The sequence below is a fragment of the Paramagnetospirillum magnetotacticum MS-1 genome, from assembly GCF_000829825.1.
Classification (GTDB): Bacteria; Pseudomonadota; Alphaproteobacteria; order Rhodospirillales; family Magnetospirillaceae; genus Phaeospirillum; species Phaeospirillum magnetotacticum.
The window spans coordinates 169366-224365 of the sequence record NZ_JXSL01000025.1; the positions used below are offsets into that span (position 1 = coordinate 169366).

The window sequence follows — 55000 nt, forward strand, 5'->3', positions numbered from 1 at the left end:
GCAGGACGGTGTTCATGATCTCGGCGACGCGCAGCACGGTGAGCGGCGCCTCTTCCGCCGACTTCACCACCACGGCATTGCCAGCAACCAAAGCGGCGGCGGCCTTCATGGCCATCAGCAGCAGCGGCACGTTCCAGGGAATGATGCAGCCCACCACGCCCACCGGCTCGCGCACCGTGACGGTCAGCATGTCGGGGTTGAAGGGGATGGTCTCGCCCTTGAGTTCCGAACCCAGGCCGCCGAAGAACACGAACATATCGGCCAGAACCCCGGCCTCGACCCGGCTTTCGGTACGCAGAGCCTTGCCGGTCTCAAGCGCCACCAGACGGCCCAGTTCCTCGACGTGAGCCGAAAGCACCCGGCCGCATTCGGCCACCAGCTTGCCCCGCGCGCGGGCCGATTGCTTGGCCCATTCCTTTTGGGCGGCCTTGGCGTTGGCCACGGCGGCATCCACATCCGCCTTGGTGCCGAAAGCGGCAGTGCCGATCTCTTCGCCGGTGGCGGGATTGTCCACCGGGAAGGTCTTTCCGCCCTTGGCGGGCACGAATTTTCCGCCGATCAGATGCTTGCCCGAAAGGGCCTTGGCCAGCTTGAAGGGGTCGAGTTCGGGGGTAAGGGGCATGATCTAAGCTCGCTTGTCTTGGATGACGATACCGTCGTTGGGCAGGGCGCCGGGGGCATGGAAGGCCAGTTCGGTCTTCAGCTTGCACAGCGACAGGAAAGAGTCCTTCACCGCCGCGTCCAGGCCGGTGGCGCTGGTCTCGACATTGAGGGTGAGCCGGTCGTTCTCGCCGTCTTTCTCCACCACCAGGCGGGCGCGGATGATTTCCGGATGGCGCTTGGCCACCTCGGCGATCTGGCGGGGATGGACGAACATGCCCTTGATCTTGGTGGTCTGGTCGGCGCGGCCCATCCAGCCCTTGAGGCGCATATTGGTGCGGCCACAGGGCGACCGACCGGTCAGAATAGCTGACAGATCGCCTGTGGAGAAGCGGATCAGCGGGTAATCCTGGTTGAAGCTGGTGACGACGACTTCGCCGACCTCGCCTTCGGGCACCGGATCGCCAGTGCCGGGACGCACGATCTCGACGATGACGCCCTCGTCGACGATCAGTCCTTCGCGGGCCTTGGTCTCATAGGCGATGAGGCCCAAATCGGCGGTGGCATAGCACTGGGTGACATCGACGCCCAGATCCTTCAGGGACTGGCGCAGCGGCGGCAGCAGCGCCTCGCCCGAGACGCAGGCCTTGGTCAGCGACGAGTGGTCGAGGCCCATTTCCTCGGCCCGCTCCAGGATGATTTTCAGGAAGGACGGCGTGCCGCCATAGCCCTGGGGCTTCAAATCGGCGATGGCCTTGGCCTGCTGGTCGGTATTGCCCACGCCCGCCGGGAAGACCGGGCAGCCCAGCGCATGGGCGCCGGTCTCGAACATCACGCCGCCCGGCGTGAAGTGGTAGGAAAAACAGTTGTGCATCAGATCGCCGCGGCGGAAACCCGCTGCGTAAAGGGCCCGCGCGATGCGCCACCAGTCATTGTCCCAGCCTTCGGGATCGTAGATGGGCCCCGGCGAGGCGAAGACGCGGCGCAGTTCGGATTTGGGTGTGGCAATCAGCGAGGCGAAGGGCGGATCGGCCTGCTGGGCGTCGATCAGCTCCGACTTGCGGGTAACAGGAAGCTTGGCCAGGGCGGCGCGGTCGACGACCTCTTCCGGGTCGATATCGGCCAGCAGACGGGCAAACGCGGAGGAATCAGCCTTGGCCAGGGCAATCTGGGCGGGCAGAGCCTCAAAATGGTCTGCCTCGCGCTCGTCCAATGAGCGGGTTTCCAGGGAATCGTAGTACTCGGTCATCGCAGTCCCGTCATTTCAGAACCCTCTCCCGCTTGCGGGAGAGGGGGGAGGCGCTTTGGCGCCGGAGGGTGAGGGGGAAATCTCTACAGCCAGCGCTTGCGGCGCTTGTAGGACTTCAAGTTCTTGAACGACTTTCGTTCCTTGTCGCCGCCCAGGTAGAACTCCTTGACGTCCTCGTTGTTGACCAGATCATCCTTTGGCCCGTCCAGCACGATCTTGCCCGATTCCATGATATAGCCGAACTGGGCGATTTTGAGCGCCATGCGGGCGTTCTGTTCCACCAGCAACATGGTGATGCCGGTATCGGCGCACAGCGTCTCGATGATGGCGAAGACCTCTTTGACCAGGAGCGGCGACAGGCCCATGGAAGGTTCGTCCAGCAAGATCATCTTGGGCCGGGCCATCATGGCGCGGCCGATGGCCAGCATCTGCTGCTCGCCGCCCGAGAGGTAACCGGCCAGACCGGTGCGCTCCTTCAGGCGGGGGAAATAGTGGAAGACCTTCTCGATATCGTCACGGATGGCGGCCCCGCCATCCTTGCGGGTGAAGGCGCCGAGGCGCAGATTCTCGATGACGGTCATGTCCTCGATGATGCGCCGTCCCTCCATCACCTGAAAGATGCCACGCCGGACGATCTCTTCCGGGGCGCGGTTGGCGATCTCTTCGCCCATGAAGGTGATGGTGCCGCGCGTCACCTCGCCGTCCTCGGTGCCCAAAAGGCCCGAAATGGCTTTCAAGGTGGTGGACTTGCCCGCGCCGTTGGGGCCCAGAAGGGTGACAATCTTGCCCTTGGGCACGTCCAGGCTGACGCCTCTCAGCACCAGGATCACGTCGTCATAGACCACCTCGATATTGTTCACCGAGAGGAGGATTTCTTCCGGGGCAAGCTTGAGAGCGGGTTCACCCATGGCCGTATCCAGTTCCATTGAATAAGTGACGGGAGGCGGCTTTGGCCGCCTCCCGCTTTCGTGCGGCTTACCAGCCCAGCCATTCCTTGCGGCGCGGAATCTCGGCGGTATAGACCTGCTTCATGCCGATGGCGCCGCCCTTGGTCGAGGCCTGATAGACCTTGACCGTGGTGGTGCCGCGATGGTCCTCGCCGGTCCAGGTGGACGGCAGGCAGACGCCTTCCAGACCGGCCGGGACCCAGTCCTTGGGATGAGTTTCCATGGCCTTCTTGATGGAGGGGCCGGTGATCGGGCCGGACTTGGCGGCCAATTCCATGGCTTCCTTCATGTAGTAGACCGAGCAGATGGCGCGGATATAGTGCACCGGACGGGCTTCGTTGCCCGTGGGGTCGGAAATCTTGGAGATTTCACGCACCAGCTTCATGCCGGGTGTGTCGTCGCTCCAGGTTCCGGCGCCCACCACCCAGACCAGCTTGTCGGCGGCGTCGCCCGTGGTCTTGAGCGAGTTCTCGTCGGTGCCCCAGATATTGGCCAGGAACTGGGTGGTGACACCCACCGTCTCGCACGACTTCAACAGCGAGATGGTCGAGCCCGAGGTGTTGCCGAGATAGGCGTAATGAGCGCCCGATTCCTTCAAGCTCAGGCACTGGGCCTTGAAGTCGCCGGGTTTGAGCGAATACTGAATCTCGTTGCCGATCTCGAAGCCCAGTTCCTTGGCATAGGCGCCGCAGGCCATCTTGGGCGCGTTGGGATAGGGGTGGTTGTCGCCCATATGGACGAATTTGGGCTTGCCCGCGCCGCCCTTCTTCTTCCAGTCCTCGGCCGCCCACTGGACGAGACCACGGCAGGCGTCGGAATAGCTGGGGCCGTAGAAGAAGTTATAGGGCGCGCCCTTGACCGAGGTCTTGCCCATGGGATCGGTCAGATGGCCGGAATACGAGGCCGAGAAATAGGGAATCTCGTCCTTGGCCACCGAGCTGATCAGCGCTTCGGTGTCGCCGGTGCCCCAGCCCTGGATGGCGGTGGCCTTCTCCGAGCCGGTCAGCTTCTTATAGGCGGCCATGGCGCGCGGCACTTCATAGGCGTAGTCCACGGTCTCGAAGATGATCTTCTTGCCGCCCACGCCGCCATTGGCGTTGATGTAGTTCATGGCGTCGGCGATGCCCTGGCCGTAGGGCTTGCCCACGGCGGAGGTGGCGCCGGTGATGTCTGCGATATGGCCGACCAGGATGCCGTCGGCGGCGAGCGCCGCTCCGGCGGACAGAAGGGCTAGGGCGGCCGTTCCGGCGAACAGGGTATGCTTCATCGTGTGATTCCTCCCATGAATCGTTAAATCGAGTTCAGCGACTTGTTCTTGGTTTTGGTCAGTAAGAGAACGGATACAGCTTCCAATAAGACTTGATCAGGCGCCAGCGGTGAACCAGGCCATCGGGCTCGAAGATCAGGAACAGAACGATGGCCAGACCGATACTGGCTTCCTTGATATAGGCCAGCGCGCTGGTCAGCGCCGGGATATCACCGGTGAAATGCTTCACCGTGCTGACGGCGGCCTCGGTGGCCTCGGGCAACAGCACCATGAAGGTGGTGCCCATCAGGGTCCCCATCACGCTGCCCATGCCGCCGATGATGATCATCCCGAGGAACTGGATGGACAGCAGGATGGTGAAGCCTTCGGCCGAGACATAGCCGAGATAATGGCCGTACAGCGCGCCGCCCACTCCGGCATAGAAGGACGAGATGCCAAACGACAAGATGCGGTACTTGGTGAGGTTGATGCCCATCACCTCTGCCGACAGATAGTGGTCGCGCACCGCCACGAAGGCCCGGCCGTCGCGGCTGCGCAGCAGGTTGGTGCCAAGCCCGTACATGATCACCACGAAGACCAGGACCACGTAGAAGAAGCCCTTGTCGCCGCCCACCTCATAGCCGAACAGGCTGATGGGATTGGCCATGGCGCCCGAAGAGCCGCCGGTGAACCAGTTGGCCCGCGCAAAGAAGTCTTCCAGGATGAACTGGGAGGCGAAGGTGGCGATGGCCAGATACAGGCCCTTCAGCCTTCCTGCCGGAATGCCGAACAACAGGCCCAGCAGGGTGGTCATCACGCCCGCCAGCGGAATGGCCAACAGCACCGGAATGCCGAACGTATTGTTCAGCCAGGCCGAGGCGAAGGCGCCGAAGCCGAAGAAGGCGGCGTGGCCGAGGCTGATCTGGCCGGTGCAGCCCACCAGGATGTTGAGGCCCAAAGCGGCGATGCCGTAAAAGCCGATCTGGATCAGCAGGGCCATCAGGTAATTGCTTAGCACCAAAGGCGCGGCGGCGGCCAGCAGGATGCCGGCCATGCACCAGTAGCGCGACGCGGGCGTCAGAAAGATGGTGGTGTCGGCCCCGTAGGTGGTCTTGAACTGGCCGCAGGGAATGAGGCTGGACGAGATCATGACCTTACACCCTCTCGATGGTCTTGGTGCCGAACAGGCCGTAGGGTTTGATCATCAAGATGATGACCAGCACGTAGAACGGGGCCACGGTGTACAGATTGCCCAGGTGCAGATACTGGCCATCGGCATATTCCGCCAGATTTTCCAGCACCCCGATGATCAGCCCGCCCAGCACCGCGCCGATGATGGAATCCAGGCCGCCGACGATCACCGCCGGGAAGACCTTGATGCCGAAGAACGACAGCGCCGAGGACACGCCGTTGACCATGCCCACCACCACGCCGGCCAGGGCCGAGACCATGGCCGAGATGGCCCAGGCGGTGGCGAACACCGCCTTGACCGAGATGCCGAGGCTTTGCGCCACCTGCTGGTTGAAGGCGGTGGCCCGCATGGCCAGACCCATGCGTGAATACTTAAAGAACCAGGCGAACAGACCCATGATGATGATGGAGACCACCAGGCTCATCAGATAGGCGGGCTGGACCGACAGGCCCAGGACGTCCACTGACTTGACCGGGAAGATCTCGGGGAAGGGCTGGGCCCAGACGCCGAAGATGGACTTCATCACCGCCTGGAAGAAGATGGAGAGCCCAATGGTCACCATGATCACGCTGATCACCGGCTCGCCGATCAGGGGGCGCAGCACGATCATCTGCAACGCGATGCCGAACACCATCATGAACAGAAAGGTCATGGGGAAGGCGACGTAGAACGGGAGCGCCATGCTGGTGACCAGCCACCAGCAGGTCCAGGCGCCGATCAGCAGGAATTCGCCCTGGGCGAAATTCACCACCTGGGTCGACTTGTAGATCAGCACGAAACACATGGCGACCACGCCATACAGCGTGCCGACGATCAGCCCGTTGACCAGGAGTTGGAGAAACAGAGAGGACCCCATGATGTGTTCTCCTATTCCGCGGCCAGTTGCTGGGAAGGCGGCGGCAGCAGCGTCACGACCTTCAGCTCGGTCTTGACCCTGGTGGTGGTGCCGTCCTGGAAGGTGATCACCGCGTCCACGGGGACCATGGCGCGGTCGGCATACATGGCATCGATGATGTCGCCGTACTTCTCGTTGATGACGCCGCGCCGCACCTTGCGGGTACGGGTCAGCTCGCCGTCATCGGCATCCAGTTCCTTGTAGAGCAGCAGGAATTTGCGGATGCGCTGGGGTTCGGGCAGGGTGGCGTTGACCTTCTCCACCTCGGCCTGCAACAGATCGTAGACCGCTCCTTGCGCCGAGAGATTGGTGTAGTTGGTAAACGAGATGCCCTTGGATTCCGCCCATTTGGACACGATGGAAAAGCGGATGCAGATCAGCGCCGAGAGATAGGGCTTGGTATCGCCCAAGATCACCGCCTCGGCGATGAAGGGCGAGAACTTCAGCTTGTTCTCGATGAACTGGGGCGAGAAGCGCACGGCATGGGACGTGGTGGCCAGATCCTTGATGCGGTCGATCACCACCAGATGGCCGTTTTCTTTCTTGATATAGCCCGCGTCGCCGGTCTTCAGCCAATTGCCGTCGACGATGTCGGCGGTGCTTGCCTCGGGGTTACGGAAATAGCCGGTGAACATGCCGTCGGTGGTGGCGACAATCTCGCCCACCCCATTGGCATCGGGGTTTTCGATGCGAAGCTGGGCGTCGTCGAAGGGAATGCCCACAGAGTCGAAATCGATGTCGCCTTCGCGGTGCACGGTATAGGCGCCCGCCAGTTCGGTCTGACCGTAGATCTGGCGCAGCGGCACGCCCATGGCCAGGAAAAAGCGGAAGGTGTCGGGCCCCAAGGCCGCGCCGCCGGTGGCCGCCGACTTCAGGAAGGTGAAGCCGATGCGGTCTTTGAGTGCGTCGAACAAAATCCAGTTGGCCAACTTGGAGCGCTTGCCCTGGTCCAGCGCCTTCATGCCCAGTTTCATGCCCAGATTGAACATCGCCTGCTTGAACGGAGTGGAATCCATCATGCGGGCGCGCACATCGGCGGCGATGCCTTCCCACATGCGGGGCGCCAGCAGAACGAAATTGGGGCCGATTTCGCGCATATCGGCCATCATCGTCTCGGGCTCTTCCACGAAATTGACGATGTTGCGGCAGATCAGCGGCTGGGCCACGGCATAGATCTGCTCCATGATCCACGGCAGCGGCAGGACCGAGACGTAATCATCGCCCGCCGATTTGGGGTCGGCCCGCAGGTAAGCGGTGGAGTGGCGCAGGAACGGTCCTGCCTGCAGCATGGCCAGCTTGGGGTTCGACGTGGTGCCCGAGGTGGTGCACAAAATAGCCACGTCGTCGCCCTTGCCCTTGCCCACTTCCTCGTCGAAGCGTCCCGGATTGGCCGCCGCGATCTCCTGGGCCTTGGATTTCAGGTCCTCGGCCGAGATCAGGCGCGGGTCCTTGTGCTTGCGCATGCCGCGGGGATCGAAATAGACGATGTGGCGGATGGTGGGGACTTCCGCCGAAATCTCCAAGAGCTTGTCCACCTGCTCCTCGTCCTCGGCCAGCACCACTGCCGCGCCGGTATAGGACAAGAGATAGGCCACCTCGGCATTCATGGAATCGTGGTAGATGCCCAGACTCATGGCGCCCACCGCATGGGCGGCCACTTCGCCCCACAGGCTTTCCGGCCGGTTCTTGCCCAGGATGGCGACCACGTCGCCGCGTTGAACGCCCAGCGCCAGCATGCCAAGGGCCAGGTTCCGCACCCGGTCCAGATAGTCGGCCCAGGTGAAGGCGTTCCAGATGCCGAATTCCTTTTCCCGCATGGCGATCTCGCCCGGCCAACGCTGGGCGTTGTGCACCAGGGCCTTGGGGAAGGTGTCGTGAATGGTGGTGTCCAGATACTCGCTCATCAGGCCACTTCCTCGTCTTCGTCGATGCCGAGATAGGCCACCTTGACCCGTTCGTTGTTCATGACCTCGTCGGGCAGGCCTTCGGCGATCTTGCGGCCGAATTCCAGCACCATCACCCGGTGGGAAATGTCCATGACCACGCCCATGTCATGCTCGATCATGATCACCGTCATGCCCCATTCCTCGTTGAGGTCGACGATGTAGCGGGCCATGTCCTCCTTCTCTTCCAGGTTCATGCCCGCCATGGGCTCGTCCAGCAAGATGACCTTGGGCTCGACGGCCATGGCGCGGGCCAGTTCCACGCGCTTGCGCAAGCCATAGGGCAAGGTGCCCGCCACCGCCTTGCGGATATGAGCGATTTCCAGGAAGTCGATGATGTCTTCCACCTTGCGGCGGTGGGCCAGTTCCTCGGTGCGCGCGCCGCTGCCCCAATAAAGCGCGCCGGTCAGCGCATTGTTCTTTAGCAGGTGGTGGCGGCCGACCATGATGTTGTCCAGCACGCTCATATGGCCGAACAGCGCCAGATTCTGAAAGGTCCGGCCCAGACCCAGCGTGGCGCGCACATTGGGCGAAAGGCCTGTCACGTCGCGGCCATCCATGAACACGCGTCCGGACGTGGGCCTGTAACGCCCCGAGACGCAGTTGAGCATGGAGGTCTTGCCCGCGCCATTGGGGCCGATGATGGAGAACAGCTCTCCCTTGCCGACCTGGAAACTGACTTCGGTCAGGGCGCGCACGCCGCCGAAGGCCAGCGACACGTCGCGTACTTCCAGAACCGGATTATCCGTCACGGACATGGTTATCGCTCCCGAACCGGAGCGGCACCTTTTGGCGCCTGCTCCGAACCACCCTGTTTGCGGACCCTTCTTGGCGAGGGCCTCATCAGTGAAAACGAGCATACGTTTTTTTAATTGCCGTGCAAGTGTGTTCAGGCCTTGCCGCGCAACATGTGAATGATGCCCGAGAAATCCAGGCCGCCCTGGCCCATTCCCGCCATCATGGCGTAAAGCTGTGCCGCTTCGGCGCCCAGGGGAACGGTGGCGCCGCAGCCCTGGGCCGCCTCGACCGCCAGCTTCAGATCCTTCAGCATCATGGCGGCGGCGAATCCCGGCTGGTAGTCGCGGTTGGCGGGCGAGGTGGGCACCGGGCCGGGAACCGGACAGTACGAGGTCATGGACCAGTTCTGGCCCGACGATTTGGACGAGATATCGAACAGCTTTTGGGCGTCGAGACCCAGCTTCTCGGCCAGGGCGAAGGCCTCGCAGGTGCCGATCATGGAAATGCCCAGCAGCATGTTGTTGCAGATCTTGGCCGCCTGGCCATTGCCCGGCCCGCCCGCATGGACGATGGTCTTGCCCATGGCGGCCAGGATCGGCTCGGCGCGGGCGAAGGCGGGCTCTGTTCCGCCCACCATGAAGGTCAGCGTGCCCGCCTCGGCCCCGCCCACGCCGCCCGAGACGGGAGCGTCGATCAGGGCGTGACCGGCCTTGGCCGCCTCATCGGACAGCAGCCGCGCGCTGGCCACGTCGATGGTCGATGAATCGATGAACAGGCAGCCCTTGGGCGCTGCGGCGAACAGCCCGCCGTCTCCCAGCATCACCGACTTCACATGGGCTCCGGCGGGCAGCATGGAGACCACCACCTCGGCGCCCCTGGCGGCATCGACGGCCTTGGAGCAGGCCGTCGCCCCCGCTGCCGTGGCGGCCTTCAAGGCGGCTTCGGACAGATCGAAAGCGGCCAGTTTGTGCCCGGCCTTGATCAGGTTGCGCATCATGGGCGCTCCCATATTGCCCAGACCGATGAACCCGATGCTCGCCATGTGAAGCCTCCCTGCTTTCGACGTGTGTTAGGTGGTCAGAGCCCGGCCGATGATCACCCGCATGATCTCGTTGCTGCCTTCCAGGATCTGGTGGACCCGCAGGTCCCGGAAATAGCGCTCGATGGGATATTCCTTGATATAGCCATAGCCGCCATGAAGCTGCAGCGCCGCGTCGGTCACGGCAAATCCCACATCTGTGGCCAGGCGTTTGGCCATGGCGCAATGCACTGTGGCCTGGGGCGATTTGTTGTCCAGGGACTGGGCGGCGCGATGGATCATCAGGCGCGCCGCTTCCAGTTCGGTGGCCATGTCGGCCAGTTTGAACTGGGTGGCCTGGAAGGCGCTGATGGGTTGGCCGAACTGTTGGCGCTGGCCGGTATAGTCGATGGCGTGTTCCAGGCAGGCCCTGGCACCGCCAAGGGAACAGGCCCCGATATTGATGCGCCCGCCGTCCAGGCCCTTCATGGCGATCTTGAAGCCGTCGCCCTCGGCGCCGATAAGGTTGGCCACCGGCACGCGGCAATCTTCGAAGATCACGGAAGCGGTGGGCTGGCTTTTCCAGCCTAGCTTCTTTTCCTGCTTGCCGAAGGACAGGCCCTTGGTCCCCGCCTCAACCACCAGACAGGAGATGCCCTTGGGGCCGGGACCGCCCGTGCGCACCATCACCACATAGAGGTCCGAGCGCCCGCCGCCCGAGATGAAGGCCTTGGTGCCGTTCAGCACGTAATGATCGCCGTCGCGCTCTGCCTTGGTGCGCAAACTGGCGGCGTCGGACCCGGCATTGGGCTCGGTCAGGCAATAGGAGGCGAATTTGCGCATGGCGCACAGATCGGGCAGGAAGCGCCTGCGCTGCTCCTCTGTCCCGAAGCTGTCGATCATCCAGGCCGCCATGTTGTGGATGGAGATATAGGCGGCGGTGGACGGGCAGGCACAGGCCAATTCCTCGAAGATCAGAGCGGCATCCAGGCGCGACAGGGCCGAGCCGCCCACGTCTTCTCGGACATAGATACCGGCAAAGCCCAGTTCGGCCGCGCTGCGCAACGTCTCTTCGGGAAAGATGCCGTCCTCGTCCCAATGGGCGGCGTGCGGCGCCATCTCGCCCAGCGCGAAATCGCGGGCGGCTTGGCGAAAAGCCTCCTGGTCCGGGGTCAATCCGAAATCCATGCGCTTCGTATCCCTGATCCGGAGTCTATCGCTCCGGTTGTTGCCGACAAGGGTACCGGTCAACGGTCCCGATGGGTATGGAATTATCACAGGGGATGCGCGGAATCCACCTCTTGTATACGTGATACGCAGTTTTTGTGTCCGAGAGGTGGATTGCCCTTAGACAGTTGCCGCGGCGGATGTATACTCCGGGCGGGATGATTGGGGCGTGGAGGCCCGATGAACGAGCAGAAAAAGCCAGCCACCAGGGCGGACGAGATCCGCCAGGTGATCGAGAGGGAGATCTTCACCGGCGTGCTGCGCCCCGGCACCCGCCTGGACGAGGAAAGTCTGGCGGCCCGCTTCGGTCTGTCGCGCACTCCCGTTCGCGAAGCCATCTTGCAGCTTGTCTATTCCGGTCTGGTGGTGAAAAAGCCGCGCCAGGGCGCCGTGGTGGCCCCCCTCGATCTGCACCGCATGGTGCAGATGTTCGAGGTGATGAGCGATATCGAGGGCTTGTGCGCCCGCTATGCCGCGCGCCGCATGTCACCCGAGGAAAAAGCCAGGCTTTCCGCCATGGTGGCCCAGGCGGGCGCCTTGTGCGCGGCCCGCGATCTCGACGGCTATTACGCGCTGAACCGCGCCTTCCACGACGCGGTCTATGACGGCAGCCATAACGAGGTCTTGAAGGAGATGGCGCGCTCGCTCTATGCCCGCCTCGCGCCCTATCGCCGCTATCAGCTGAACCATCCCGGACGCATCGACGGCTCGCTGGCCGAGCATGCCGAGGTGGTGGCCGCCATTGCCGCCGCCGATCCCGATCGCGCCCAGGCGGTGATGCGCAAACACGTCACCATCCAGGCGGACATCTTTTCGGAATTCGTGTCCATCATGAGCTAGGCTTGTATCCGAGAACTGTTATTCTTGGATACAAAACTGTGGCGCAGGGCATCCCCATATGGTATCGCCGTAATCCGGGTTTGATGACAAGGGAGAGCGCCACAATGTCCGCCAATCTGTTCGAGCTGTTCCGCTCGCGCTTTCCCGCCGACCGGTCGCGGACCTTCATCGAGGTGCCCGGCGGGGTGACCATCAGCTATGCCGATCTCGAGGCCATGAGCGCGCGCTATGCCCACGCCCTGGTTGAAGCCGGGGTCAAGCCCGGCGACCGGGTGGCGGTGCAGGTGGACAAGTCGGCCGAGGCGGTGGTGCTTTACCTCGCCTGCCTGCGGTCGGGCTCGGTGCTGTTGCCCTTGAACACCGCCTATCAGGCGGGCGAGCTGGAATACTTCCTCTCCGACGCCGCTCCGGCCGCCGTGGTCTGCCAGCCCCATCGCTTGGCCGAGCTGGAAGGCCTGGCCGCCAAGGCGGGCATCACGACCTGCGTCATGACGCTGGGCGCCAGCGGCGACGGCACCTTGCCCGAGCGCGCCAAGGGCAAGGCGGAGAGCTTCGCGACGGTGCCCAGGGGCGGCGACGACATGGGCGCCATCCTCTATTCCTCGGGCACCACCGGGCGGCCCAAGGGCGCCATGATGAGCCACACCAATCTCGGCTCCAATTCCCAGACCCTGCACAGGCTGTGGGGGTTCAAGCCCGATGACGTGCTGTTGCACTGCCTGCCCATCTTCCACACCCATGGGCTGTTCGTGGCCATCAACTGCGTGCTCTTGAACGGCAGCGCCATGATCTTCTGCCCCAAATTCGACGCCGAGCAGGCCATCGGACTCTTGAAGCGCGCCACGGTGTTCATGGGGGTGCCCACCTTCTACACCCGCTTCCTGACCAGCCCCAACCTGACGCCCCAGGCGTGTTCCCATATGCGGCTGTTCATCTCGGGTTCGGCGCCTTTGCTGGAAGAGACCTTCAACGCCTTCAAGGACCGCACCGGGTTCACCATCCTGGAACGCTACGGCATGACCGAAGGTGGCATGTTCACCTCCAATCCGCTCGATGGCGACCGCCGGGCGGGGACGGTGGGCTTTCCCCTGCCCGATGTCGAGCTTCGCATCACCGGCGAGGATGGCCGCATCCTGCCCCAGGGCGAGGTGGGCATCATCGAGGTCAAGGGCCCCAACATCTTCAAGGGCTATTGGAACATGCCCGAGAAGACCAAATCCGACTTCACCCCCGACGGCTTTTTCAAGTCGGGCGATGTGGGCGTCATCGATGAGCGGGGCTATGTCTCCATCGTCGGCCGCGCCAAGGATCTGATCATCTCGGGCGGCTTCAACGTCTACCCGAAGGAGGTGGAGGACTTCATCGACCGCCTGCCTGGCGTGGTGGAATCCGCCGTGGTCGGCATGCCGCATCCCGATTTCGGCGAGGCCGGTCTGGCTATCGTGGTGGCCGAGAAAGGCGCCGCCGTCACGCCGGACGGGGTGATCGACGCGCTCAAAGGCCTTCTCGCCAATTTCAAGGTGCCCAAACAGGCCGTGGTGGTCAGCGAATTGCCGCGCAACGCCATGGGCAAGGTGCAAAAGAACGTGCTGCGCGACTCTTATGCCGAGATGTGGAAGGCCAATCTGTGATGAGTTCTGAAATCCATTTCGAGCGCACCGGCCATCTCGGGCGCATCACCCTGGACCGGCCCAAGGCGCTGAACGCGCTGACGCTCGATCAGGTGCACGCCATGCATCCCAAGCTGGACGCCTGGGCCGCCGACCCGGAGGTCACCTGCATCACCATCGAGGGCGCAGGCGAGAAGGCGTTTTGCGCCGGTGGCGACATCAAGCAGCTTTATGAGGCCTGCAAGGCGGGCGACCTGGAATTCGCCGCTGCCTTCTATCGGGACGAATACCGGCTCAACCGCCGCATCAAGACCAGCCCGAAGCCTTACGTCGCGTTGATCGACGGCATTGTCATGGGCGGCGGCGTCGGCGTCTCGGTACACGGGCTTTACCGCGTGGCCACCGAGCGCACCTTGTTCGCCATGCCCGAAACCGGCATCGGCTTCTTCCCCGATGTGGGCGGGTCCTATTTCCTGCCCCATCTTCCCGGTGCCATCGGCATGTATCTCGGCCTGACCGGGGCAAGGCTGAAGGCGGCGGACACCTTGCATGTGGGCGTCGCCACCCATTTCGTGGAAAGCGCCAGCCTGCCCGCCCTGATCGAGGCACTGTCAGAGGCCCGCGACGCCGCCGAGGTCAAGGCCAGTCTGGACGGCTTCGCCTCTGATCCCGGTCCGGCCGCCATCGATTCCAGGCGGGACATCATTGACCGCTGTTTCGGCAAGTCCAGCCTGACCGAGGTCTTTGCCGCCCTGGAAGCCGAAAGCGATCCTTTCGCCGCCGAGACCCTGGCCACCATCCGCGCCAAGTCGCCCCATCTGGTGGCGGTCAGCTTCGAGATGATCCGGCGCGGCGCGTCCCTGTCCTTCGACGAATGCATGAAGATGGAGTTCCGTCTGGCTTTGGCGCTGGCGCCCGCCCATGACTTTGTCGAAGGGGTGCGCGCCCTGCTCATCGACCGCGACAACAAGCCCGTCTGGAACCCGGCGGGGTCGCAAGCCCAGGTGCTGGCCCATTTCGACGCGGTTCCGGCCTGCGGCGATTTGACCTTTTAGAAACTAACGAGCCCCCACCCTCCCGCGCCGCGGGTCCCTCCCTCCCCCGGCAGAGCCGGGGGAGGGCTGGGGAGGGGGCCTTGGATGGGAGTTCGACAATGAACGTCAACGGATTGGCCGCCATCGTCACCGGCGCAGGCTCGGGTCTTGGACAAGCCACGGCGCGCGCCTTGGCCAAGGCTGGCGCCAAGGTCGCGGTGTTCGACATCAACGCCGCCAATGCCGAGGCCACGGCCAGGGAAATCGGCGGTGTCTTTGCCGCCTGCGATGTGACCGACGAGGCCTCCACCCTGGCGGCCATGGCCCATGCGCGGGCCGCCCACGGCCCGGCCCGCATCGCGGTGAGCTGCGCCGGAGTGGTGACGCCGGGCAAGGTGGTGGGGCGCAAGGGCCCCATGCCGCTGGAAACCTATGCCCGCGTCATTCAGGTCAACCTGATCGGCACCTTCAACGTCATGCGTCTTGCCGCCGCCGATATGGCCGGGCTGGAGCCGCTGGAGGGAGGCGAGCGCGGGGTGATCGTCAACACCGCCTCCATCGCCGCCTGGGACGGGCAGGTGGGACAGTGCGCCTATGCCTCGTCCAAGGGGGGCGTCGCCGCTCTGTCGCTGCCCGCCGCCCGCGAATTCGCACCCTTGGGCATCCGGGTCATGGCGGTGGCGCCCGGCTATATGGAGACTCCCATGCTGGCGGGCATGCCCGAGGAGGTCATGACCAATCTGGTGGCCTCGACCTTGTTTCCCCATCGCCTGGGGCGGCCCGAGGAATTTGCGCGTATGGTGTTGGCCATCTGCGACAATCCCATGCTCAACGGCAGCGCCATCCGTCTCGATGGCGCGGTCAGGATGCCGCCGCAATAGGGAAACTTACCCTTCGGCGGGAAGCACGACACTGACCGTGGTGCCCTCGCCCTGGGCCGAGGCCACATGGATGGAGCCGCCATGGGCCTCGATCACCCTGGCGCAAATGTAAAGCCCGAGCCCGATGGAGCTTTCGCCCGCGGTTCCCTGGCTTCCCTCGGCAAAGGGATGGAACAGGGATTCCAGCTTTTGGGGCGCGATACCGATGCCGGTATCCGTGACCTCCATGCGGGCCCAGGGCTGGCCCTCCTCGTCCTGTTCCGCGGAGAGGGCGATGGTGATGGTCGATCCGGGATGGGAAAACTTGATGGCATTGCCGATCAGATTGGTCAGAACCTGCTCGATCTTGACGCGGTCCATCAACACCCATAGCGGCCGGGATGACGTCGCCGACAGGGTAATGGATTTCTGATCAGCCAGGATCGAGGCCATGGACACGATCCGCTGCGCCAGCAACGTCATGTCGGCGGGCTGGCGATTGATGGTGAGGTGCCCGGTTTCGATGGCCGACAGCGACAGAATGTCCTCGATCAGCGCCAGCATGTAGCCAACGGATTGCTGAATCCGTCCCACGAACTCCATCTCCTGGCCGGTGGTGGCGGTGGGCAAGAGCAGTTCGAGAATCTGGGAATAGCCGGAAATTACCGACAGCGGCGTGCGCAGATCATGGGCCAGGACGCCGAACAGTTTGTTCTTCAAGTCGTTGGCGGCGGTCAGTCTGGCATTGGCCTTGGCCAATTGGCGCTGGGTATTGACCAGTTCGCTGTTGAGGGCGCCGATGGACTCGTACATGTCGTCATCGGATTCTGGCTGAAGATGTTGACCGGAACCCTTTGTGTTCAAGGACATCCTCCGCGCTCGGCGATCATGACGGCCTCGGCGGCATTTTGGGCGGAGCCGTCGGCTCCCAGCTTTCGCCACAGATCCTGGTCGATGTTGAAGGGATAGCCGCCCACCAGGATGGTCGTCTTGCTCCCAAACTGTTTGCGGGCCTTGGTGACCAGGTCTTCGACCAGTCCCAGATGGGTGGTGAGGGTGGCGGAAATGGCGATCACCTCGGCCTCGGCCGAAAGGGCCATGTCCACCACGTCCGATGCCGGGATATTGGCCCCCAGATAGTGGCTGTCCCAGCCGCTCATCTCGAAGCAATCGGCGACCATGCGGGCGCCGACCTCGTGCAGTTCCCCGCTGACGCAACAGGCCACCATGGTGCGGCGGTGACCGTCGCCCCGGAAGATGCGGGGATAGAGCTGGGACATGATCGCCTGGGTGACGGCGGTGATGTAATGTTCCTGGGCGATGGTGAGGCGGTCTATCTGCCAAAGGCGACCCACTTCCCACAACGCAGGCTGGAAAACGTCGAGATAGATATTCTCGATGGACATGCCGCCGTCCACGGCTTCCATGATCATGGCCGTCGCCTCGTGGCGGCGGCGTGCGATCAAGGTGTTGAGATAGCGCTGAGCCATGGGGGACAACCCCCCCGTTCCGTCCAGATGGACGGGCTGAGGGGCGCCTATCGCCCCTTCACCGTTCCAGAATGCCGAAGCCATACTCACCACGCTTGCAGTCTTACGGCATATTACGTATAGGCCTTAGTGATTACAAGCGAGGGGCGGCAATGGACGCAAAATTGCCTCAATCGCCAGCACAATAGCGACGGTTCCCGCCGTCACGGAACCTTCGCTTGTCCGCGTAGGGATGTGGCGATAGGAATGCCGCGCCTCATTATTGGATGACCGGACCATCATGGCCCCGACTTTGGAAGAATACTGCCACTGCCCCCACTGCAACCGCCGCACCCGCCATTCCGTGGCGCGTGAAAGGGTTCTTGCCCCGGTTCTTTGGTGCCTCTCCTGTTTCCGCATGCGGGTGGAAACGGTCAAGCCCAAGGCCAAGGCAAAGGCTGCCAGCCGTCACGCCCCGCCAACGGGGGCAGGCCAGACCTACCGTCTCGCCGGTTGATGGGCGGGTGGGGCAAGGCTACACTCCACCTTGCCGCCACGCATCTTTAAAGACCGGAGTTCCCCCCTCATGAGCGATGTCGACGCCCTCAAGGCCGAGGTCAAGAAGCTGAACGCGCAGGCGACCCAGGCCAAGATGGACCTGCACGACCTGTCCGAGGAACTGCCCATCGGCTGGGAGAAGATCCCCGACGTGGCGGCCCATTGCCACGACCTTTATGCCCGTTTGACCAAGGCCCGCGCCGCGCTGAAGGCGGCGGGCGGCTGAAGATTCCTGTCATCCTGAACGGAGTGAAGGATCTTTCAACCGGTAACGGTGCCTGAAGGGCCCTTCGCTTGCGCTCAGGGTGACAGAGGTCTAGCCCAGATCGATGGTCTCGACCTCGGATTCCGGAATTGTCCAGGGCACGAAAACCTTCGAGACGCGGGCAAAGCGCTCGGGCGCGTCGGTGGCGAGGTAGCGCACGCGGGACGGGCCGCCTTCATTGCAGAGCCTGCGCAGGCTCAGCAGATCCTCCAGCACCATGGCGGTGGTCGAGGCCGAATCCACCACGGCCACGTCCCGGCCCAGCAGGCGGCGGAACAGCGGCGCCAGGGCGGGGAAGTGGGTGCAGCCCAGCAGCAGGCAATCGGCGGCTTCGGGGCCGGTGAACAACGGCCCCAGATAATGCCGGGCGATCTGTTCGGCGATGGGGCCGTCCACCAGGCCTTCCTCGACCATGGGCACGAAGAGCGGGCAGGGAAGCTGGGTCACCAGGGCATTGGGCCGCGAATGCAGAATAGCGCGCGGATAGGACCCCGCCTGCACGGCGCTTTCGGTGGCGATGACCACGATGCGGCCTCGGGCCGAGGCGGTGGCCGCGGCCGCCGCGCCCGGCTCGACCACGCCGATCACCGGCAGGCCGGGAAAGGCGGCGCGCACGGCTTCCAGGGCGTGGGCCGAGGAGGTGTTGTCGGCGACCAAAAGCGCCTTGATGCCGTAGGCTACCAGGGCGCGGGTGGCTTCCAGGGCATAGGCCGCCACGGTCTGGGCGCTTTTGGTGCCATAGGGCAGGCGGGCGGTGTCTCCCAGATAGATCAGCGATTCGTCCGGCAGCCTCTCGCGCACCGCCTTTAGAACGGTCAGACCGCCGACGCCGGAATCGAAAATGCCGATGGGAAGGTTGGGATTGCCGCTCATGACGTCCAGATGGGAAAATTAGGTCAGATGCATACTTAGACCTCTCCCTCATCTCCGGCAAGGGGAGGTATTTTAAGGGGTGGAACGGGCCCGCGCTTCGTCGTAGGGTGCCTGCCGGTTGACCGGAGTCACGCGAGGAATCAGGGATGACGCAGGCGCTGGACCGCGAGGTGCTGCTGCAATTGCAATTCGCGCCGCTGTTCACCGGTCTGGCGGAGAAGGATGTCCGTCAGCTTCTCGAAGGCGCCGAACTGCTGGTTCTGGACCACGAGCATCTGCTTTACCGCGAGGGTGAGGCGGTGGACCGCTTCTACGTGGTGCTGGATGGCCATGTGGAATTGTCCCTGGATGTGGACGGCAAGAAAAGCGTGGTCGAGGTGGCGCGCCGTCCAACCGTACTGGGCGATGCCGCCATGTTCGGGTCGGGCCGCTATTTCATGACGGCCCGCGTCCTGAGCGGGGCCACCTTGCTGGCCATTCCCGCCCAATCCTTCCGCGCCCGTCTGGAAGAGCGCCTGGACATCACGCTGCACATGCTGACCACCATGAGCTTCCGCCTGCGCATGCTGGTCCGCCAGATCGCCGAGTTGAAGCTGAAGACCACCGCCCAGCGTCTGGGCAGCTTCTTGCTGACCATGGTGGAGGCGGACAGCGGGCGGGCCGAACTGCGCTTTCCCTATGACAAGAAGCTGGTGGCCGACCAACTGGGCATGAAGCCGGAAAGCCTGTCGCGCGCGCTGGGCAAGCTGGCGCGCCTGGGGGTGGAATCCCTGCCCGACAATCTGGTGGTCATCGCCGAGGTGGCGAAATTGCGCGAATTCTGCGCCGAAGACGAGGTGGGATGATGGCCCTAAGCGCCGCCGAACTCGATCTCGTCGCCAAGGCCCCGCTGCTGGCCGGTTTGTCGTCCGCCGATCTGGCGATGTTGATGGAGGGCGCCCATTCCGCCGCTTATCCCGAGGCGGAACTGCTGTTCAGCCAGGGCGACAAGGCCGATCGCTTTTTCATCTTGCTGGAAGGCCGCGTCAACATCTTCGCTCTGACGGAGACCGGCGACCAGTCCATCATCGAGGTTTTCGATCCCATCGTGTCCTTCGCCGAGGCAGCGATCTTCTCGTCGGGCATCTTTCCGCTGAACGGTGAAGTGATGGCCGGGTCCAGGCTGGTGCATGTACCCGCCCCGCAATTCCTCAAACGTCTGGCGGATAATCGTTCGCTGGGCCTTCTGCTTCTGGGCGGTCTGTCCCAGTGGCAGTTCCGCCTGATCCACGAGATCAGCGAGTTGAAGAGCAAGTCGCCGGTTCAGCGTCTGGCCACTTTCCTTCTGGCCCTGGCCGCCAAGGCTGGGGGCGACAATGCCGGGCGGGTGCGTCTGCCGCTGACCAAGGCCGTGCTGGCCAGCCGAATCGGCATCGCCCCGGAAAGCCTGTCGCGCGCTCTTAACCGCCTCAAGGCCTATGGCGTCGAGACCCATGGCCGCGAGGTGGAGATCACCGATCTGGACGCGCTGCGCCGCATGGTGCGCGACGGCGGCGGGGAATAGCCCTTAACAAACGTCAAGGCGATGGTTTCGACGGACGGGCAGCCTTGCGCTACCTTTGCGGAAGGTATTGGACATGGCCGCCGATATGGTGAATGGGAGTGGTGAGAAGGCTGGGGGGCCGCCGGAATGGCTGTCCCAGGCGCTGGATTGCCTTCCCATGGATGTGCGGCCCCTGCTGCTCGAGGGCATTGATCCCTTCGCCGCCGTCATGGAGGCCGTCGCCGGAATCGAATTCGGCGGTTTTTTAGTGATCGATGCCCCGTTCAATCCTTCTCCCTTGCGCCGCATCCTGGCGGCGCGCGGCTTCTCGTCCTATGGCCGCAAGCTCAATGCAGGCCAGTGGCGGGTTTTCTTTCACCTGGACGGCGGCGAGGACTGGGAAAGCGACGCCGAGGTGGATGTGGGGCCCGAAGGCGCCATGAGCTGGCGCGAAGAGGATGGGGTACATATCGATGTGCGCAAATTGGCCCCCCCCAATCCCATGCTGGCCATCCTGCGGCTGATCGAGAGCGTCGGCCCCCATGAGGTCGTGGTGGTGCATCACGAGCGAGAGCCCCATTTCCTGATCCCCGAACTGGCCGAGCGCGGCTGGCGCATCGCCCGGACCTCCAGCGAGGTGGTCAATGTCAGATTATGGCTGGAGCGCATGAGCTGATGTTTCCCGGAAGCTTCATGATGGGGGCGAAGGACCGCCTTCTGCCGCCCTCCATCCCCTACCGGTTCTTCGTGGCCGCCGTCGCCTTCCATCTGCTGGCCTGGGTGTTGCTGCTGGTGGGCAATGACGGCGCGCTGGGCTTTGTCGGCGGCCAGGGCATGGTGCTGGCGGCGTTGCATCTGATCACCCTGGGCACCCTGGCCATGACCGCCATGGGCGCCGCCATCCAATTGTTGCCGGTGGCCACACGGCGTCCGCTGGGGCCTGTCTGGGCCATCAAGCTGATGTTCATCCTCTATGCCCCCGGCGTGGCGCTGTTCGCCGCCGGTCTGGCCCATTCCCTCGCCTGGGCCCAGCATGGGGGCGCCACGCTGTGCGTCGCCGGGCTGGCCCTGTTCGGCGGGCTGGTGGGCGCCAATCTGCGCAAGGTCGACGATCTGCCGGGCGTTACCCGTCACGCCTGGCTGGCGGTGGTCTCGTTGGCCGGTCTGGCGATTTTGGGCCTGGCGCTGGTGGTGGATTTCACCAAGGGGTTTCTGCCCGATCACATGTCGGCGGCGGCCGCCCACGCGGTGCTGGCCGGTTATGGCTTCATGGGCATGCTGGCGCTGGGCTTTTCCTATGTCTTGATCCCCATGTTCGTGCTGGGCCCGGCGGTTCCCGATGCGGTGGGCAGGCGGACGGCGCTGTTGTCCGGCCTGGGGCTGCTGCTGGGCGCCGGTGGCGCGCTGGCCGGTCAGGGTCTGGTGGCGGCGCTGGGGATCGTGCTTGGGCTGGCAGCCTCGGTTGTTTATCTGCGCGGGATGGGCACCAGCCTGAAGAAGCGCATGAAGAAGCGGTTGGAACCCTTCTTCCGCATGGTGTGGATCGCCTGGGCAGTGCTGCCGCTCAGCCTGCTGGCCGGTTTGGCTCCGGCCCTGGGGGCGCCGCTGGACCCCTGGGGGAGTTTGTGGGGATTTTTGCTGGTCTTCGGCTGGCTCTTGTCCTTCGTCACGGCGATCTTGCAGCGGATCATGCCATTCCTGGCTTCCATGCACTCCTCGGCCTTAGGGGGCAAGCCGGCATTGCTGTCGCATCTGTCGCCCAAACTGCCGGTGGATATTCATCTGGGCTGCCACGGGGCGGCCCTGGTCCTGATTTCGGTGGCCTTCATGGGCGGTTGGGTCTGGCCGTTGCGGCTGGGCCTTCTCGCCGGACTGACGGGCGCCATCGCCTTCGGCGTCTACACCGTGGAGGTGCTGCGCCGCTATCGTTCCCACATGGCCGCCGCCGCCGCGGCCCATCAACAAGGATAGGTCCTTCATGAATACCCAGACCGGCGCCCTGCTGCATCAGGCCCATATGACCACCATCGAGGCCCTGCAGTCGCTGGACGAGTTGCTCGGCAACAACAAGAAGGCTCCGGCCCATGACGATCTGCTGGGCCGCAAGCTCAAGCAACTGGCGCGCATCCTCAAATCCGAGGTGGAGAGTCATTTCGGCTTCGAGGAGAATCACCTGTTCAAGGTCTTCGTCGAACAGGGCGAGACCGGCATCGTCACCATGCTGACCCACGAACACCGTTCGATCCTGCCGCTGGCGTTGCAGGTGGCCGATCTGGCGGTCGCCGCCGCGGAGACGGGCTTCACCGATGCCAGTTGGTCAGAGTTCAAGGATGCGGGCGCCGAACTGGTCGAGCGCGAAATCTTTCACATCCAGAAGGAAGAGATGGGCCTGCTGGCCGCTATTTCCGCCATGGTCGATCCCGAGACCGACGCCGATCTGGCCGAGACCTATCGCCGCGAAGTGGGCTGAGGCGCACGCAAACGAAAAGCCCCCGGCGACCGCCGAGGGCTTTCTTGCGAATACCTTATTCCGCCTCGATCCCGGCGGCGGGCAGGACGGTGACGCCGGTGCCGTCCTCGTCCTCGATCAGGACGATGTCGCCTTCGATGCGGTCGCCGTCCTCGACCAGATTGTTGAAGTAGTGCCAGATGAAGGACACGGCGATGGTCTGGTCGATCTCGTCGTCCTCTTCCATCTCGGCCTCGTCCATGGCCGAGATGTCGCGCAGGATCTCCAGCGAGTCCTCGAACATCTCGTTGATGTCGGGCTTATCCTCGAGAACGTTCTTGATGATGTAGTCGTGCTCGGAATCTTCCAGCTCGTACTTCCACTGGGCGGTGCCCGACTTGTAGTAAACGGTGATCATCAAGCCTGCTCCATGGCCTCGTTCATCGCCCCGGACCTTCGGGCATTTGCGGGCAAAAGGCAAGGGCGGGATTGCCCATCGGGGCCGGGTCGGCTAAACCCATGGGGCTGTTGCAATTAGGAGCCTGATCATGGCCGACAAGCCCGCCTGGGTGCTGACCATCACCTGTCCCGACACGGTCGGGATCGTGGCCGCCGTATCGGGATTCCTGAGTACGCATGACTGTTTCATCACCGAGGCGGCCCAGTTCGGCGATCCGCTGTCGTCGCGATTTTTCATGCGCATCGTCTTTGGAGCGGGCGCCATGACGCCGCCCATGGCCGAGCTGGAAAAGCTGTTCACCGGCGTGGCGGAACGGTTCCAGATGATCTGGAAGCTGCACGATTGCCGTAAGAAGGCGCGGGTGGTGATCCTGGCCTCCAAGTTCGGCCATTGCCTGAACGACCTTCTGCACCGCTACCACACCGGCTCGCTGCCCATCGAGATTCCGGCGGTGATCTCCAATCACCAGGACATGCGTTCCATCGTCGAATGGCACGGCATTCCCTATCACTACCTGGCCGTGGACAAGCACGACAAGCTGACCCAGGAAAACCGGGTGATGGAGGTGATCGAGCGCGCCGATGCCGATCTGGTGGTGCTGGCCCGCTATATGCAAATTCTGTCCACGGATATGTGCGTGCGCCTCCAAGGCAAGGCCATCAACATCCACCATTCCTTCCTGCCCAGCTTCAAGGGCGCCAAGCCCTATCACCAGGCCCATTCCCGGGGCGTGAAGATCATCGGCGCCACCGCCCATTACGTCACCCCAGACCTGGACGAAGGCCCCATCATCGAGCAGGGCGTCGAGCGCGTCGACCACACCCACACCCCCGACGATCTGGTGGCCATAGGCCGCGATATCGAGAATGTGGTGCTGGCCCGCGCCGTGCGCTGGCACACCGAGCACCGTGTTCTGCTCAACGGTTCGAAGACGGTGGTGTTCCGCTGACCCGGCGCACGGCGCAAATCGTAAGGAGTCGTCGGCGAAGCCGACGGGCCGTGCGCTGGCACACCGAGCATCGGGTGCTGCTCAACGGTTCGAAGACGGTGGTGTTTCGGTAATTGTACCGGCGAGCCGAATGGATCGGCTCGCCGTAAGTCCCTCAGACGCCGGGCGCTTCGCTCGGGCTTTCCGCGCCATAAGGCGCGCGGCCCCTTGGGCCTAACCAAGTCTCGGGATCGAGACTTGGTCTTTACTCTTTGAAACTGACCGTGGAGAAGGCGCGGCCAATACGCTCTGCCCCCCAATAGGAGGGCGGCATCGGCGCGCTGCCCGCATCGCTGACCGAGGTGCCTTCGCCGGGCGTGCCCAGTTCGACGCTGCCTGACGGGCTGCTCACCACGATGGCGCCCTCGATCAGCAATACGCTCAGCGGAGCGTCCAGCGGCCCGCCCCAGAACTGGGTGCCGCGCACGCCCACCGAGGCCAGCGGCGTCTTCACGGTCAGCGGATGGTCGGCCAACTTTCCCACTGCGCCGCTGCGCAGCAGGAAGGCGCCCTGGGCCAGGGCCAGTTCCGCCTTGCCCGTTTCCTTGGCCCGATCCCACTGGAAGGCCGCCACCACGATCTCGGCGCCGTCGCTCAGGGTCAGTTCCATGCCGTCATCGAAGTGGACCAGCAGACGCGATCCGGGACCGGTGCGCAAGGATTCCGCCACCCGGACCGGATCTCCCACGGCGAGGGAACGGCTGGCGCGCCCGTCGCTCGCCTCGGCGCGGCCTTGCAGGCGGACAACCTTGCCCGCATCCTCCGCCCGGACCTGCGGGACGAGGATGGCCAGGCTCAGCAGCGCGGCGATCAGTACATGGCGAACAGGCATTCCCATTTCCTTCCTGGCGGGCCAGACTGCTTCACTATCTCGTGCGTTGGCGGGGGCAGGTCAAGAAGGAGGATGGCATGGGTCTCTGGTTGGTGCTGGCCGGAATCAACGGCGCCGTGGCCATCGGCTTCGCCGCATGGGGCGCCCATGGCGTCGATCCAGAGGCGGCCCGGTGGGTCGAACGGGCCAGCCAGTTCCAACTGATGCACGCCATTGCCCTGCTGGCCCTGGCGCGCTGGTGCGTGGAAGGCCGGCGGCTGTTTCGCCCGGCGGCCGCCCTAATGGTGGCGGGAATAGTGATGTTTTCCGGCTCGCTGTATCTGAAGGCGCTGGGGATCGGGCTGCCGATTCCCATGATTACGCCTCTTGGTGGAATAAGCCTTTTGGCCTCCTGGCTACTGCTGGCCGCCGGAGGATGGTTAGCCAGTGATCATGCTCGGGTTTGACTTGGGGGCGGTAATTGCCCATGATGCCCTAGTTCTGGACGGTCGATGACGTCGGGATATCGGGCTTGTGCGGGAAAATGGGATGGTCATGGCGAAGTCTGTGCTGATCGTGGAAGACAACGACTTGAACATGAAGCTGTTCAACGATTTGCTGCGGGCTAACGGATACGAGACCATTCAGACCAAGGACGGCCGCGAGGCCATGGATATCGCCCGCAAGCACCATCCGGACCTGATTCTGATGGACATCCAGCTGCCCGAGATTTCCGGCCTGGAAATCACCAAGATGCTGAAGAACGATGCCGAGCTGAAATCCATCCCGGTCATCGCCGTCACCGCCTTCGCCATGAAGGGGGACGAGGAAAAGATCCGCGAGGGCGGCTGCGAGGGCTATATCGCCAAGCCCATATCGGTGGCCAGTTTCCTGCAGACCGTGGCGCGCTTCCTGGAATAGGGGCCGGGTTCGGTTCGACCTACACTGCTCCAGTGTCGTCATGCCCGGACGTGTTCCGGGCATCTGCGTGGCCGTTTCCGGCTCGGTGCCGAACGCTTCCGCATGGATGGCCGGGTTGAGCCTACGGCTGTCCGGTTTCTTTCGAGGCGGCATCCGTGTCCATCCGTGTTCCATGACCGGATGAAACCCGCATTGGCTTTGCTTTGGAAATTTAAACCGGACAGCCATGGGTCGAGCCCGGCCATGACGCAAGGAGGGGGGCTGCTCCATGCTTGCTTGTCCGCATACGGGCGAAGAGGCAAACGAAAAGGGCGCCCATGGGGCGCCCTTCGATCTTTCCATCGCAACCGGCCGCAAGGACCGGCATCCGACTACTTGATCTTGGCTTCCTTGAACTGGACGTGCTTGCGCACGACCGGATCATACTTGCGGAATTCAAGCTTTTCAGTCGTCTTACGGGGATTCTTCTTCGCCACGTAGAAGAAGCCCGTCCCCGCGGTGCTCAACAGCTTGATGAGAATGGTGGCAGGCTTGGCCATGGCGAAAATCCCGAACAGCGTTGGTGATGAAAACTTGAGGCGCGCACCATACTGATCCCGACAGGAGAGTCAAGTCAGAATAGCTTGGCCTTGGCGAGAGAGGGGCATTCGAACGGTAATTGCCCGTCCGCCACCAGTTGCTCGAAGGAGCGGACCTGATCGCGGCCATGGGCCTTGGCGTAATACAGAGCCCGGTCGGCATTGCCGATCACCACCGGGGGCAGGTCGTCGCAATCGATACGGACGAAGCCGGCGCTGACCGTGATATGGCCCACCTGGGGGAAGGCGAAACCCGCCACCGTGGCACGGAAGCGCTCGAAAACCGCCTGGGCGGCGGCGAAGGTGGTGGGCGCCAGCAAGACGACGAACTCCTCGCCGCCGAAGCGGAACAGCTTGTCCTCGCTGCGGAACGCCTTGCGCATCAGCGCCGATAGCAAAAGCAGGACCTCGTCGCCGAAGACATGGCCGTGGGTGTCGTTGATGGCCTTGAAATGGTCGATGTCGATGATGCCCAGCCAGTGGTGCTGGCCGTCCAGATGGGCTTCGCGCCGGTTGCCGTTGAACGATACGGCGATGTGGCGGCTATCGGTGACGATGGCGCTGAAATTCTCGTCGAAGGTCTTGCGGTTCTTCAGCCCCGTCAGCGTGTCGCGGGCCGCGTCCCACAAAATGGCCAGGTAGTTGCGGTAGATGGCGACGAAGCCTTTGATCAGGGCGGAGGGCTCCTCCTGGCCGGGATTGGTGCGGGTGACCAGAAAGGCGCAGACCTTGCCGTGATCATCGACCACCGGATGGGCGCGGCGGACGCTGCCGTCGCTAAAGCTTTCACTCCGCTCGGTCCCTAAGGCCATGCAGTCCAGGAGCAAGGGGTCGGTGCCGATCTCTTGCAACTCATCGCAAGTCTCTGTCCCATCCCTGCTCCGGCTGGCGGCCCAATCGATGAAGATGCCGTTGGAGGTGGGCATGGGGGTGCAGATGCCGCAAAAGCGCAAATGGGCCAAATCCGCAAGGGTGGCCGTCAGGCAGTCTTCCAGGTGCTTCTGGCTGCGCTGCTCGGTCAGAACTACAACCGATGATAGAATGGATTCCGGCGTAATGGACACGCGAAAGGCCTTCCCCATAAGTATTCCCGACAAGCATATTCCCAAGCATATGGGGAGAGTCAATGACCGTCTGGTGACGGGCTGTCGCATCAATATTAGGTGAGAATGCCTATTGAGGCAAATAAGCCATAAAAATTATGTATTTTATTTATCATTAACACATGGTACGAGTATTTTAGTGCGAAGGACGATTGAACGGAGTTTCCCATGGCTTTTCGCTTCCCCACTTTCGCGGTTCTGGCGGGTTTGGCCCTGGTGCCAGCCAACGCCATCGCCCAGGACAAGGCGCCGGGCGAGTTGCTGAACGTTTCCTATGACATCGCCCGCGAACTGTTCCAGCAGATCAATCCGGCCTTCCAGGCCACTCCGGCTGGCAAGGGATCGGACGGCAAGGCGATCGAGATCAAGCAAAGCCATGCCGGGTCGTCCAAACAGGCCCGTGCCATTCTGGAAGGGCTGCCCGCCGACGTGGTGACCTTCAATCAGGTGACCGATGTGCAGGTCCTGGCCGACAAGGGCTTCGTGCGCAAGGACTGGCAAAGTGCTTTTCCCCATGGGGCTTCGCCCTATTACTCGCTGCCCGCCTTCGTGGTGAGAAAGGGCAACCCCAAGAATATCAGGAACTGGGATGATCTGGTGCGCCCCGACGTCAAGGTGGTGTTCCCCAATCCCAAGACCTCGGGCAATGGCCGCTATACCTATCTGGCGGCCTATGCCTTCGCTTTGGAGGCGGCCAAGGGCGATCAGGTCCAAGCCAAGGAGTTCATCCGCAAGCTGGTGGCCAATGTCCCGGTGTTTGATACCGGCGGGCGTGGCGCCTCCACCACCTTCGTCGAGCGGGCCACCGGCGACGTGCTGGTCACTTTCGAGGCCGAGGTGGGCGGCGTGATCAAGGAGTTCGGTGCCGAAAAGGTGGAAGGCGTGATTCCTCCGGTCAGCGTCCTGGCCGAGTTTCCCGTGGCCATCGTCGATAAAGTGGCGGCCAAGAAGGGCTCGGCCAAGACCGCCAAGGCCTATCTCGACTATCTGTATTCCGACGAGGGTCAGGAGATTCTGGCCAAGAACTTCTACCGGGTGCGTTCCGAGAAGGTGGCGGCCCGGCATGCGGGCGAATTCCCCAAGGTCCGCCTTTACACCACCGAACTGTTCGGCGGCTGGGAGAACATCCAGAAGATCCACTTCGCCGAGGGCGGCGTCTTCGATCAGGTGTTCGGTAAGAAGTGATGCGTCTGCGGTCCGATCCGGTTACAAGGTCTGTCGTCTCGCCCACAGGCGCGGGGCGACAGGCCCACCGGCCCGACCGGAGTTCAGTGTGATGCGTGCCCGCAGGCTGCTGCCTGGCTTTTCCCTGACCATGGGGGTGACGTTGGCCTATCTCGGCCTCGTCGTTCTGCTGCCGCTCGGTGCCATGCTGATCAAGGCGGCGGGAATGAGCCTGGACGGCTTCATTGCCGCCACCACTGGCCCGCGCGCCCTGGCGGCCTACGAGGTCACCCTGGTCTCGGCGGCCGAGGCGGTGGTCTTCAACGGGCTGGCCGGACTGCTGTTCGCCTGGGTGCTGGCGCGGTATCAGTTTTTCGGACGCAATCTGCTCGACGCGCTGATCGATCTGCCCTTCGCCATGCCCACCGCCGTGGCCGGTCTGGCCCTGGCCGCCGCCTTTGCCCCCAATGGCTGGGTGGGGCAGTATCTCGAGCCCTTAGGCGTCAAGGTGGTGCATGCCCAGCCGGGCATTGCCATCGCCATGGCCTTCACCAGCCTGCCCTTCGTGGTCCGCAGCGTGCAGCCGGTCATCGAGGAATTGGAGACCGAGACCGAGGAGGCGGCCCGCACGCTCGGCGCTTCCGAGATGCAGATCTTCCTCAAGGTAATCCTGCCCACCCTGGCGCCGTCGCTGTTGGCGGGCATGTCGCTGGCCTTCGCCCGCTGCCTGGGCGAGTTCGGCGCCATCATCTTCATCGCCGGAAACCGGCCCTTCGAGACCGAGATCGCCGCCTTGCTGATCTTCATCAAGCTGGAGGAATATGAATTCGGCTCGGCCACCGCCATCGCCACCGTGGTGCTGGCCTTCGCCTTCGCGACCATGCTGCTGACCAACGGCATCCAGGCCTGGCAGCAGCGCTACCTGGCGAAGGGGTAAGCCCATGATCCCCGCCATGGCCGTGCATCATGTTCCCCACCGCCAGCCGGGCGGCGCGCGGCGTCTGGTGCTGATCTGTCTGGCCGGGCTGCTGGCCCTGGGCTTTCTGATGGTGCCCATGGCGGTGATCTTCGCCCAGGCGCTGTCCAAGGGCTGGGCGGCGTGGTGGGCGGCCATCAGCCATCCCGAGACCCTGCACGCCATCGGCCTGTCCCTGCTGGTGGTGGCCGTGGTGGTTCCCATCAATGCCGTCTACGGGCTGGCGGTGGCCTGGACCATCACCAAGTTCCGCTTCCGGGGCGCCAAATGGCTGATCAGTCTGGTGGAGGCGCCCTTCTCGGTGTCGCCCATCGTGGCCGGGGTGGCCGCCCTGATGGTCTATGGCGGCTCGGGCCTGCTGGGGCCCTGGCTGGAGGAGCATGACATCAAGGTGATGTTCGCCCTTCCGGGCATCATCATCGCCACTTTGTTCGTCACCAGCCCCTTCATCGCCCGTGAATTGCTGCCCCTGATGCAGTTGCAGGGCACCGATGACGAGGAAGCCGCGCTGACCCTGGGGGCGGGGGGCTTTTCCATCTTCCTGCGGGTCACATTGCCCAATGTCAAATGGGCGCTGTATTACGGCATCATCTTGTGCGCCGCCCGGTCCTTGGGCGAGTTCGGGGCTGTTTCGGTGGTGTCGGGACAGGTGCGCGGCGAGACCATGACGCTGCCCTTGCAGATCGACCTGCTCTATCACGACTATGACAGTTCGGGGGCCTTCGCCGCCGCATCGGTGCTGACCCTGCTGGCCCTGGTCACCCTTGTGCTGAAGCTGCTGGTGGAGCGCTTCTACGACCGCGAGATCGAGAACACCCTGGCCGAGCGCAAGGGTTGATCTAGGAAGATTGGGCAGGCTGATCGGCCAGGGTGAAACGGAAGCGCGATCCCACCCCCGGCTCGGATTCGACCCAGATGCGCCCGCCATGGTGTTCGACGATCTTGCGGCAGACGGCCAGGCCGATTCCGGTGCCTTCGTATTCGGAGCGCGAATGCAGGCGCTGGAAGATATCGAAGATCCGCTCGAAATAGTCGGGCGCGATGCCGATGCCGTTATCGGCGACGGTGCAGGTCCAGCCCGATTCCGACCGCTCGGCGGAGATGGTCACCATCAGGGGGCGGTCCGGCTGGCGGTATTTCACCGCATTGCCGATCAGGTTCTGCATCAGACGGATCAGTTCGCCGTGGGAGCCGATCACCACAGGCAGGTCCGGGGCGATGGACAAGGTCGCGCCGCTTTCCACGAGGCGCAGTCTGAGATTTTCCTCGGCGATCGAGATCACTTCGGCCAGGCTGACCTCGCCCAGAGCGTCGCGGACCCGGCCGACCCGGGAAAATTCCAGAAGGTCGAGGACCATCATGTCCATGCGCTTGGCCCCGTCGCGGGCAAAGTCCAGGAACTGGTGGCCGTCTTCGTTCAAACTGGCGGCGTAACGCCGCTCCAGCAGGCTGAGATAGCTGGTGATCATGCGCAGCGGTTCGCGCAGATCATGGCTGGCCACATAGGCGAACTGTTCCAGTTCCCGGTTGGAACTGTCCAACTCGCGCAGCAGGGAGGATTGACGCTCGCGGTTCTCGACCCAGTCGGTGATGTCGCGGCCCACGGCCTGAACCTCGATGATGCGCCCCGACATGTCGCGGATGGCGGCGCCCTCCCACGACACCCAGCGCAGGCCGCCTTCCATCCTCATGCGGCTTTCCACCGTGGCGCGGAAAGCGGGCGGGCGCGTGACTTCGGCGATGGCCTGGGCGGTGGCGTCGTGATCCTCCTCGTAAACGAAGTCGCGCCAGGACATGCCGATCGCATTTGCCACATCCCTTCCGTGGGCGCGGGCGAAGGCCTCGTTGGCGAACACCACTCGTTCGTCCAGGGTAAAGCGGACCACGAGGTCGTTCTGGGTCTCGATCAGGCCGCGATAGCGCTCCTCGCTGGCCATCATGGCGATCAGGTGGCGGCTGGCCAGTCCGGTCAGGCCGAGAATGGTCAGGACCAGCGCGCCCACCACCCCGGCCATGGTCAGCGCCTCGGTCCGCCAGTCCGCCAGGACGCCGTTCAGCGGGCGGGCAACGATGACCACCAGGGGCGGCATGGCGGGTTCGGTCAGGGTGCGGATGGCAAACACCTTCTCAATACCGTCTGTTGCCGCCACATGCACGAAGGTGTTCGCGGCGCCCCCCTTGTCGCGGTGCTGGGCGAAGGCGCTGCCCTTTGCGATGTTCTTGCCAGCGAAAACTTCGGGTTCGGGGTCGCGGGTAATGATATCGCCATCGGGGGTGGCCAGCAGCGCCCCCGCGCCATCCTCGCCGGAATGCACCGATTTCAGCAGAGCCTGGAAAAAGCCCAGTTCCAGCGATACAGCCGCGATGCCGTCGAACCGGCCGTCAGGGCCGGTCAACGGCATGGAGATCAAAATCACCAGGGAGCCGTCGAGGCCGATGGGCAGCGGCTTGGCCACGTAGATATCCCGCCCGGCGGGCAAGACACGGGCCTCGCGGAAGAAGACATATTCGCCGACATCTGTCCCCTCGATCTGCGGAGCGGTGGCGATGGTGACCACACCTTGGGCATTGGCGACCAGCGCCTGACGGATTTCGGGGACGATCTTGGCGCGGGTCGCCATGTAGCGCCGCAAAGCCTGGGTATCGTTGCGCGGCGCCTCTGCGATGGCGCGCAGCATCAAGCGTACCACCCGCAGACTGCCGCGCACCTGCTCCTCGGTGATGCGGGCGGTGTCGGCAAGATTGGCGCTTGCCGTACGGACCGCCCGTTCGTGGCCCGACTGGATTTGGAACGTCGTGAGTCCAATGAGCAGCAAGGCCAGACCAATGGAAAAGCCCCATATGCCCAGTGGGCGCAGTCCGGTGTACGGCAAAAGAATGGGCCCCGCAGTCATTCATCACCCAAAAGATTGACAGATGCTGACTATACTCCAGGTAGGAAAGCAGGGCCACGATAACCAACCGGGGAAGTTGTCGCCTGCCATCGCCATGCTTTTCCATTTCCCCTCGGGGCTTAATTGCGTAGATTCCATAGGGGTTAAGCAGGTTCAATCTCCGGGTGCGCCCGGAAAAAAGGTCGGAAGGCGTGACCATGGAGGCCGAGCTTCCTCTCGCCATCACTCGCAACGCCGTTCAGGGCGATGGACACTTTGGCGGTTTGAGCCAAGGGGCGGGGTTTGTCTCCGAGCCTGGGCGGGCAGGCCATTTCGTGGCGCTGGGAAGCCTGGCGGTAACCTTGTGGCTGGTGGCCTGCTGGCTGGTCAGCGGCGAATACACGGCCTGGCGGGCATCGGATAGTCTGGTCCAGGTTGATCACGACCTCCGTCAAAGTATCGGCGACATGACCCAGGGAATCCAGAGGACCCTGGTGGTCTTTCACGGCATTCCCGCGGCGCTGAGCCGCGACAGCGCGGTGGTGGCGGCGCTGCTGCGGTTCGACGGCGAGTCCGACGTGATGCGGATGCCTATCGAACCGCGCCGCAAGGCCCTGGCGGCCCATCCCCAACTTGCCCGTCTCAACCACGCCTTGGCCAGTTCGGTGGAAGATCTCAAGGCAATCAGCGTCATCTGGCTGATCAACCCGGCTGGCGATGCCGTGGCGGCCAGCAATTCCGGCAAGCCTGAAAGCTTCGTTGGCACCAATTACAGTGACCGCACCTATTTCACCGAGGCCATGGCGGGCCGTTTCGGGCGTCAGTTCGCGCTGGGCCGCAACACCAATATCCCCGGACTGTTCTTCTCGGCCCCCGTCATGGACGGCGACCGCGTCCTGGGCGTGGTCGCCATCAAGATCGATATTCCCTACCTGTCATCCTGGGTCAACCAGGCCAACGCCTTTCTCAGCGACAATTTCGGCGTTGTGATCCTGGCCCAGAATCGGGGGATGGAGATGCAGACCCTTCCGGGCGCGGCGGTGAGGGGGCTCAGCCCCGCCGAGAGGATCGGACGGTACAAGCGATCGGAATTCGAGGAACTGCCCATCGTGCCCTGGGGCTCGGCCGAGCATCCGAACCTGAACCGGTGGGGCAGCGATGGCGTGCCTTACTTACTCATGACGACCATTCTGCCCGAGGACGATCTGGCCTTGACCGTTCTGGCCGCGGTGCCGCGTCTCGCGACCCTGGATCAGGATCGGCTGGAACTGTTTGGACTTGCCGGGGCGCTGGGCTCGCTGGTGATCATTCTGGCTGGCGCCGTCACCCATTACTGGTTGGATCGCGAGCGTGGCCGTCGCGAGCGCGTCGTGCGTCAGCAGATCGAATATCTGGCCACCCATGATGTCCTGACCGGTCTGTTCAGCCGCGCCGTCGTCGACCAGTTCATCAACCACGGCATCGCCGGGGCAAAGCGGTCGGGGCGGGGGCTGGCGGTGCTGTTCATCGATCTCGACGACTTCAAGGAGATCAATGACGGTCTCGGTCACGAAGTGGGAGACCTTGTGCTGAAGGAGGCGGCGCGGCGCCTGCGCCAGGCGGTGCGGGAAGTCGATGTGGTCATCCGCCAGGGCGGTGACGAATTCATCGTGCTGGTCTTCGATCTGCTTCAGGCGGCGGATGCCGGGCATGTGGCGGAAAAAATCCTGGACGCCTTGGAAGCGCCCTACACCATCACCGACCCGCCGCAGCGCCTGTCGTCCAGCATCGGCATCGCCTCCTATCCCGAGCATGGGGAAAGCGCGTCCTTGCTGCTGCGCCATGCCGATATGGCCATGTACCGGGCCAAGGAGGGCGGTCGCGGCGGCTATCAGTTCTATGGGGCGGGCGCCGCTCCGGCGGGGTAGTTCAGGCCTCCCGCCGTCCGCCGGTATGGACCGCCAGGGCGCGGGCCAGTTCGTAGACCCGCTTGCGCACATTGAGGTCGCCGATCTTGTAATAAGTGCGGACCAGATCGAGGGTTTCGCGCTTGCTCATGGGATCGATCCGCTGCGGCGCGGGCTCCTCGGTGGCGCGGACCATGTGACGCGGGCTGGCGGCCATGACGTCGGCGGACATTTCGTCATAGAAGTATTCCACCGGCACTTCCAGGGCGCGGGAGAGATCGAACAGGCGGCTTGCGCCGATACGGTTGGCGCCGCGCTCGTATTTCTGAATCTGCTGGAAGGTCAGGCCCAGCGCCTCGCCCAAAGCTTCCTGGCTAAGACCCATCAGGGTTCTGCGCAGTCGCAGGCGGCTGCCCACATGCACATCGATGGGATTGGGACGTCCGCCCGGTGTCCGGCCCCTGCTGGATTGACGTGTGGATTCCATTGTATGCATCCGCTGAGGTTGTGGTTACCTCCCTATTTGGTACTCTGCATACAAGTTGTGCAAGTCGTAAGTTTGGAAAAAATCCACATAACGTGATAATTGCTGTAATTAAATCCCGTAATTGTATACAATCGCGCTTTTGCCGCGCAAAGCAAAACCCCCGGGAGTTTCCTCCCGGGGGTTGGGGGCGTCTGCTTTCGGTCGGATTAGCCGACGATCTCGCTGCCCGCGAAGAAGTAGGCGATCTCGATGGCGGCGTTCTCGGCCGAATCGGAGCCGTGCACCGAATTGGCTTCCACCGACTCGGCGAAATCAGCGCGGATGGTGCCGGGAGCGGCGTTGGCCGGATTGGTGGCGCCCATGATCTCGCGGTTGCGGGCGACGGCGCCTTCGCCTTCGAGGACCTGAACGACCACCGGGCCGGAGATCATGAAGTCGACCAGTTCGCCGAAGAACGAGCGCTCGGCATGGACCGAGTAGAACTGCTGGGCCTGGGCCTTGGTCAGCTGGACGCGCTTTTGCGCCACGAAACGCAGGCCGGCTTCCTCGAACCGGGCATTGATCTTGCCGGTGAGGTTGCGGCGGGTGGCGTCGGGCTTGATGATCGAGAGGGTACGTTCGATGGCCATTGGTGAATTCCTTTCGGCGGTTGTTCGCGCCGCGCCTCAACACGGGATGGGGGGCGCGTATGTCCCCGAGCGGCCGGGCGCATCCGGGGACGGCGGGTTATAACCCCAAAAGAATGAGGAGAGCAACGGTCTCGCGATGACCCTTTTCCCGCCGGGTTTGCCGCCGCTCCGCAGCCGTGCTATGTGAGCGCCCATGCTGCATATCAACGACCTCACCTTCCGCTATGGCGGACGGACCATCTTCGAAGCCGCCACGGTTCACATTCCCGCGGGCCAGCGCGTCGGTCTGGTGGGCCGCAACGGAACCGGCAAGACCACGCTGTTCAAGCTGATCTTGGGAGAGCTTCACGCCGATGGCGGCGAGATCAACATGCGCCCGCGCGCCCGGCTGGGCCGCCTGGCCCAGGAAGCGCCCGAGGGCGAGATCAGCCTGATCGACTGCGTGCTGGCCGCCGATACCGAGCGCACCGCTTTGTTCGAAGAGGCGGAGAATTGCCATGACGGCCACCGTATCGCCGAGATCCACGAAAGGCTGACGGCCATCGACGCCCATTCGGCGCCGTCGCGGGCGGCGTCCATCCTGTCGGGCCTGGGATTCGATTCCGAGGCGCAGCAGCAGCCGGTCTCCGACTTTTCCGGCGGTTGGCGCATGCGCGTCGCCCTGGCCGCCGCCCTGTTCGCCAATCCCGACCTTCTCTTGCTGGACGAGCCCACCAACCACCTGGACCTGGAGGCGACCTTGTGGCTGCAAAGCCATCTGGCGGTCTATCCCGGCACCTTGGTGGTGATCAGCCACGACCGCGAATTGCTGAACGAAGTCGCCACCCGCATCATCCATCTGGAGAACGGCAAGCTGAACGGCTATGGCGGCAATTACGACCGCTTCGAGGCCACGCGCCGCGCCCGTATGGAGTTGCAGTCCAAGGCCTTCGTCAAGCAGCAGGAACAGCGCAAGAAGATCCAGTCCTTCATCGACCGCTTCAAGGCCAAGGCCACCAAGGCCGCCCAGGCGCAAAGCCGGGTCAAGATGCTCGAACGCATGGAGGTGGTGGTCCCGGTCGTCGAGGACCGGGGCATGTCCTTCGACTTCCCCGATCCCGAGGAATTGAGCCCGCCCATCATCGCCATCGATAACGGCGTCGCCGGTTATGGCGAGAAGGTGGTGCTGAGGAAGCTCGATATCCGCATCACCATGGAAGACCGCATCGCGCTGCTGGGCGCCAACGGCAACGGCAAGTCCACCCTGGCCAAGATCCTGTCGGGCCGCATGGACCTCCTCGGCGGTCAGTTGCGCAAGCCGTCAAAGCTGAAGATCGGCTATTTCGCCCAGCACCAGACCGAGGAATTGCGGCTGGACGAAACGCCTTTCGACCATATGGCCCTGCTGATGAAGGGCCTGCCCGAGGCCAAGGTCCGGGCTCAGCTGGGCCGTTTCGGCTTCGAGCAGGACCGCGCCAATGTCAAGGTCTCCAGCCTGTCGGGCGGCGAGAAATCGCGCCTGCTTTTCGCGCTGATGAGCCGCGAGGCTCCCCATCTGATGATCCTGGACGAACCCACCAACCATCTGGACATCGATGCGCGCGAAGCCCTGGTCTCGGCGCTCAACGCCTATGACGGCGCCGTCATATTGATCAGCCACGATCCCCATCTGATCGAACTGGCCGCCGACAGCCTGTGGCTGGTGGGCGATGGCGCGGTCCGGCCTTTCGACGGCGATCTTGCCGCCTATCGCAGACTGTTGCTGGATCAGGCCCGTGACGCCAAGCGCAGCGCCAGGAAGGATGCCGGGGCCGACAAGAGCGGGGACGGCGCCCAGCGCAAGGCCGACCGCAAGGCCGCCGCCGGGGCCCGCGCTCAGTTGGCCCCTCTGCGCAAGGCGGTCCAGGCCGCCGAGAAAGCCCTGGAGGATCTGGTCAAGGAACAGAAGGCGTTGGCCGCCAAACTGGCCGATCCCAAGCTCTATCAGGGGCCGCCCGCCAAGGTCACCGAACTGCGCCGCCAGGAAGGCGATCTGGCGCGCAAGGTCGAGGCGGCGGAGCTGGCCTGGCTTTGCGCCCAGGAGGAGTTGGAGGCGGCGCAGGCCTAGGCTCCCGCCCTCCAATCATCATGCCGCTTTCGGACCTAAGTCTTTCGGTATAATCTCACCGCGATAACGTCCATTAAGGAACCGTCTCGGTGCCGACTGGGCCCGCCGCCGCCGCCGCCGCCCCTTCCTCCGCCTCCCGCCGTACTCCGGGGGAGTTGCGGCGCAATCTGCGCCTCATGATACTGGTCATGTTCATCCTGCTGGTAGGGGGCGCCGTCGGCCTTTTGACGGAACTGCGCTCGGCCGCGTTTGAAAAGGCCGAATCGGCCACGGCCGGGGCGGCCTATCTTCTCGAAGACAATCTTGGCCGCGCCTTATCGACCACCGACGTGATCATCTCGCGCATGGTCATCGTGGTGCAGGAACATCTGGCGGGCCGGATCGCATCGGGTGAGTTGTTGCGGGAACTGGCCAGTCTCGAAGCCAGCCTGACCCAGCGTGGCAACTTGCTGGTGGTCGATGCCAAGGGCGATGTGGTCGCCGCCAACCGGCCGCCCCGGGGCGGAGGCACCGTGAACTATGCCCATCGGGACTATTTCACCGCTCACCGTAACGGCGCCGAGCGGGTCATCGGACCCATGGTCCTGGGGACCTACAGCCAAGCGCCGGTCTTCACGGTCAGCAGGCGGGTGGTGGCGCCCGACGGCTCGTTCGGCGGTCTGGTGGTGGTCGGGGTGGACGCCCGTTTCTTCACCGACTTCTACAATACGCTGGGGCTTGGTCCGTCCGCCTATATTGGCGCCAACACAGCCGGGCGAATCATGCTGCGCCAGCCACACCCCGAACAGTATGTGGGCATTCCCACCCCCAGCAATCCGGTTGCCGCCGCCGCCGCCGTGAAGCCTGTGGGAAGTCTGCTCGTCCATTCCCCGGTCGATGGGGTCGATAGGGTGGTATCCTTTCGTCGGCTGGCCCAATTCAACGTGATGGTCAGCGCTGGCATGGCGGTGGAAGACATTCTGGCGCCTTGGCGCCGGACGGCGTTGATCATTGTCGGAGCCGTCCTCTTGGTGTTGCTGGGCCTGGGTGGTATGGCGCTGACCACCTTTCGGGTCATTGCCCGCGAGGAGGGCGCTTTGGCCTCCTTGGAAGAGATGGTCCGCGCCCGCACGGCCGAGGCGGAACTGCGCGCCGACGAGGCCCGTCAGGCCAATGAGAGCAAGACCCGGTTTCTGGCCGCCGCCTCCCATGATCTGCGCCAGCCCCTTCAGGCGGCGGGCATGTTCGTGGAAGTGCTGGCCGGGCAGGTGGAGGATGATCCGCGTAAGGTCAAGGTGGTCGAACGCCTGCGCCAGAGCATCGAGGCCACCAATTCCCTGCTGAGTACCTTGCTCGACGTCTCGGCGCTGGAAGCGGGCAAGATCAAGCCCAATATGGTGGCTTTCCGCGTGATGCCGCTGTTGGCCGGGCTGGTCGATCAGATCGAGCCCGAGGCCAGCGCCAAGGGCCTGGCCATCGGCGTGGTCCCCACCTCGCTGATGGTGAGCAGCGATCCCGTCTTGCTGGAACGACTGTTGCGCAATCTGCTGGTCAACGCGGTGCGCTACACGGAAACGGGCCGAGTTCTGCTCGGTTGCCGCCGTCGGGGGGATCGGGTGGTGATCCAGGTTCTCGACAGCGGCATGGGAATTCCGACCGATAAGGTGGACGCGGTATTCGAGGACTTCGTGCGCCTCGACAATCCCGCCGAGCGCAGCGGAAGCCGCGGCCTGGGCCTTGGGCTGGGTGTGGTGCGGCGCATGGCGGCCCTGCTGGACCATGGCCTGGAACTGCGTTCGGTTCTGGGAAAAGGCTCGTGCTTCGGGGTGGTTCTTCCCAAGGCGTAGAGCGGCGTTCAGAAGCGGTATCATGATACCGCGCCGATAACTCATTGAATTTAAACGAATTAAATGGTGTTGACTCGGGGGCTGTCTGTGGCATACTCCGCGCCCTCGACGCCCCGGCTTTTCGGGGTGACGCCAACTGGTTTTGCCGTGGGTGCCATGAAGACCTTTAACGCCAAACCGTCCGAAGTTGTGAAGAAGTGGGTCGTGATCGACGCGGACGGCGTCGTGCTCGGCCGCCTGGCCAGCATCGTTTCGATGCGCCTGCGCGGCAAGCATATGCCGACCTACACCCCGCATGTGGACATGGGCGATAACGTGATTATCGTCAATGCCGAGAAGGTCAAGCTGACCGGCAACAAGCTCGCCGACAAGCGCTTCTACTGGCATACCGGCCATCCCGGCGGTATCAAGGACCGTACCATGGGTCAGCTGCTGTCCGGCCGCTTCCCCGAGCGGGTCATCGAAAAGGCCGTGGAGCGCATGATCACCCGTGGTCCGCTCGGCCGTCAGCAGATGAAGAACCTGCGCGTCTATGCCGGCCCCGCCCACCCGCACGAGGCTCAGGCGCCCGAGGTGGTGGATGTCGGTGCCATGAACCCGAAGAACAAGAGGTAGTCCCATGGCCGATCTCTCCAGCTTGGCCGACCTGAAGGCCGCCTCGCCGGTCCAGGCCCAGCCTGTGCATGTGCGCAAGGTTGACGCCCAGGGCCGCGCCTACGCCACTGGCAAGCGCAAGAATGCCGTTGCCCGCGTGTGGATCAAGCCCGGTTCGGGCAAGATCATCATCAATGGCCGCGAACTGCCGGTCTACTTCGCCCGCCCGGTGCTGCGCATGATCATCAACCAGCCGTTCGAGGCTGCTCGGGTCGAGGGTCAGTTCGACGTGAACTGCACCATCACCGGCGGCGGTCTGTCCGGTCAGGCCGGTGCTCTGCGTCACGGCATCAGCCGCGCGCTGACCTATTTCGACCCGGCGCACCGCCCGGCGTTGAAGGCCGGCGGCTTCCTGACCCGCGATTCGCGCGTGGTCGAGCGTAAGAAGTACGGCAAGCACAAGGCCCGTCGTTCGACCCAGTTCTCCAAGCGCTAAACTGGGTTTGGCGAAAGCCGAAAAGATCAAGGGCCCGGAAGTTTTCCGGGCCCTTTTTCCATTTAGGCCCAAAGGGCCGCGCGCCTTATGGCGCGGAAGCCAAGCCGCCACAGGCGGCGCCCGGCGATTGAGGGCGCTGTAACGACTGATCGAAGGTCAGATATTTCGGCCAGTGGTCCTATTCGTAGCTGGCGGTGGTCTTGTCGGTGTTCTTGTTGTAGCGGATGGTGATCTTGCTCACAGAGCACAGATCGATGTCGTGCCAGACGGCACTCGAGCTATCCACCTTGTAGACCACCTTCAGGTCCCACTCGCAGGTCTTCTCGGCGCGTTTGAAGCTGATATGGACGTACTCGCCGTCGCCCAGCGTGTCGCGGCCCATGACATCCTCACCCCAGGCATCGGCATGGCCGGGCGAGACGAAGACGGATTCCAGTTCATAGCCGGTCTTGTTGACCAGGGTGAAATCCTGTTTGGCCTCGGCGGCCAGAGCCGAAGTGGCAAATCCGGACAGGAACACAAGCGCGGCAAACAACCTTCCCATGGTACCCCCCCCTAGAATGATGGCAAGACGAGCCATCCATCGATGATGGGAGGATGGACGAAAGCCTGTCAACGGGCGAACACCCTACGAATCGGCGTCGCCTCCGCCCAAGATTGGATAATTATAAAAACATAATATACTGGGCTTGCCTTTTTCCTGTCATATTTCGGGTCTAGCATCCCGCGCTCTCAATGCGGCGCCTTCGGAGTCCCTGCCGTGCCGAACATTTACCTGCCCATCGCCGAACAATCGGTGGGAATCTTCAGTCTGTTGGCGGTGGGCGGCGGTATCGGGATTCTGTCGGGCATTTTCGGCGTGGGCGGCGGTTTTCTGCTGACCCCCTTGCTGATCATGCTGGGCATTCCCCCGGCGGTGGCGGTGGCTTCGGGGGCCAATCAGGTCCTGGGCTCGTCGGTCTCGGGCGTCTTCGCCCATTGGCGGCGGCGCAATGTGGACGTGAAGATGGCGGTGTTCCTGCTGGTCGGCGGTTTTGCCGGGTCCGGTGTGGGCGTCTGGCTGTTCGCATTGCTCAAGCGCCTGGGACAGATCGATCTGGTGATCAGCCTGTCCTATGTGGGCTTTCTCGGCTCGGTGGGGCTGTTGATGCTGATCGAGACTTTGATGTCCATGCGGGCCGGTGCCGCAGGCAGACCGCCGGGCAGGCGCCATGTTCACCACTCCTGGCATGGGCTGCCCTTCCGCACCCGCTTTCCCCGTTCAGGGCTCTATATCAGCGCCCTGCTGCCGCTTGGCGTCGGTGCTTTCGGTGGGCTGCTGGCCGCCTTGATGGGGGTGGGCGGTGGTTTCATCCTGGTGCCGTTGATGATCTACATTCTGGGCATGCCCACGGCGGTGGTGGTGGGAACCTCGCTGTTCCAGATGATCTTCGTCACCGCCAATGTCACCCTGCTTCAGGCCATGACCACCCATACGGTGGATCTGCCGCTGGCCCTGATCCTGCTGGTCGGCGGAGCGGTGGGAGCGCAGTTCGGCTCTCGCCTGGGCGAGCGTCTGGGCGGCGAGAAGCTGCGTCTGCTGCTGGCCCTGATCGTCCTGGCGGTCTGTGCCGAGATGACCGGGACCCTGGTGGTGCCGCCCGAGGATCCGTTCAGTATCGAGTGATTATTCCAGGAACTGCTCGGCCCCCACCACGCCCAGTTTGGTGACGCCCTGGTGCTGGGCGGCGGCCATGACGCCCGCCACATGGGCATAGGCCACGGCCTTATGGGGGCGGACATGGATTTCCGGCGGATTGGCGGCGATGGCCGCCTGATGCAGCCTTGCTTCCAGATCGGCGCGGTCGGCGACCTTGTCTCCGTTCCAGGTGATGACGCCCTGGGCGTCGATATCGATGCGCGCCACTTCGGGCAGAACCGTGGCTTGCGGCGGCGGCCCCTGCGGCATGTCGAGCTTCACCGAATGGGTCTGCAGCGGAATGGTGATGATCAGCATGATCAGGAGGACCAGCATCACGTCGATCAGCGGCGTGGTGTTGATGTCGATCATCACATCGGGGTCTTCGGACGGCTCTTGGAACATGGCGGGCAGGCCCTCAGCGCGGCGGTGGTTCGGTGATGAAGCTGACCTTGGTGATCCCGGCCTTTTGGGCCTCGGCCAGGACGCGCCCCACATGCTCATAGGCCACGTCCTTGTCTCCCCGGATGAGGATTTCCGGCTGGGGCAGCTTGGCGGCGGCGCCGTCCAGGCGGGCGGAAAGGGCGGCCCGGTCGGCCAAGCCGTCCTCGTTCCACCACACACCGCCCGTCCGGTCCACGGCAATGGTGACATTGCCCGGCTGGGTGATGGTGGGCTGGTTGGCTTCCTTGGGCAGTTGCACCGGCACGGTATGGGTCACCACCGGAATGGTGATGAGGAAGATGATCAGCAGCACCAGCATCACATCCACCAGGGGCGTGGTGTTGATGGCGGCCATCATGCAATCCTCGTCGTCGCCGTCTCCGGCAGAGCCGAGATGAATGGCCATCAGCGCACCACCCGCAGCCCGGAACTACCGCCCGACCCGGCCAGCAGCACGGCATGCAGATCGGCGGCGAAGGACCGGACCTTCTCGGCCACCAGCTTGTTGCGCCGGACCAGCAGGTTGTAGCCCAGCACGGCGGGCACGGCCACGGCCAGACCGAAGGCGGTCATGATCAGCGCCTCGCCCACCGGCCCGGCTACCTTGTCGATGGCCGCCTGGCCCGCGATGCCGATGGCGGTCAGCGCGTGATAGATGCCCCACACCGTGCCGAACAGCCCGACGAAGGGGGCGGTGGAGCCGACAGTGGCCAACACGGCCAACCCGCCCTGGAGGTCCGAGACGATGTCGCCCACGGCGCGCTGGATGGACATGGTGATCCAGGTGTTGAGGTCGATCTTCTCGGTCAGCGAGCCATCATGGTGACGGGCCGCATCCATGCCCGAGGATGCCACAAAGCGGAAGGGGCTGTCCTCGGCCAGGGCGCGGGCGCCGTCGGAGATCGATGCCGCCTTCCAGAACCCGGCTCCCGCCTCCTTGGCGTGGCGCAGCATGCGCGACTGCTCCACCAGCTTGATCACCAGGATGTACCAGGACGCCATGGACATCAGGGCCAGGATGAGCAGCGTGCCCTTGGACACGAAATCGCCCTGGGCCCACAGCGCTTCCAGGCCGTATGGATTGTCAACCACTTGGCGGGCAACGGCATGGCCGTCCTCCAGATGGCCAGCGAGGGCGGGAAGGGCCGACACCAGAACCGGCAAGGCGGCGAGGATGACGCGGCGCATGGTCTTGTTTCCGATCATTGAAGTTTCCAGACATAACGGATGCGGGCCCAGGAACGTTCCGGGCGGCCGTCGATGGTGCCGGGCTTGAAGCGGCACAGAGCCAGGGCGGCCCGTGCCGCCTCGTCGAGGCGCTCGAAGCCGCTGGAGGCATCCACCAGGCTTTCCAGAACCGCGCCGTCGGATTCGATGAGGAATTTCAGCACCACCGCCCCGCTTTCCCCCGCCCGGCGGGCCGATTGGGGATATTGCGGCGGCTGGCACGGGCGGCTCTGGTCGAGGGCAGGGGCCACCTTGACCGTCTCGCGAACCGGTTCCGGGCTGGGCGCCACAAGGGCGGCGGGCGGCGGCGGCGCAAGCGGCGCCACATCGGTGGTGGCGGTGATGGCGGCGGGCGGCGGCGGCGCCTGGGGGCGCAGCCGGGGCGGCGGCACATAGGCGGGCGGCGGCGGCTTGACCACTTTGGGCGGCGGCGGGGGCTGCTCGACCTTGGGCGGAGTGGGCTTGACCAGTTCGGCGACGATCTTGGTTTCCATCGGTGCGGTCAGGAACTCGACGGCGCAATGGCCCAACCCGTTGGCCAGGGCATAGATGGCGGCGGCGTGCAAGGCCACCACCCCGGCCAGTCCGGCCAGACGCCTGTTGGAAGAAGGTCTCTGCCGTGCCGCGTGCATGGACTAATCCAACGCCAGAAGACGCCAGCCCTCGGCTCCGGTGACCCAGGACAGGAAGGCGCGCTTGCCGTCGCCGACCAGGATGGGGCGGTCGGAGCTGTCCCTGGTCTGTGCGAGGGGGCGGGGCGCCGACCATGTGCGGCCGGAATCATCGGAGCTCTGGGCCTGAACCGTGGTGGTTTCGCCGTCGAATTCCTTCCAGGCCATCCACAGGCGTTTCGCCACCGCCAGCAGATGGGGGTGCGACACCGCGTTGGCGGCATTTCCCAGCAGGTGAGGTTCGGAAAAGGCGGCGTCCGGCCCGGCTGCGGATGCGAAGAATACACCCTTGCGCGCTGTGCCCGCGGTGTACCAGGCCACATGGACGGAGCCATCGGCGGCCACCGCCATGCTTGGTCCCATATGGGGGCAGGCATCGACCCGCCAATTGTCCTCGGCGACCTTTCTGATGGGGCCGGGATGGTCGCGGTCGGCAAAGACCATCACCGCGTGATCGCGGATATTGGGCTCGAAGATGTGACGCCACAGGACCACCGGGCGTCCGTCGGGGCTAAGCTCAAGACCGATGCGGCAGCATTCGCAGATATCGGGCAGGGCGACGCCCTCATGGGCGAGGCTTTCGCCGCCATCGTCGGACCAGGCCAGACCCAGTCCGCCGCCCTTATGGGGGTGACCGGTGGCCTTGGCGGCGGCCGCGCCCCGTTTGTCGATCCAGGCGATGTACAGACGGTCGCGCCCATCCACCGCGAGGGCTGGGAACCGCTGGCTGGCGGGGTCCGAGGCCACGGGCTTGGGCGGCAGGAAGGTCTTTGCGCCGTCACGAGACCGCGCCAGGACCAGGCTGCCGTTATAGGCCTTGTCCCGCGTGGCCCAGGCTACGAAGACGCCGCCCTTGGAATCGGACGCCAAGGCTAGACGGGCATCGGCATTGGCGTCGATGGTTTCCCGCGCCTTGTTGAGAGCCTGGGCTGCCTCGAAGCTTTTCCCGCCATCGGAGGAGCGCGCCGCCATCACCCGTCCCCCCGCCACCCAGCCCAGGACCAAGGTGCCGTCGCCCAGGAAATGAGGCGTGGCCTGAATGGCGCAGGCCAGCCGCGTCTCCTCGGCCGCGCAGCCGGGCGGCAGGGTCGGGCCATGGCCCTTATGGTCGGCGGCCCAGGCCGATCCGGCGGCAAGGCAGGTGATAATCAGGGTGAGGAAACGGGGCTTCATGGCGGGCGCTCCTACAGCTTCAGCTTCAACTCGGCGATGAATGTGCGCTGAGGAAAGGGGTGGAACTCCATGTAACGGCAATCATTGACGTTATCGATGCCCAGGGCGGCTTCCAGGTTCTCTGAGTGCTTATAGCGGGCGCGCACATCGATCACGAAGAACGAATCGAAAGAGCCATAGACCTTGTTGACGTAGTCGGTGTTGTCCATGGTGGTGGCCATGCGGTCCTGATAGCGGGCCGCCGTGGTGAAGGCCCATTCGTCGGTGGGACGATAGGTGGCGGCCACCGTGCCGCGCAGCGTGGGAATGTTGGGTACCCGCTTGCCAACCGTCTGGGTGGCCAAGGCCCAGGCCGGGTTCTTGATGATCTCCGCATCCACATAGGTCAGGCTGCCCGCCAGTTCCAGGCCGGAAATCACCACATTGTTCTGCTGGGCGGCCAGTTCAATGCCGCGATTCCTGATTTCGAGCACATTGGTGACATAGGTGCTGGTGCCGGTGCCGGTGGTGTTCACGTTGCTTTGGCTGATCAAGGCGTTGGTCACGTTCTCCTGGAACAGCGAGACGCGGGTCTTGCCCTCGCCCAAGGTGGTCTCCAGGGACAGTTCATAGCTGTTGGTGCGTTCGGGCTGGAGATTGGGATTGGCGACCGAGGTGCTGACCCCGGTGCCGCCGGTCATGAACAGTTCGGAGACGGTGGGAAAGCGGGTGGACTTAGCCGCCTGGCCGGTCACCGTCCATTGAGGCACGATCTCCCAGGCCAGGGTGGCCTTGGGGGAGAAGGCGGTGCGGCTGGTGGCCGGGGCATAGGCGCTGGTATTGCCTGACAGGACATAGCCGTTGAAGGACTCCCAATACTCCCAACGGCCGCCCAGCGTGGCCTTGACGGTGTCGGTCAGTTTCCAGGCGTCCTGCGCCCACAGGGCATATGTCTGGGTGTCGCCGCGTGAATCCGTGGTCTTGCCGGTGATGGGGGCTTCGGTGCGCCAGTTGGCGGTGGTGTAGGTGGGCGCCACCAGGATGTAACGGTCGTAATGGGCGCCGAAGCTGGCCTCGTGGGCACCGCCTGGGCCAGTGGGGCGGAAGATGCCCTTCACGTCCGAGGTGGTCCAGTTGGTGCCGTCCATCTGGGTGTATTTGCCGTTGGTGGTGAAGGTGGTGCCGCCAAGGGTGCCCAGAGGTTGCTTTTGGATATCGCGGTCGAAATGGACGTGTGTGACGTTGCCCTCGAAATCCCACATGCCCTTGGTGTCGGATTTCAGCGACAAGGCGTGAGAGGTTTGGACCTGTTCGAGGATGTAATTGGCGGCGGCGAAGGTGCCGCCGTTATTGGCGCCGGTGGTGTCGGCGGCACCGAAGGTGGAGGCGCCGCTGGCGTCCTTCAGATAGCTCTCCACCCGCGACCGTCCGTGGTTCTGCCAGAAGCCCAGCGTGTAAGTGGCCTTTATCTCGGGCGTGAAATCATAGGCGAATTTGGCCTTGATGTTCTGCATCTCGGTACGCAGCAAACCGCCCATGCCCACCACATTGGCCGTGCCGCCTGACTTGCTCACGGCGGCAATGGTGCCGGTGGTGCTGGTCAGGCCAGTGGTGTTGGCGCGTGTCAGAACGCTGACCGGCTGGGATTCGCTGTTGGTACTGGTGGCGGCGATGAAGACGGACAGATCGCCGATCTTGTGGCCGAAGGTGGCGCTGCTCTGGTCGGTGCGGTAGGTGTCCTTGGTGTTGTACAGGTTGAAATGCTGCAGCGTTTCGGTCTGCTTGGCGGTGGCTTCCAGCTTGTCGGGCATGCGGGTGGTGATTTGCAGCACGCCGCCCATGGAATTGCCCGGATGCTGGGCGGCAAAGGGGCCGTACATCATATCGACCCGTTCCATCTCTTCGGGTGCCACCATGCCCCAGCGTGGGCCACCCTTGGAGTTATCATTGGCGATCAGCGCCGTGATGGGGATGTCGTCCACATAGACCATGGAGCGGGCGCTGGAACTATAGCCCCAGGTGCGGGTCATGAGGACGGCCTGGGTATCGCCGTTGTTGCGTTTGCGCAGGCTGAGGCTGGGCATGTATTTCACCGAATCCTCGGGATCGATGACGTTGACGGTGTCGGCCATTTTTTCGCGGGTGATGGATTCAGCCGTGTTGGGAAGCTTGTACTTCTCCATCACGTTGGTCTTTTCCCGGATCACCACTTCGGGCATGTCGGTGGCGTCATCGGCGGCCAGGGCGCCGGTGGCCAGAGCGAAAAAGGAATAAAGCGCGGAACCGGCGCCGAGCAGCGCGCGGCGGGAGACCTGGAACGGCATAATGAATCCTCGAAAACCGTGGAATGCTCCCCCATGGGGGAGTGCAAAGGCTCAGACGGTGCGAGGATGGGCGGGAGGAGCGCGCGAGCGGGCAAAGGCCGGACGGGAATCCGGCGGCACCTGATCATCAGGGCTGGTGACCGGAAGGGCGGCGGATGCCATGGCCATGGAAAGAGGGGCATCGGCCCCCAACGTGGCCGCATCGCCCGCCATGGGCAGGCAGAAGATGCAGTGCTTGACCTCGGTCGGGGAGGCCGGAGCAGGATCGCTGGAGGAATCGTGACAGAGCGAGGATTGCAGGTCGGCCCGTAAAGCCGCCTCTCCGGCCAGGGCGGCCACACCGCCCAGATCCAGCAGCGGCACCGCCATTTGCAGGGCGAAGGCCAGCAGCAGCAGCCGCGCCATACCGGCCCTTCCGGCCCGTATCGCCCGCAACCAGCCGCTCCGACGCAACACGCCGCCGCTCATGACCTCGGCTTCTCCACAAAAATATTAAGATAGGTTAACTGGTTTAGGCGTCGAATTTTGCAAAGTCAACCCGCTTTCCCGTGTGGAATCAGCGGCTTATATGATGGATATGCTATATATCATAGTGTTCAATCGTTATAATTGACGGGGGTCAAGCCATCAGGCCAAGGGATTCCGACGGCCTTCCCTGAGTGGGAAAACGTGGATTTTCGCTACATGGACTCACAGATTCTTTCCGTTCGCAGGTGGCGCCTCGTCATTGAGCACCGCAAGATATTGCCTATGGAAATATCACTGGGTGGCGGTAGAGGCAGGGTATGAACGGTTCACTCATCGAGATCATCGGCAGCGCCATCGTCGCCGCTCGGCGGCTGGGCCTGGACTGCGCCGAGGAGCGTGACACGGCTCGGGCGGTCCTGCTGGCGCACGATGCCTCCCTCACGCCGGGCGTTGCCCGGATTTTGGTGGATCAGCTCTATTCCCAGGCGGCGGGGGACTACGCCGTCTGATGGTTTTGGGGGATGACCGGAACGCCCGGCGGGGCATTCCGGTCGATTCGTTTCGGATCAGCCTTTGGCCTGATAATAGAGGCTCTGGACGTGGCTTCCCGCCGCGAAGAACACCCAGCGCTCGGCCAGCAGGCCCACATACTGGCAGACGAAGGCCAGGACCGGCAGCCCGGCCAGCAGCAACGCCGCAGGCGCGATGAAGGCCACCGCCAGGAAGAACACGGACAGCCCCTTCACCGTTTCGGCGCCGCCAGGGGCTGCGAATTCGATGGTGTTGAACGAACTGCCCATGAAGCCCTGGGTGACCTGGCGGATTTGGGCATGGTGCACGCCGATGGCGCTTTTCAGGGAAGAGCGCGGCCGGGCGGTCGCGTTCAGCCACATCTGGAACCCGCGGGCTGCCAGGGCCAGCGGGGTGAGCAGGACCGCCGAGCCGGACATGAAACCGGTCAGCGGGCTGTCTTGCACCTGGGCATAGGCGGTGGCCAGGGTGAAGCCCGAGGCCAATCCCATCAGCAGGTAATTGATGACCGTCCAACCCGAGGCCCACTGCCGGATGAACTTCACGCAGGCATAGATCATGCCGGTGCAGACGAACAACGCCAGGGACGCCACGGTGGTGAGCAGGCCCAGCACCAGAGGCAGATCCATCACCGCGCCATTGCCCAGGCGGATGACCACCGGGGCCCAGCCGAAGGCGTGGATCACGGCATAAAGGAAGGCCAGTCCGCAGACCACCGGGATCAGGATTACTTCACGCGACAGCCAGGAGGTGCGCCAACGGGTCGCCGCCCGCCATCCCCTTTGGGGATTGGCAAGGTGGAACACCGAGGCCACCAGCCCCAGACACAGAAGCACCAGGGCAATGGCCCCGCCCAGGGCGAAAAAGCCGCCGCTGGCCCCGCCAGCGTAAAGCTGGCCCAGGGTCAAAGCGATCAGCAAGCCCTGTCCGGCGCCGATCAGGGTGGTGAGGAAGATGACGGAAAATGCGGGCTTCATGATGATCTCTCCCCCTTACCAGCTGGACGCGCCGTCGATGGTCGGCGTTGTGAAGGCGGGGCGAGGTTTCTCGCCTTCCACCTTCAGCGGGTTATCGACGCGCACCAACTCGTCCGGATGGAGCGTGGTGGTGGTCTTGCGCCGGGGCAGATAATGATTGGCCGGACTGGTGCCCCATTCCGGCATCAGGGGGAAACCGCCATTATCCCGAATGGCCTTGGCCGCCTCGGAATTGGGGTCGTTGATGTCGCCGAAGATGCGCGCGCTGGCCGGACAGGCCAGGACGCAAGCGGGCTTGCGCCGGTCTTCGTCGAGGGTCTTGTCGTAGATGCGATCGACGCACAGCGTGCACTTCTTCATGACGCCGTGGACCGGATCGAATTCGCGCGCGCCATAGGGGCACGACCACGAGCAGTATTTGCAGCCGATGCACTTGTCGTAATCCACCAGCACGATGCCGTCTTCTTCCCGCTTGTAGCTGGCCCCCGTGGGGCAGACCGGCACGCAGGGCGGCTCCTCGCAATGGAGGCAGGATTTGGGGAAGTGGATGGTTTCCGTGTTGGGGAAGGTGCCGCATTCATAGGTCTGGACGCGGTTGAAGAACACGCCCGTCGGATTAGCGCCGTAGGGATTTTGGTCGGGCAACGGCCCGGCCCAGCCCGATGTGTTCCATTCCTTGCACGAGGTCACGCAGGCATGGCAGCCGACGCAGACATTGAGGTCGATAACCAGGGCGAGTTGCTTCTTGCTCATGATCACTTCCTCCCGGCCAGGAAGGCGCGGACCTTCGACTTGAAGCCGATGGTCTGGCCGGGCAGCGGTTCCATGGGTTTGAACTGGGGCCAGCTTTCCCCTTCCTCCCCCGGTTTGCATTTGGTGACGCGGACCTTGAGGTCGTACCACGCCGCCTGTCCCGTGACGGGATCGGAATTGGAGACGTGCTGGTTGCCCACCATGTTGGGCAGTTCCTCACTGATCAGGTGATTGAGCAGGAAGCCCTTGCGTGACTCGTCGGCATCGGAGTCCAGGCCCCAGGCGCCCGAGGCCTTGCCGATGGCGTTCCAGGTCCACACCGTGCCGGGCTCCACCGCTTCGGTGAAGCGGGCCTGACACTTGATCTTGCCCCACGGGCTTTCCACCCACACCCAATCGGTGTCGCCGAAATTGCCCAAGGCTCCCACCTTGGGGTGCATGAACAAGACGTTGCTGGTGTGGATCTGGCGCAGCCAGGCATTCTGGGAATCCCAGGAATGGTACATGGCCATGGGCCGCTGGGTCAGCGCCGACAGCGGGAAGGCATGCCCGTCCGAGCACCGCCATTCCAGCGGCGTGTAATAGAAGGGCAGGGGATCGAAGAAGGTCTTCACCCTGTCGCGCAGGCGCTCGGGCGGCTGCTTGCCCTTCCACTTGCCCTCACCGGCCAGCCGGAACTTCTGCAGCACCTCGGAATAGATGTGCGGCATGATCGGGTCGGTGAAGCGTACCAGACGATGGCGGTAGGCCCATTCCAGGTAGCCCTTGTTCCAGTTGCGCATGTACTGGAAGCTGGGCGGCAGTTCGTAATGGAAGTGGTTGTTGTTGCGCGCGTACTGGTCCCACTGATTGGGGTTGGGCTCGCCCACCATGGCCTTCTCGCCGGCCTTGCCGCGCCAGCCCGCCAGGAAGCCGATTCCCGAACCCGGCTCGGTCTCGAAATTGACGATGAAGTCGGGATAGTCGCGGAACTTGCGGCTTCCGTCCTTGTTGGTGAAGGCCGGAAGCTTGAGGCGCGTCGCCAGTTCGATGACCACGTCCTGGAACGGCTTGCACTCGCCCAAGGGCGGAAGGATCGGCACACGCACGGAATCGACGGGACCGTCGAACTCCGAGATGGGCCGGTCCAGCATGCTCATCACGTCATGGCGTTCGAGATAGGTGGTATCGGGCAGCACCAGATCTGCGAAGGCCACCGTCTCGGACTGGAAGGCGTCACAGACCACCAGGAAGGGGATCTTGTAGGCGCCCGACTCGTCCTTGTCGGTGAGCATCTTCCTCACCTCGGAGGTGTTCATGGACGAGTTCCACGCCATGTTGGCCATGAACAGCAGCAGCGTGTCGATGGGGTAGGGATCGCCGCGCCAGGCATTGGTGATGGCGTTTTGCATCATGCCGTGGACCGAGAGCGGATATTCCCAGGAGAAGGCCTTGTCCAGGCGGATGGGCTCGCCATCGGCGTCCACCGACAAATCGTCCGGGTCGGCGGGCCAGCCCATGGGGGTGCCCACCAGGGCCTCGCCGGGCTTGATGGCCTGGGGGCCCTTGGGCGGCTTGGGGCAGGGCGGGATGGGGCGCGGGAAAGGCGCTCTGTGACGGAACCCGCCCGGCCGGTCGATGGTGCCCAACAGGGTCATCAGGATGGACAGCGCCCGGATGGTGTGAAAGCCGTTGGAATGCGCCGCAAGGCCGCGCATGGCGTGGAAGGCCACCGGATTGCCGGTGATCTTGTCGTGCTCGGTACCCCAGCAATCGGTCCAGGCGATGGGCAGTTCGATGGTCTGGTCGCGGGCGGTGATGCCCATTTCATGGGCCAGGCGGCGGATGGTGTCGGCGGGAATGCCGGTGATGCCCTCGGCCCATTCCGGCGTGTAGTCCTTGACCCGTTCCTTCAGCAATTGCATGGACGGCTTGACCGGCGTGCCGTCTTCCAGGGTGTAAGAGCCGAACAGGCGGCCCTCGGTATCCTTGGTGCGCGCGATGACCGGCTTGTCGCTGGCGCGGTCCCACCACATTTTGTCCGGGGTCTCGAAGGTGTCGGGCCGCACCGGCACGCTGCCTTCGCGCACGAAGAGGCCGAACGTGTCGCTGTCGGCATCCTGGTTCACCAGTTCGGCGGCGTTGGTGTAGCGGATCAGGAAGTCGCGGTCGAACAGGCCGGTTTCCAGGATCTCGCGCACCAGGGCCAGCAGCAGGGCGCCGTCGGTGCCGGGGCGGATGGGGACCCACTCATCGGCGATGGCGGCATAGCCGGTGCGCACCGGATTGACGGCGATGAAGCGCCCGCCCGCCCGCTTGAAGGCGGCCAGATCACGCTTCATGGGATTGGAATGGTGATCCTCGGCGGTGCCGATCATCACGAACAGCTTGGCCCGCTCCAGATCGGGGCCGCCGAATTCCCAGAAGCTGCCGCCGATGGTGTAGATCATCCCTGCCGCCATGTTGACGGAGCAGAACCCACCATGGGCGGCGTAATTGGGGGTGCCGAACTTGGCGGCAAACAGGCCGGTCAGGGCCTGCATCTGGTCGCGGCCGGTAAAAAGCGCGAACTTCTTCGGGTCCGTGGCGCGCAGATGGGCCAGCCGCTCGGTCAGAGTCGAAAAGGCCTCTTCCCAGGAAATGGGCTCGAAGGCGCCAGCACCACGCTCGGTGCCTTCCTTGCGCTTCAAGGGCCGGGTCAGACGGGCGGGGGAATACTGCTTCATGATGCCCGAGGCGCCCTTGGCGCACATGATCCCCTTGTTCAGGGGATGATCGGGATTGCCCTCGATATAGCGGACCTCTCCGTCACGAAGATGCACGCGGATGCCGCAACGGCAGGCGCACATATAGCAGGTCGTGGTCTTGACCTCCGACCGGCCGAGATCGGAATCAGCAATGGCGACAGGATCCCTCATGCGGGTTAGCTCCCCCCTGGTATTGTCCTTGCCCTCGTTTCGGGGCGACTTTTAGGACAGTCTACTTTAGTGGGATCTAATAAGGCAATCGGGAAAGGGGAAGCTCAGGTCTTGTCGCCCAGCAGGGTATCGCACAGTTCAGAGAGGCGTTTGGGCGCGATCTCTGACATGCGCATGCCGTGGATGGCCGACAGCTCCGCCGGTCCGACCCCCTTCTTGGCGGCGGCCATGGCGTCGAGGCCCTGAAGATGCCGTGACAGACGGTTGAACTTCGAGATCTGGCGCGAGGCCGCCAGCGCGTCGTCGATGCCGAGGGTCGTGGGTCCGATGGTTTCGCCAAGAGCCCGCTTCAAACCGCTATGCCAGCTATCCATGATCCGCGTCCTCCCACCCCAAGGATTTCCATCATACCTTCGGGATAGGGGGCGAGTCTCGCGCAAAGTCCGGGCGGGCCCGGGGGCCTAGCCGCGCACCGAACGAAGGAAGCCCTCGGCCTCGCTCTTGAGGTCGGAAACCGCCTCGGACAGGATCTTGGCGCTCCAGATCACCCTTACCGCGCCAGCACAGGAACGGGCCGAGGAGCGCGACAGGGTCGAGACGGAAGACGACACTTCCCCGGCCTGGGTGGCGACCTCGTCGATATGGCTGGCGATATCGCCGGTGGTGGATTCCTGCTGTTGCACGGCCATCGCGATGGCCGTCGAGATGTTGTCGATGCTGCGGATGGTTTCCACCACGCCTTCGATGGAGGCGGTCATCTCAAGGGTGGAGTTCTGCACCGCCATCACCTGGCTGGAGATCTCCTCGGTGGCGCGCGCCGTCTGGTTGGCGAGATTCTTGACCTCATTGGCGACCACGGCAAAGCCCTTGCCCGCCTCGCCCGCCCTGGCCGCCTCGATGGTGGCGTTGAGCGCCAGCAGATTGGTCTGGGCCGCGATGTCGTTGATCAACTGCACCACATTGCCGATGGCTTGGACCGACTCGGACAATCCACTCATCTGGCCAGCGGTGGCGTTGACATTTTCCACGGCCTGCTGGGCGATCTTGCTGGACTGGTCCACCTGCTGGGCGATCTCGTTGATGGACTGCGCCAGACGCCGGGTGGCCTCGGAGACCGTGGCGGCGCGTTCGGTCGTGATGTTGGCCGCTTCGCTGACATCGAGCGAGCGCGAGCCGCTTTGGCCCGAGCGGGTGGCCATGTTCATGGCGGTCTTGTGGATGCCCGTGGTGGAGCCCTCCACCTCGGCCACCTTGGCATTGACGGTGGCCTCGAAATGGTCGGCCATCTCGCGCATGGCCCGCGCCCGTTCCTCGGCGGCGCGGATGCGCTCTTCCTCCTGGGCGGCCCTCAGATGCTCGGCCTCCAGCATATGTTCCTTGAAGACCTGGACGGTGCGGGCCATGTCGCCGACCTCGTCCTTGCGGTCCTGGGCCTCGATCTCCACCGAGGTGTCGCCGTCGGCCA

General features: G+C 63.8%; 57 protein-coding genes (2 of these 57 running past the window's edge). 24 read left to right on the forward strand and 33 right to left on the reverse strand.

Features of this window, described 5'->3' with window-relative positions:
* The 10 genes from CCC_RS08080 to CCC_RS08125 all read right to left on the reverse strand — a co-directional run.
* A protein-coding gene (locus CCC_RS08080; protein WP_009868984.1) for an aldehyde dehydrogenase family protein crosses the window boundary here: on the reverse strand, positions 1-622 show its beginning. 869 nt of this gene lie to the left of the window's left edge; the window shows 622 of its 1491 coding nt (coding positions 1-622); it begins with the start codon at positions 620-622; its stop codon lies off the left edge, out of view.
* 3 nt (positions 623-625) lie between these two features.
* Positions 626-1849: a phenylacetate--CoA ligase family protein gene (locus tag CCC_RS08085; protein WP_041040708.1), complete on the reverse strand. Its 1224-nt coding sequence runs from the start codon at positions 1847-1849 to the stop codon at positions 626-628.
* Positions 1850-1932: 83 nt separating this feature from the next.
* Entirely contained in the window at positions 1933-2757 is an 825-nt protein-coding gene (locus CCC_RS08090) for an ABC transporter ATP-binding protein (RefSeq protein WP_052473038.1), read from the reverse strand.
* Between the two features lie 67 nt (positions 2758-2824).
* Positions 2825-4063 (reverse strand): ABC transporter substrate-binding protein, encoded by a 1239-nt coding sequence (locus CCC_RS08095; protein ID WP_009867289.1) that lies wholly within the window; start codon positions 4061-4063, stop codon positions 2825-2827.
* A gap of 58 nt (positions 4064-4121) precedes the next feature.
* Positions 4122-5192, reverse strand: coding sequence for a branched-chain amino acid ABC transporter permease (locus CCC_RS08100; RefSeq protein ID WP_009867288.1), 1071 nt, complete (start codon positions 5190-5192; stop codon positions 4122-4124).
* Positions 5193-5196: 4 nt separating this feature from the next.
* Positions 5197-6090 (reverse strand): branched-chain amino acid ABC transporter permease, encoded by an 894-nt coding sequence (locus CCC_RS08105; RefSeq protein ID WP_041040710.1) that lies wholly within the window; start codon positions 6088-6090, stop codon positions 5197-5199.
* A gap of 11 nt (positions 6091-6101) precedes the next feature.
* Positions 6102-8033, reverse strand: coding sequence for a long-chain fatty acid--CoA ligase (locus CCC_RS08110; protein WP_009870688.1), 1932 nt, complete (start codon positions 8031-8033; stop codon positions 6102-6104).
* Complete coding sequence (locus CCC_RS08115; RefSeq protein WP_009870687.1) at positions 8033-8830, reverse strand: ABC transporter ATP-binding protein; 798 nt, start codon at positions 8828-8830, stop codon at positions 8033-8035. The genes CCC_RS08110 and CCC_RS08115 overlap by 1 nt, the downstream gene beginning before the upstream one ends.
* A 131-nt stretch (positions 8831-8961) precedes the next feature.
* Positions 8962-9852: a 3-hydroxyisobutyrate dehydrogenase gene (gene mmsB / locus CCC_RS08120; protein ID WP_009870686.1), complete on the reverse strand. Its 891-nt coding sequence runs from the start codon at positions 9850-9852 to the stop codon at positions 8962-8964.
* 27 nt (positions 9853-9879) lie between these two features.
* A complete protein-coding gene (locus CCC_RS08125; protein WP_009870685.1) occupies positions 9880-11016 on the reverse strand; it encodes an acyl-CoA dehydrogenase family protein in 1137 nt (378 codons plus the stop codon).
* A gap of 219 nt (positions 11017-11235) precedes the next feature.
* Here CCC_RS08125 and CCC_RS08130 point away from each other — a divergent pair, with 219 nt between their 5' ends.
* The 4 genes from CCC_RS08130 (at position 11236) to CCC_RS08145 (ending at position 15420) form a co-directional block, all read left to right on the forward strand.
* Entirely contained in the window at positions 11236-11895 is a 660-nt protein-coding gene (locus CCC_RS08130; RefSeq protein ID WP_009870684.1) for a GntR family transcriptional regulator, read from the forward strand.
* Positions 11896-11999: 104 nt separating this feature from the next.
* Positions 12000-13526 (forward strand): malonate--CoA ligase, encoded by a 1527-nt coding sequence (locus tag CCC_RS08135; RefSeq protein WP_009870683.1) that lies wholly within the window; start codon positions 12000-12002, stop codon positions 13524-13526.
* Positions 13526-14560 carry an enoyl-CoA hydratase/isomerase family protein gene (locus CCC_RS08140; protein ID WP_009870682.1) on the forward strand — a complete coding sequence of 345 codons (1035 nt, stop codon included), beginning with the start codon at positions 13526-13528 and terminating at the stop codon, positions 14558-14560. The genes CCC_RS08135 and CCC_RS08140 overlap by 1 nt, the downstream gene beginning before the upstream one ends.
* Positions 14561-14658: 98 nt before the next feature.
* Positions 14659-15420 carry an SDR family NAD(P)-dependent oxidoreductase gene (locus CCC_RS08145; protein WP_009870681.1) on the forward strand — a complete coding sequence of 254 codons (762 nt, stop codon included), beginning with the start codon at positions 14659-14661 and terminating at the stop codon, positions 15418-15420.
* A gap of 6 nt (positions 15421-15426) precedes the next feature.
* Here CCC_RS08145 and CCC_RS08150 read toward each other — a convergent pair whose 3' ends face one another.
* Both CCC_RS08150 and CCC_RS08155 read right to left on the reverse strand, forming a co-directional pair.
* Positions 15427-16212 carry a sensor histidine kinase gene (locus CCC_RS08150; protein ID WP_009870680.1) on the reverse strand — a complete coding sequence of 262 codons (786 nt, stop codon included), beginning with the start codon at positions 16210-16212 and terminating at the stop codon, positions 15427-15429.
* 47 nt (positions 16213-16259) lie between these two features.
* Positions 16260-16889, reverse strand: coding sequence for a cobalamin B12-binding domain-containing protein (locus CCC_RS08155; protein WP_009870679.1), 630 nt, complete (start codon positions 16887-16889; stop codon positions 16260-16262).
* 280 nt (positions 16890-17169) lie between these two features.
* On the opposite strand from CCC_RS08155, the gene CCC_RS21700 reads away from it, so the two are divergent.
* Together CCC_RS21700 and CCC_RS08160 are read left to right on the forward strand one after the other, a co-directional pair.
* Positions 17170-17385 carry a hypothetical protein gene (locus CCC_RS21700; protein ID WP_082036555.1) on the forward strand — a complete coding sequence of 72 codons (216 nt, stop codon included), beginning with the start codon at positions 17170-17172 and terminating at the stop codon, positions 17383-17385.
* Between the two features lie 69 nt (positions 17386-17454).
* The gene (locus CCC_RS08160) at positions 17455-17652 is read left to right on the forward strand and encodes a CCE_0567 family metalloprotein (protein WP_009870678.1); all 198 of its coding nucleotides are present in this window, start codon (positions 17455-17457) and stop codon (positions 17650-17652) included.
* A gap of 90 nt (positions 17653-17742) precedes the next feature.
* Here the strand turns inward: CCC_RS08160 and murI are convergent, their stop codons facing one another.
* Complete coding sequence (gene murI, locus CCC_RS08165) at positions 17743-18564, reverse strand: glutamate racemase (protein WP_009870677.1); 822 nt, start codon at positions 18562-18564, stop codon at positions 17743-17745.
* A gap of 146 nt (positions 18565-18710) precedes the next feature.
* Between murI and CCC_RS08170 the strand changes: the two genes are divergently transcribed.
* The 5 genes from CCC_RS08170 to CCC_RS08190 all read left to right on the forward strand — a co-directional run bounded on the left by CCC_RS08170 (position 18711) and on the right by CCC_RS08190 (position 22556).
* Complete coding sequence (locus CCC_RS08170) at positions 18711-19409, forward strand: cyclic nucleotide-binding domain-containing protein (RefSeq protein WP_009870676.1); 699 nt, start codon at positions 18711-18713, stop codon at positions 19407-19409.
* The gene (locus CCC_RS08175; protein WP_236686338.1) at positions 19406-20107 is read left to right on the forward strand and encodes a Crp/Fnr family transcriptional regulator; all 702 of its coding nucleotides are present in this window, start codon (positions 19406-19408) and stop codon (positions 20105-20107) included. The genes CCC_RS08170 and CCC_RS08175 overlap by 4 nt, the downstream gene beginning before the upstream one ends.
* 73 nt (positions 20108-20180) lie before the next feature.
* The gene (locus tag CCC_RS08180; protein ID WP_009870674.1) at positions 20181-20762 is read left to right on the forward strand and encodes a DUF2249 domain-containing protein; all 582 of its coding nucleotides are present in this window, start codon (positions 20181-20183) and stop codon (positions 20760-20762) included.
* Positions 20763-20779: 17 nt separating this feature from the next.
* Entirely contained in the window at positions 20780-22057 is a 1278-nt protein-coding gene (locus CCC_RS08185; RefSeq protein WP_236686339.1) for a hypothetical protein, read from the forward strand.
* Between the two features lie 7 nt (positions 22058-22064).
* Positions 22065-22556, forward strand: coding sequence for a hemerythrin domain-containing protein (locus tag CCC_RS08190; RefSeq protein ID WP_009870672.1), 492 nt, complete (start codon positions 22065-22067; stop codon positions 22554-22556).
* Between the two features lie 55 nt (positions 22557-22611).
* On the opposite strand, the gene CCC_RS08195 is transcribed toward CCC_RS08190, so the two are convergent.
* Positions 22612-22953 carry a hypothetical protein gene (locus CCC_RS08195; RefSeq protein ID WP_009870671.1) on the reverse strand — a complete coding sequence of 114 codons (342 nt, stop codon included), beginning with the start codon at positions 22951-22953 and terminating at the stop codon, positions 22612-22614.
* Positions 22954-23083: 130 nt separating this feature from the next.
* On the opposite strand from CCC_RS08195, the gene purU reads away from it, so the two are divergent.
* Positions 23084-23944, forward strand: a complete 861-nt coding sequence (gene purU / locus CCC_RS08200) for a formyltetrahydrofolate deformylase (protein WP_009870670.1) — start codon at positions 23084-23086, stop codon at positions 23942-23944.
* 244 nt (positions 23945-24188) lie between these two features.
* On the opposite strand, the gene CCC_RS21145 is transcribed toward purU, so the two are convergent.
* Positions 24189-24815 (reverse strand): FecR family protein, encoded by a 627-nt coding sequence (locus CCC_RS21145; RefSeq protein ID WP_009870669.1) that lies wholly within the window; start codon positions 24813-24815, stop codon positions 24189-24191.
* A gap of 77 nt (positions 24816-24892) precedes the next feature.
* Here CCC_RS21145 and CCC_RS08210 point away from each other — a divergent pair, with 77 nt between their 5' ends.
* A complete protein-coding gene (locus tag CCC_RS08210; RefSeq protein WP_041040715.1) occupies positions 24893-25261 on the forward strand; it encodes a DUF423 domain-containing protein in 369 nt (122 codons plus the stop codon).
* A gap of 88 nt (positions 25262-25349) precedes the next feature.
* Positions 25350-25715, forward strand: coding sequence for a response regulator (locus CCC_RS08215; RefSeq protein WP_041040806.1), 366 nt, complete (start codon positions 25350-25352; stop codon positions 25713-25715).
* A 371-nt stretch (positions 25716-26086) separates the two neighbouring features.
* Here the strand turns inward: CCC_RS08215 and rpmG are convergent, their stop codons facing one another.
* On the reverse strand, positions 26087-26254 hold the full coding sequence (gene rpmG / locus CCC_RS08220) for a 50S ribosomal protein L33 (RefSeq protein ID WP_002725389.1): 168 nt from the start codon (positions 26252-26254) through the stop codon (positions 26087-26089).
* 74 nt (positions 26255-26328) lie between these two features.
* Positions 26329-27357: a GGDEF domain-containing protein gene (locus CCC_RS08225; protein ID WP_236686340.1), complete on the reverse strand. Its 1029-nt coding sequence runs from the start codon at positions 27355-27357 to the stop codon at positions 26329-26331.
* Between the two features lie 207 nt (positions 27358-27564).
* Between CCC_RS08225 and cysP the strand changes: the two genes are divergently transcribed.
* The 3 genes from cysP to cysW all read left to right on the forward strand — a co-directional run bounded on the left by cysP (position 27565) and on the right by cysW (position 30374).
* On the forward strand, positions 27565-28581 hold the full coding sequence (gene cysP, locus CCC_RS08230; protein WP_009870665.1) for a thiosulfate ABC transporter substrate-binding protein CysP: 1017 nt from the start codon (positions 27565-27567) through the stop codon (positions 28579-28581).
* A 91-nt stretch (positions 28582-28672) separates the two neighbouring features.
* The gene (gene cysT, locus CCC_RS08235) at positions 28673-29497 is read left to right on the forward strand and encodes a sulfate ABC transporter permease subunit CysT (protein WP_009870664.1); all 825 of its coding nucleotides are present in this window, start codon (positions 28673-28675) and stop codon (positions 29495-29497) included.
* A 4-nt stretch (positions 29498-29501) separates the two neighbouring features.
* Positions 29502-30374 carry a sulfate ABC transporter permease subunit CysW gene (gene cysW, locus CCC_RS08240; RefSeq protein ID WP_009870663.1) on the forward strand — a complete coding sequence of 291 codons (873 nt, stop codon included), beginning with the start codon at positions 29502-29504 and terminating at the stop codon, positions 30372-30374.
* Between the two features lies 1 nt (position 30375).
* Here cysW and CCC_RS08245 read toward each other — a convergent pair whose 3' ends face one another.
* Positions 30376-32430, reverse strand: a complete 2055-nt coding sequence (locus CCC_RS08245) for an ATP-binding protein (protein WP_041040718.1) — start codon at positions 32428-32430, stop codon at positions 30376-30378.
* Positions 32431-32627: 197 nt separating this feature from the next.
* Between CCC_RS08245 and CCC_RS08250 the strand changes: the two genes are divergently transcribed.
* On the forward strand, positions 32628-34316 hold the full coding sequence (locus CCC_RS08250) for a sensor domain-containing diguanylate cyclase (RefSeq protein ID WP_041040810.1): 1689 nt from the start codon (positions 32628-32630) through the stop codon (positions 34314-34316).
* A gap of 1 nt (position 34317) precedes the next feature.
* On the opposite strand, the gene CCC_RS08255 is transcribed toward CCC_RS08250, so the two are convergent.
* Positions 34318-34782, reverse strand: a complete 465-nt coding sequence (locus tag CCC_RS08255; protein WP_041040721.1) for a helix-turn-helix domain-containing protein — start codon at positions 34780-34782, stop codon at positions 34318-34320.
* A gap of 206 nt (positions 34783-34988) precedes the next feature.
* Entirely contained in the window at positions 34989-35411 is a 423-nt protein-coding gene (gene ndk, locus CCC_RS08260) for a nucleoside-diphosphate kinase (RefSeq protein WP_009870659.1), read from the reverse strand.
* A 193-nt stretch (positions 35412-35604) separates the two neighbouring features.
* Here ndk and CCC_RS08265 point away from each other — a divergent pair, with 193 nt between their 5' ends.
* From CCC_RS08265 to rpsI, 4 genes are all read left to right on the forward strand, one after another.
* Positions 35605-37497: an ABC-F family ATP-binding cassette domain-containing protein gene (locus tag CCC_RS08265; protein ID WP_009870658.1), complete on the forward strand. Its 1893-nt coding sequence runs from the start codon at positions 35605-35607 to the stop codon at positions 37495-37497.
* An 89-nt stretch (positions 37498-37586) separates the two neighbouring features.
* Positions 37587-39323 (forward strand): sensor histidine kinase, encoded by a 1737-nt coding sequence (locus tag CCC_RS08270; protein WP_052473008.1) that lies wholly within the window; start codon positions 37587-37589, stop codon positions 39321-39323.
* Positions 39324-39479: 156 nt separating this feature from the next.
* On the forward strand, positions 39480-39938 hold the full coding sequence (gene rplM, locus CCC_RS08275) for a 50S ribosomal protein L13 (protein WP_041040723.1): 459 nt from the start codon (positions 39480-39482) through the stop codon (positions 39936-39938).
* Positions 39939-39942: 4 nt separating this feature from the next.
* The gene (gene rpsI, locus CCC_RS08280; RefSeq protein ID WP_009870655.1) at positions 39943-40413 is read left to right on the forward strand and encodes a 30S ribosomal protein S9; all 471 of its coding nucleotides are present in this window, start codon (positions 39943-39945) and stop codon (positions 40411-40413) included.
* Positions 40414-40591: 178 nt separating this feature from the next.
* Here rpsI and CCC_RS08285 read toward each other — a convergent pair whose 3' ends face one another.
* A complete protein-coding gene (locus tag CCC_RS08285; protein ID WP_041040725.1) occupies positions 40592-40957 on the reverse strand; it encodes a hypothetical protein in 366 nt (121 codons plus the stop codon).
* Positions 40958-41173: 216 nt separating this feature from the next.
* On the opposite strand from CCC_RS08285, the gene CCC_RS08290 reads away from it, so the two are divergent.
* Complete coding sequence (locus CCC_RS08290; protein WP_009870653.1) at positions 41174-42079, forward strand: sulfite exporter TauE/SafE family protein; 906 nt, start codon at positions 41174-41176, stop codon at positions 42077-42079.
* On the opposite strand, the gene CCC_RS08295 is transcribed toward CCC_RS08290, so the two are convergent.
* Genes CCC_RS08295 through CCC_RS08325 form a run of 7 tightly spaced genes read right to left on the reverse strand, consistent with a single transcriptional unit; the run spans position 42080 to position 48377 of the window.
* Positions 42080-42496 (reverse strand): ExbD/TolR family protein, encoded by a 417-nt coding sequence (locus tag CCC_RS08295; RefSeq protein WP_009870652.1) that lies wholly within the window; start codon positions 42494-42496, stop codon positions 42080-42082.
* 13 nt (positions 42497-42509) lie between these two features.
* Positions 42510-42941 carry an ExbD/TolR family protein gene (locus CCC_RS08300; protein WP_009870651.1) on the reverse strand — a complete coding sequence of 144 codons (432 nt, stop codon included), beginning with the start codon at positions 42939-42941 and terminating at the stop codon, positions 42510-42512.
* Positions 42941-43741 carry a MotA/TolQ/ExbB proton channel family protein gene (locus tag CCC_RS08305; protein ID WP_009870650.1) on the reverse strand — a complete coding sequence of 267 codons (801 nt, stop codon included), beginning with the start codon at positions 43739-43741 and terminating at the stop codon, positions 42941-42943. The genes CCC_RS08300 and CCC_RS08305 overlap by 1 nt, the downstream gene beginning before the upstream one ends.
* Positions 43738-44394 (reverse strand): energy transducer TonB, encoded by a 657-nt coding sequence (locus CCC_RS08310; RefSeq protein ID WP_041040727.1) that lies wholly within the window; start codon positions 44392-44394, stop codon positions 43738-43740. The genes CCC_RS08305 and CCC_RS08310 overlap by 4 nt, the downstream gene beginning before the upstream one ends.
* Before the next feature lie 3 nt (positions 44395-44397).
* The gene (locus CCC_RS08315; RefSeq protein WP_009870648.1) at positions 44398-45606 is read right to left on the reverse strand and encodes a sialidase/neuraminidase family protein; all 1209 of its coding nucleotides are present in this window, start codon (positions 45604-45606) and stop codon (positions 44398-44400) included.
* A gap of 11 nt (positions 45607-45617) precedes the next feature.
* The gene (locus CCC_RS08320) at positions 45618-47909 is read right to left on the reverse strand and encodes a TonB-dependent receptor (RefSeq protein ID WP_009870647.1); all 2292 of its coding nucleotides are present in this window, start codon (positions 47907-47909) and stop codon (positions 45618-45620) included.
* A 51-nt stretch (positions 47910-47960) separates the two neighbouring features.
* Positions 47961-48377, reverse strand: a complete 417-nt coding sequence (locus CCC_RS08325; RefSeq protein WP_041040729.1) for a hypothetical protein — start codon at positions 48375-48377, stop codon at positions 47961-47963.
* A 317-nt stretch (positions 48378-48694) separates the two neighbouring features.
* On the opposite strand from CCC_RS08325, the gene CCC_RS08330 reads away from it, so the two are divergent.
* Positions 48695-48886: a hypothetical protein gene (locus CCC_RS08330; RefSeq protein ID WP_009870645.1), complete on the forward strand. Its 192-nt coding sequence runs from the start codon at positions 48695-48697 to the stop codon at positions 48884-48886.
* 57 nt (positions 48887-48943) lie between these two features.
* Here the strand turns inward: CCC_RS08330 and CCC_RS08335 are convergent, their stop codons facing one another.
* The 5 genes from CCC_RS08335 to CCC_RS08355 form a co-directional block, all read right to left on the reverse strand.
* Positions 48944-49885 (reverse strand): dimethyl sulfoxide reductase anchor subunit family protein, encoded by a 942-nt coding sequence (locus tag CCC_RS08335; RefSeq protein WP_009870644.1) that lies wholly within the window; start codon positions 49883-49885, stop codon positions 48944-48946.
* A 15-nt stretch (positions 49886-49900) separates the two neighbouring features.
* Complete coding sequence (locus tag CCC_RS08340) at positions 49901-50638, reverse strand: 4Fe-4S dicluster domain-containing protein (protein ID WP_041040731.1); 738 nt, start codon at positions 50636-50638, stop codon at positions 49901-49903.
* Positions 50639-50640: 2 nt separating this feature from the next.
* Positions 50641-53535, reverse strand: a complete 2895-nt coding sequence (locus tag CCC_RS08345; RefSeq protein WP_009870642.1) for a molybdopterin-dependent oxidoreductase — start codon at positions 53533-53535, stop codon at positions 50641-50643.
* A 104-nt stretch (positions 53536-53639) separates the two neighbouring features.
* Positions 53640-53909 carry a hypothetical protein gene (locus tag CCC_RS08350; RefSeq protein WP_009870641.1) on the reverse strand — a complete coding sequence of 90 codons (270 nt, stop codon included), beginning with the start codon at positions 53907-53909 and terminating at the stop codon, positions 53640-53642.
* An 87-nt stretch (positions 53910-53996) separates the two neighbouring features.
* A protein-coding gene (locus CCC_RS08355) for a methyl-accepting chemotaxis protein (RefSeq protein WP_041040733.1) crosses the window boundary here: on the reverse strand, positions 53997-55000 show its 3' portion. Its footprint extends 706 nt past the window's final position; the window shows 1004 of its 1710 coding nt (coding positions 707-1710); its start codon lies off the right edge, out of view; the stop codon is at positions 53997-53999.

Coding starts and splice junctions, on each gene's coding strand:
- cysT (WP_009870664.1), top strand. CDS start 28,673: ATGCGTGCCCGCAGGCTGCTGCCTGGCTTTTCCCTGACCATGGGGGTG.
- CCC_RS08325 (WP_041040729.1), bottom strand. CDS start 48,377: ATGAGCGGCGGCGTGTTGCGTCGGAGCGGCTGGTTGCGGGCGATACGG.
- CCC_RS08305 (WP_009870650.1), bottom strand. CDS start 43,741: ATGATCGGAAACAAGACCATGCGCCGCGTCATCCTCGCCGCCTTGCCG.
- CCC_RS08320 (WP_009870647.1), bottom strand. CDS start 47,909: ATGCCGTTCCAGGTCTCCCGCCGCGCGCTGCTCGGCGCCGGTTCCGCG.
- CCC_RS08315 (WP_009870648.1), bottom strand. CDS start 45,606: ATGAAGCCCCGTTTCCTCACCCTGATTATCACCTGCCTTGCCGCCGGA.
- CCC_RS08115 (WP_009870687.1), bottom strand. CDS start 8,830: ATGTCCGTGACGGATAATCCGGTTCTGGAAGTACGCGACGTGTCGCTG.
- CCC_RS08160 (WP_009870678.1), top strand. CDS start 17,455: ATGAGCGATGTCGACGCCCTCAAGGCCGAGGTCAAGAAGCTGAACGCG.
- CCC_RS08330 (WP_009870645.1), top strand. CDS start 48,695: ATGAACGGTTCACTCATCGAGATCATCGGCAGCGCCATCGTCGCCGCT.
- CCC_RS08335 (WP_009870644.1), bottom strand. CDS start 49,885: ATGAAGCCCGCATTTTCCGTCATCTTCCTCACCACCCTGATCGGCGCC.
- CCC_RS08140 (WP_009870682.1), top strand. CDS start 13,526: ATGAGTTCTGAAATCCATTTCGAGCGCACCGGCCATCTCGGGCGCATC.
- CCC_RS08155 (WP_009870679.1), bottom strand. CDS start 16,889: ATGGCTCAGCGCTATCTCAACACCTTGATCGCACGCCGCCGCCACGAG.
- CCC_RS08145 (WP_009870681.1), top strand. CDS start 14,659: ATGAACGTCAACGGATTGGCCGCCATCGTCACCGGCGCAGGCTCGGGT.
- CCC_RS08125 (WP_009870685.1), bottom strand. CDS start 11,016: ATGGATTTCGGATTGACCCCGGACCAGGAGGCTTTTCGCCAAGCCGCC.
- purU (WP_009870670.1), top strand. CDS start 23,084: ATGGCCGACAAGCCCGCCTGGGTGCTGACCATCACCTGTCCCGACACG.
- CCC_RS08105 (WP_041040710.1), bottom strand. CDS start 6,090: ATGGGGTCCTCTCTGTTTCTCCAACTCCTGGTCAACGGGCTGATCGTC.
- CCC_RS08090 (WP_052473038.1), bottom strand. CDS start 2,757: ATGGGTGAACCCGCTCTCAAGCTTGCCCCGGAAGAAATCCTCCTCTCG.
- rplM (WP_041040723.1), top strand. CDS start 39,480: ATGAAGACCTTTAACGCCAAACCGTCCGAAGTTGTGAAGAAGTGGGTC.
- CCC_RS08175 (WP_236686338.1), top strand. CDS start 19,406: ATGATGGCCCTAAGCGCCGCCGAACTCGATCTCGTCGCCAAGGCCCCG.
- CCC_RS08245 (WP_041040718.1), bottom strand. CDS start 32,430: ATGACTGCGGGGCCCATTCTTTTGCCGTACACCGGACTGCGCCCACTG.
- CCC_RS08195 (WP_009870671.1), bottom strand. CDS start 22,953: ATGATCACCGTTTACTACAAGTCGGGCACCGCCCAGTGGAAGTACGAG.
- CCC_RS08100 (WP_009867288.1), bottom strand. CDS start 5,192: ATGATCTCGTCCAGCCTCATTCCCTGCGGCCAGTTCAAGACCACCTAC.
- CCC_RS08310 (WP_041040727.1), bottom strand. CDS start 44,394: ATGCACGCGGCACGGCAGAGACCTTCTTCCAACAGGCGTCTGGCCGGA.
- murI (WP_009870677.1), bottom strand. CDS start 18,564: ATGAGCGGCAATCCCAACCTTCCCATCGGCATTTTCGATTCCGGCGTC.
- CCC_RS08295 (WP_009870652.1), bottom strand. CDS start 42,496: ATGTTCCAAGAGCCGTCCGAAGACCCCGATGTGATGATCGACATCAAC.
- CCC_RS08180 (WP_009870674.1), top strand. CDS start 20,181: ATGGCCGCCGATATGGTGAATGGGAGTGGTGAGAAGGCTGGGGGGCCG.
- CCC_RS08345 (WP_009870642.1), bottom strand. CDS start 53,535: ATGAGGGATCCTGTCGCCATTGCTGATTCCGATCTCGGCCGGTCGGAG.
- CCC_RS08150 (WP_009870680.1), bottom strand. CDS start 16,212: ATGTACGAGTCCATCGGCGCCCTCAACAGCGAACTGGTCAATACCCAG.
- rpmG (WP_002725389.1), bottom strand. CDS start 26,254: ATGGCCAAGCCTGCCACCATTCTCATCAAGCTGTTGAGCACCGCGGGG.
- CCC_RS08265 (WP_009870658.1), top strand. CDS start 35,605: ATGCTGCATATCAACGACCTCACCTTCCGCTATGGCGGACGGACCATC.
- CCC_RS08255 (WP_041040721.1), bottom strand. CDS start 34,782: ATGGAATCCACACGTCAATCCAGCAGGGGCCGGACACCGGGCGGACGT.
- CCC_RS08340 (WP_041040731.1), bottom strand. CDS start 50,638: ATGAGCAAGAAGCAACTCGCCCTGGTTATCGACCTCAATGTCTGCGTC.
- CCC_RS08135 (WP_009870683.1), top strand. CDS start 12,000: ATGTCCGCCAATCTGTTCGAGCTGTTCCGCTCGCGCTTTCCCGCCGAC.
- CCC_RS08085 (WP_041040708.1), bottom strand. CDS start 1,849: ATGACCGAGTACTACGATTCCCTGGAAACCCGCTCATTGGACGAGCGC.
- mmsB (WP_009870686.1), bottom strand. CDS start 9,852: ATGGCGAGCATCGGGTTCATCGGTCTGGGCAATATGGGAGCGCCCATG.
- CCC_RS08250 (WP_041040810.1), top strand. CDS start 32,628: ATGGAGGCCGAGCTTCCTCTCGCCATCACTCGCAACGCCGTTCAGGGC.
- CCC_RS08300 (WP_009870651.1), bottom strand. CDS start 42,941: ATGGCCATTCATCTCGGCTCTGCCGGAGACGGCGACGACGAGGATTGC.
- CCC_RS08130 (WP_009870684.1), top strand. CDS start 11,236: ATGAACGAGCAGAAAAAGCCAGCCACCAGGGCGGACGAGATCCGCCAG.
- CCC_RS08185 (WP_236686339.1), top strand. CDS start 20,780: ATGATGGGGGCGAAGGACCGCCTTCTGCCGCCCTCCATCCCCTACCGG.
- CCC_RS08285 (WP_041040725.1), bottom strand. CDS start 40,957: ATGGGAAGGTTGTTTGCCGCGCTTGTGTTCCTGTCCGGATTTGCCACT.
- ndk (WP_009870659.1), bottom strand. CDS start 35,411: ATGGCCATCGAACGTACCCTCTCGATCATCAAGCCCGACGCCACCCGC.
- CCC_RS08095 (WP_009867289.1), bottom strand. CDS start 4,063: ATGAAGCATACCCTGTTCGCCGGAACGGCCGCCCTAGCCCTTCTGTCC.
- cysW (WP_009870663.1), top strand. CDS start 29,502: ATGATCCCCGCCATGGCCGTGCATCATGTTCCCCACCGCCAGCCGGGC.
- cysP (WP_009870665.1), top strand. CDS start 27,565: ATGGCTTTTCGCTTCCCCACTTTCGCGGTTCTGGCGGGTTTGGCCCTG.
- CCC_RS08210 (WP_041040715.1), top strand. CDS start 24,893: ATGGGTCTCTGGTTGGTGCTGGCCGGAATCAACGGCGCCGTGGCCATC.
- CCC_RS08170 (WP_009870676.1), top strand. CDS start 18,711: ATGACGCAGGCGCTGGACCGCGAGGTGCTGCTGCAATTGCAATTCGCG.
- rpsI (WP_009870655.1), top strand. CDS start 39,943: ATGGCCGATCTCTCCAGCTTGGCCGACCTGAAGGCCGCCTCGCCGGTC.
- CCC_RS21700 (WP_082036555.1), top strand. CDS start 17,170: ATGGCCCCGACTTTGGAAGAATACTGCCACTGCCCCCACTGCAACCGC.
- CCC_RS21145 (WP_009870669.1), bottom strand. CDS start 24,815: ATGCCTGTTCGCCATGTACTGATCGCCGCGCTGCTGAGCCTGGCCATC.
- CCC_RS08215 (WP_041040806.1), top strand. CDS start 25,350: ATGGCGAAGTCTGTGCTGATCGTGGAAGACAACGACTTGAACATGAAG.
- CCC_RS08190 (WP_009870672.1), top strand. CDS start 22,065: ATGAATACCCAGACCGGCGCCCTGCTGCATCAGGCCCATATGACCACC.
- CCC_RS08350 (WP_009870641.1), bottom strand. CDS start 53,909: ATGGATAGCTGGCATAGCGGTTTGAAGCGGGCTCTTGGCGAAACCATC.
- CCC_RS08110 (WP_009870688.1), bottom strand. CDS start 8,033: ATGAGCGAGTATCTGGACACCACCATTCACGACACCTTCCCCAAGGCC.